This is a genomic window from Amycolatopsis sp. VS8301801F10, from assembly GCF_046195355.1.
Lineage (GTDB): Bacteria > Actinomycetota > Actinomycetes > Mycobacteriales > Pseudonocardiaceae > Amycolatopsis.
The window spans coordinates 8,354,767-8,411,161 of record NZ_CP176065.1 but is presented as its reverse complement, the minus strand read 5'-3'; the positions used below and the strand labels follow the sequence as shown (position 1 = coordinate 8,411,161).

Annotated in this window: 52 protein-coding genes and 1 pseudogene (1 of these 53 cut by a window edge); 32 read left to right on the top strand and 21 right to left on the bottom strand. The window is 71.3% G+C overall.

All coding sequences use genetic code 11. The features are described from left to right. Window positions 1-402: 402 nt before the first annotated feature. The gene (locus F9C11_RS38505) at window positions 403-2,121 is read right to left on the bottom strand and encodes a DEDD exonuclease domain-containing protein (RefSeq protein WP_409182261.1); all 1,719 of its coding nucleotides are present in this window, start codon (window positions 2,119-2,121) and stop codon (window positions 403-405) included. Window positions 2,122-2,241: 120 nt separating this feature from the next. Between F9C11_RS38505 and F9C11_RS38500 the strand changes: the two genes are divergently transcribed. From F9C11_RS38500 to F9C11_RS38485, 4 genes are all read left to right on the top strand, one after another. Then, window positions 2,242-3,639 (top strand): NYN domain-containing protein, encoded by a 1,398-nt coding sequence (locus F9C11_RS38500; protein WP_409182260.1) that lies wholly within the window; start codon window positions 2,242-2,244, stop codon window positions 3,637-3,639. Between the two features lie 945 nt (window positions 3,640-4,584). Further along, entirely contained in the window at window positions 4,585-4,806 is a 222-nt protein-coding gene (locus tag F9C11_RS38495) for a hypothetical protein (RefSeq protein WP_037358162.1), read from the top strand. A gap of 428 nt (window positions 4,807-5,234) precedes the next feature. Beyond that, a complete protein-coding gene (locus F9C11_RS38490) occupies window positions 5,235-6,296 on the top strand; it encodes a C40 family peptidase (RefSeq protein WP_409182259.1) in 1,062 nt (353 codons plus the stop codon). Between the two features lie 730 nt (window positions 6,297-7,026). Continuing rightward, entirely contained in the window at window positions 7,027-8,184 is a 1,158-nt protein-coding gene (locus F9C11_RS38485; protein WP_409182258.1) for a glycosyltransferase family 4 protein, read from the top strand. A gap of 6 nt (window positions 8,185-8,190) precedes the next feature. On the opposite strand, the gene F9C11_RS38480 is transcribed toward F9C11_RS38485, so the two are convergent. After that, window positions 8,191-8,805, bottom strand: a complete 615-nt coding sequence (locus tag F9C11_RS38480; RefSeq protein WP_409182257.1) for a uridine kinase — start codon at window positions 8,803-8,805, stop codon at window positions 8,191-8,193. A gap of 53 nt (window positions 8,806-8,858) precedes the next feature. On the opposite strand from F9C11_RS38480, the gene F9C11_RS38475 reads away from it, so the two are divergent. From F9C11_RS38475 to F9C11_RS38450, 6 genes are all read left to right on the top strand, one after another. Continuing rightward, window positions 8,859-9,266 (top strand): SRPBCC domain-containing protein, encoded by a 408-nt coding sequence (locus F9C11_RS38475; RefSeq protein WP_409182256.1) that lies wholly within the window; start codon window positions 8,859-8,861, stop codon window positions 9,264-9,266. Window positions 9,267-9,292: 26 nt separating this feature from the next. Beyond that, on the top strand, window positions 9,293-10,522 hold the full coding sequence (locus tag F9C11_RS38470) for a cytochrome P450 family protein (RefSeq protein WP_409182255.1): 1,230 nt from the start codon (window positions 9,293-9,295) through the stop codon (window positions 10,520-10,522). Between the two features lie 45 nt (window positions 10,523-10,567). Next, a complete protein-coding gene (locus F9C11_RS38465; protein WP_409182254.1) occupies window positions 10,568-11,857 on the top strand; it encodes an adenosylmethionine--8-amino-7-oxononanoate transaminase in 1,290 nt (429 codons plus the stop codon). 140 nt (window positions 11,858-11,997) lie between these two features. Further along, the gene (locus F9C11_RS38460) at window positions 11,998-14,172 is read left to right on the top strand and encodes a bifunctional SulP family inorganic anion transporter/carbonic anhydrase (RefSeq protein ID WP_409182253.1); all 2,175 of its coding nucleotides are present in this window, start codon (window positions 11,998-12,000) and stop codon (window positions 14,170-14,172) included. 85 nt (window positions 14,173-14,257) lie between these two features. Further along, the gene (gene bioD, locus F9C11_RS38455; protein ID WP_409182252.1) at window positions 14,258-14,983 is read left to right on the top strand and encodes a dethiobiotin synthase; all 726 of its coding nucleotides are present in this window, start codon (window positions 14,258-14,260) and stop codon (window positions 14,981-14,983) included. Window positions 14,984-15,239: 256 nt separating this feature from the next. Continuing rightward, the gene (locus F9C11_RS38450) at window positions 15,240-15,839 is read left to right on the top strand and encodes a DUF2567 domain-containing protein (protein ID WP_409182251.1); all 600 of its coding nucleotides are present in this window, start codon (window positions 15,240-15,242) and stop codon (window positions 15,837-15,839) included. A 219-nt stretch (window positions 15,840-16,058) separates the two neighbouring features. Here F9C11_RS38450 and F9C11_RS38445 read toward each other — a convergent pair whose 3' ends face one another. Next, a complete protein-coding gene (locus tag F9C11_RS38445; RefSeq protein ID WP_409182250.1) occupies window positions 16,059-16,775 on the bottom strand; it encodes an LON peptidase substrate-binding domain-containing protein in 717 nt (238 codons plus the stop codon). 43 nt (window positions 16,776-16,818) lie between these two features. Then, a complete protein-coding gene (locus tag F9C11_RS38440; RefSeq protein ID WP_255409883.1) occupies window positions 16,819-17,472 on the bottom strand; it encodes an NUDIX domain-containing protein in 654 nt (217 codons plus the stop codon). Between the two features lie 135 nt (window positions 17,473-17,607). Between F9C11_RS38440 and nadA the strand changes: the two genes are divergently transcribed. The 4 genes from nadA (at window position 17,608) to F9C11_RS38420 (ending at window position 22,386) form a co-directional block, all read left to right on the top strand. Continuing rightward, window positions 17,608-18,618 carry a quinolinate synthase NadA gene (gene nadA, locus F9C11_RS38435; protein WP_037809568.1) on the top strand — a complete coding sequence of 337 codons (1,011 nt, stop codon included), beginning with the start codon at window positions 17,608-17,610 and terminating at the stop codon, window positions 18,616-18,618. Then, window positions 18,615-20,264, top strand: coding sequence for an L-aspartate oxidase (locus F9C11_RS38430; RefSeq protein WP_409182249.1), 1,650 nt, complete (start codon window positions 18,615-18,617; stop codon window positions 20,262-20,264). The genes nadA and F9C11_RS38430 overlap by 4 nt, the downstream gene beginning before the upstream one ends. Continuing rightward, a complete protein-coding gene (nadC, locus tag F9C11_RS38425) occupies window positions 20,261-21,154 on the top strand; it encodes a carboxylating nicotinate-nucleotide diphosphorylase (RefSeq protein ID WP_409182248.1) in 894 nt (297 codons plus the stop codon). The genes F9C11_RS38430 and nadC overlap by 4 nt, the downstream gene beginning before the upstream one ends. 62 nt (window positions 21,155-21,216) lie before the next feature. Then, window positions 21,217-22,386: a S8 family serine peptidase gene (locus F9C11_RS38420; protein WP_409182247.1), complete on the top strand. Its 1,170-nt coding sequence runs from the start codon at window positions 21,217-21,219 to the stop codon at window positions 22,384-22,386. Window positions 22,387-22,568: 182 nt separating this feature from the next. Here F9C11_RS38420 and F9C11_RS38415 read toward each other — a convergent pair whose 3' ends face one another. The 6 genes from F9C11_RS38415 to F9C11_RS38390 form a co-directional block, all read right to left on the bottom strand. Beyond that, a complete protein-coding gene (locus F9C11_RS38415; RefSeq protein WP_409182246.1) occupies window positions 22,569-22,946 on the bottom strand; it encodes a hypothetical protein in 378 nt (125 codons plus the stop codon). Then, window positions 22,943-24,220: an alpha/beta hydrolase gene (locus tag F9C11_RS38410; RefSeq protein ID WP_409182245.1), complete on the bottom strand. Its 1,278-nt coding sequence runs from the start codon at window positions 24,218-24,220 to the stop codon at window positions 22,943-22,945. The genes F9C11_RS38415 and F9C11_RS38410 overlap by 4 nt, the downstream gene beginning before the upstream one ends. Continuing rightward, on the bottom strand, window positions 24,217-25,548 hold the full coding sequence (locus tag F9C11_RS38405) for a WXG100 family type VII secretion target (RefSeq protein ID WP_409182244.1): 1,332 nt from the start codon (window positions 25,546-25,548) through the stop codon (window positions 24,217-24,219). Before F9C11_RS38405 ends, F9C11_RS38410 begins: the two co-directional genes overlap by 4 nt. Next, window positions 25,545-25,928: a hypothetical protein gene (locus F9C11_RS38400; RefSeq protein ID WP_009074866.1), complete on the bottom strand. Its 384-nt coding sequence runs from the start codon at window positions 25,926-25,928 to the stop codon at window positions 25,545-25,547. Before F9C11_RS38400 ends, F9C11_RS38405 begins: the two co-directional genes overlap by 4 nt. A 97-nt stretch (window positions 25,929-26,025) precedes the next feature. Then, window positions 26,026-26,325, bottom strand: a complete 300-nt coding sequence (locus F9C11_RS38395) for a hypothetical protein (protein ID WP_037809581.1) — start codon at window positions 26,323-26,325, stop codon at window positions 26,026-26,028. Window positions 26,326-26,341: 16 nt separating this feature from the next. Next, window positions 26,342-26,683 carry a WXG100 family type VII secretion target gene (locus tag F9C11_RS38390; RefSeq protein WP_009074870.1) on the bottom strand — a complete coding sequence of 114 codons (342 nt, stop codon included), beginning with the start codon at window positions 26,681-26,683 and terminating at the stop codon, window positions 26,342-26,344. 213 nt (window positions 26,684-26,896) lie between these two features. Between F9C11_RS38390 and F9C11_RS38385 the strand changes: the two genes are divergently transcribed. Together F9C11_RS38385 and F9C11_RS38380 are read left to right on the top strand one after the other, a co-directional pair. Further along, the gene (locus F9C11_RS38385; RefSeq protein ID WP_409182243.1) at window positions 26,897-27,859 is read left to right on the top strand and encodes a hypothetical protein; all 963 of its coding nucleotides are present in this window, start codon (window positions 26,897-26,899) and stop codon (window positions 27,857-27,859) included. A gap of 49 nt (window positions 27,860-27,908) precedes the next feature. Beyond that, window positions 27,909-29,351, top strand: a complete 1,443-nt coding sequence (locus F9C11_RS38380; RefSeq protein WP_409182242.1) for a class I adenylate-forming enzyme family protein — start codon at window positions 27,909-27,911, stop codon at window positions 29,349-29,351. Between the two features lie 52 nt (window positions 29,352-29,403). Here the strand turns inward: F9C11_RS38380 and F9C11_RS38375 are convergent, their stop codons facing one another. Then, on the bottom strand, window positions 29,404-30,108 hold the full coding sequence (locus F9C11_RS38375; RefSeq protein ID WP_409182241.1) for a S1 family peptidase: 705 nt from the start codon (window positions 30,106-30,108) through the stop codon (window positions 29,404-29,406). A gap of 239 nt (window positions 30,109-30,347) precedes the next feature. Between F9C11_RS38375 and F9C11_RS38370 the strand changes: the two genes are divergently transcribed. Then, window positions 30,348-30,740, top strand: coding sequence for a hypothetical protein (locus tag F9C11_RS38370; RefSeq protein ID WP_409182240.1), 393 nt, complete (start codon window positions 30,348-30,350; stop codon window positions 30,738-30,740). A 601-nt stretch (window positions 30,741-31,341) separates the two neighbouring features. Here F9C11_RS38370 and eccCa read toward each other — a convergent pair. Beyond that, window positions 31,342-35,286, bottom strand: a complete 3,945-nt coding sequence (gene eccCa / locus F9C11_RS38365) for a type VII secretion protein EccCa (protein ID WP_409182239.1) — start codon at window positions 35,284-35,286, stop codon at window positions 31,342-31,344. A gap of 136 nt (window positions 35,287-35,422) precedes the next feature. On the opposite strand from eccCa, the gene F9C11_RS38360 reads away from it, so the two are divergent. Genes F9C11_RS38360 through eccD form a run of 6 tightly spaced genes read left to right on the top strand, consistent with a single transcriptional unit; the run spans window position 35,423 to window position 40,803 of the window. Continuing rightward, complete coding sequence (locus tag F9C11_RS38360; RefSeq protein ID WP_409182238.1) at window positions 35,423-36,199, top strand: WXG100 family type VII secretion target; 777 nt, start codon at window positions 35,423-35,425, stop codon at window positions 36,197-36,199. Between the two features lie 27 nt (window positions 36,200-36,226). Then, the gene (locus F9C11_RS38355; RefSeq protein WP_409182237.1) at window positions 36,227-37,267 is read left to right on the top strand and encodes a WXG100 family type VII secretion target; all 1,041 of its coding nucleotides are present in this window, start codon (window positions 36,227-36,229) and stop codon (window positions 37,265-37,267) included. 3 nt (window positions 37,268-37,270) lie between these two features. After that, window positions 37,271-38,617 carry a WXG100 family type VII secretion target gene (locus F9C11_RS38350; protein WP_409182236.1) on the top strand — a complete coding sequence of 449 codons (1,347 nt, stop codon included), beginning with the start codon at window positions 37,271-37,273 and terminating at the stop codon, window positions 38,615-38,617. 5 nt (window positions 38,618-38,622) lie between these two features. After that, window positions 38,623-39,114, top strand: a complete 492-nt coding sequence (locus F9C11_RS38345) for a hypothetical protein (RefSeq protein ID WP_409182235.1) — start codon at window positions 38,623-38,625, stop codon at window positions 39,112-39,114. Then, a complete protein-coding gene (locus F9C11_RS38340) occupies window positions 39,107-39,430 on the top strand; it encodes a YbaB/EbfC family nucleoid-associated protein (protein WP_409182234.1) in 324 nt (107 codons plus the stop codon). The genes F9C11_RS38345 and F9C11_RS38340 overlap by 8 nt, the downstream gene beginning before the upstream one ends. Further along, window positions 39,427-40,803: a type VII secretion integral membrane protein EccD gene (gene eccD, locus F9C11_RS38335; RefSeq protein ID WP_409182233.1), complete on the top strand. Its 1,377-nt coding sequence runs from the start codon at window positions 39,427-39,429 to the stop codon at window positions 40,801-40,803. The genes F9C11_RS38340 and eccD overlap by 4 nt, the downstream gene beginning before the upstream one ends. On the opposite strand, the gene F9C11_RS38330 is transcribed toward eccD, so the two are convergent. Beyond that, the gene (locus F9C11_RS38330) at window positions 40,793-41,746 is read right to left on the bottom strand and encodes an Lrp/AsnC family transcriptional regulator (protein WP_409182232.1); all 954 of its coding nucleotides are present in this window, start codon (window positions 41,744-41,746) and stop codon (window positions 40,793-40,795) included. The genes eccD and F9C11_RS38330 overlap by 11 nt on opposite strands. A 95-nt stretch (window positions 41,747-41,841) precedes the next feature. On the opposite strand from F9C11_RS38330, the gene F9C11_RS38325 reads away from it, so the two are divergent. Beyond that, window positions 41,842-43,161: an MFS transporter gene (locus tag F9C11_RS38325; RefSeq protein ID WP_409182231.1), complete on the top strand. Its 1,320-nt coding sequence runs from the start codon at window positions 41,842-41,844 to the stop codon at window positions 43,159-43,161. Here F9C11_RS38325 and F9C11_RS38320 read toward each other — a convergent pair. Further along, window positions 43,106-44,059, bottom strand: a complete 954-nt coding sequence (locus F9C11_RS38320) for a helix-turn-helix domain-containing protein (protein WP_409182230.1) — start codon at window positions 44,057-44,059, stop codon at window positions 43,106-43,108. The genes F9C11_RS38325 and F9C11_RS38320 overlap by 56 nt on opposite strands. 85 nt (window positions 44,060-44,144) lie before the next feature. Here F9C11_RS38320 and F9C11_RS38315 point away from each other — a divergent pair, with 85 nt between their 5' ends. Next, window positions 44,145-44,729, top strand: coding sequence for an NIPSNAP family protein (locus tag F9C11_RS38315; RefSeq protein ID WP_409182229.1), 585 nt, complete (start codon window positions 44,145-44,147; stop codon window positions 44,727-44,729). On the opposite strand, the gene F9C11_RS38310 is transcribed toward F9C11_RS38315, so the two are convergent. The 3 genes and pseudogenes from F9C11_RS38310 to F9C11_RS38300 all read right to left on the bottom strand — a co-directional run bounded on the left by F9C11_RS38310 (window position 44,668) and on the right by F9C11_RS38300 (window position 47,159). Then, window positions 44,668-45,435, bottom strand: a complete 768-nt coding sequence (locus F9C11_RS38310; RefSeq protein WP_409187072.1) for a MerR family transcriptional regulator — start codon at window positions 45,433-45,435, stop codon at window positions 44,668-44,670. The genes F9C11_RS38315 and F9C11_RS38310 overlap by 62 nt on opposite strands. Before the next feature lie 252 nt (window positions 45,436-45,687). Continuing rightward, window positions 45,688-45,816 (bottom strand): annotated as a pseudogene (locus F9C11_RS38305) (IS5/IS1182 family transposase); the annotation flags it as partial. Window positions 45,817-46,067: 251 nt separating this feature from the next. After that, complete coding sequence (locus F9C11_RS38300; RefSeq protein WP_409182228.1) at window positions 46,068-47,159, bottom strand: type VII secretion protein EccE; 1,092 nt, start codon at window positions 47,157-47,159, stop codon at window positions 46,068-46,070. 152 nt (window positions 47,160-47,311) lie between these two features. Here F9C11_RS38300 and eccB point away from each other — a divergent pair, with 152 nt between their 5' ends. From eccB to F9C11_RS38285, 3 genes are read left to right on the top strand one after another with little or no spacing between them, the layout of a single operon-like run. Then, the gene (eccB, locus tag F9C11_RS38295; protein WP_409182227.1) at window positions 47,312-48,718 is read left to right on the top strand and encodes a type VII secretion protein EccB; all 1,407 of its coding nucleotides are present in this window, start codon (window positions 47,312-47,314) and stop codon (window positions 48,716-48,718) included. 38 nt (window positions 48,719-48,756) lie between these two features. Beyond that, window positions 48,757-49,428: a response regulator gene (locus F9C11_RS38290; protein WP_409187071.1), complete on the top strand. Its 672-nt coding sequence runs from the start codon at window positions 48,757-48,759 to the stop codon at window positions 49,426-49,428. Next, window positions 49,425-50,078: a response regulator transcription factor gene (locus F9C11_RS38285; RefSeq protein WP_009074915.1), complete on the top strand. Its 654-nt coding sequence runs from the start codon at window positions 49,425-49,427 to the stop codon at window positions 50,076-50,078. The genes F9C11_RS38290 and F9C11_RS38285 overlap by 4 nt, the downstream gene beginning before the upstream one ends. A gap of 7 nt (window positions 50,079-50,085) precedes the next feature. Here the strand turns inward: F9C11_RS38285 and F9C11_RS38280 are convergent, their stop codons facing one another. Next, window positions 50,086-50,487: a DUF302 domain-containing protein gene (locus tag F9C11_RS38280; protein WP_409182226.1), complete on the bottom strand. Its 402-nt coding sequence runs from the start codon at window positions 50,485-50,487 to the stop codon at window positions 50,086-50,088. A gap of 36 nt (window positions 50,488-50,523) precedes the next feature. Then, window positions 50,524-51,318: a carbon-nitrogen hydrolase family protein gene (locus F9C11_RS38275; RefSeq protein WP_409182225.1), complete on the bottom strand. Its 795-nt coding sequence runs from the start codon at window positions 51,316-51,318 to the stop codon at window positions 50,524-50,526. An 84-nt stretch (window positions 51,319-51,402) separates the two neighbouring features. Here F9C11_RS38275 and hisD point away from each other — a divergent pair, with 84 nt between their 5' ends. From hisD to hisB, 3 genes are read left to right on the top strand one after another with little or no spacing between them, the layout of a single operon-like run. Beyond that, window positions 51,403-52,728 carry a histidinol dehydrogenase gene (gene hisD, locus F9C11_RS38270; RefSeq protein WP_409182224.1) on the top strand — a complete coding sequence of 442 codons (1,326 nt, stop codon included), beginning with the start codon at window positions 51,403-51,405 and terminating at the stop codon, window positions 52,726-52,728. Continuing rightward, window positions 52,725-53,834, top strand: a complete 1,110-nt coding sequence (locus F9C11_RS38265; RefSeq protein ID WP_409182223.1) for a histidinol-phosphate transaminase — start codon at window positions 52,725-52,727, stop codon at window positions 53,832-53,834. Before hisD ends, F9C11_RS38265 begins: the two co-directional genes overlap by 4 nt. Beyond that, window positions 53,831-54,430 carry an imidazoleglycerol-phosphate dehydratase HisB gene (gene hisB, locus F9C11_RS38260; RefSeq protein WP_409182222.1) on the top strand — a complete coding sequence of 200 codons (600 nt, stop codon included), beginning with the start codon at window positions 53,831-53,833 and terminating at the stop codon, window positions 54,428-54,430. Before F9C11_RS38265 ends, hisB begins: the two co-directional genes overlap by 4 nt. A 342-nt stretch (window positions 54,431-54,772) precedes the next feature. Here hisB and F9C11_RS38255 read toward each other — a convergent pair whose 3' ends face one another. Further along, a complete protein-coding gene (locus tag F9C11_RS38255) occupies window positions 54,773-55,510 on the bottom strand; it encodes an MBL fold metallo-hydrolase (protein ID WP_409182221.1) in 738 nt (245 codons plus the stop codon). Between the two features lie 17 nt (window positions 55,511-55,527). Between F9C11_RS38255 and F9C11_RS38250 the strand changes: the two genes are divergently transcribed. Next, complete coding sequence (locus tag F9C11_RS38250) at window positions 55,528-55,686, top strand: hypothetical protein (RefSeq protein ID WP_162836028.1); 159 nt, start codon at window positions 55,528-55,530, stop codon at window positions 55,684-55,686. Between the two features lie 88 nt (window positions 55,687-55,774). On the opposite strand, the gene F9C11_RS38245 is transcribed toward F9C11_RS38250, so the two are convergent. Next, window positions 55,775-56,395, bottom strand: partial view of a GNAT family N-acetyltransferase gene (locus F9C11_RS38245; protein WP_409182220.1) — the 3' portion only. Its footprint extends 24 nt past the window's final position; only the last 621 of its 645 coding nucleotides appear in the window; its start codon lies beyond the right edge, outside the window — the gene reads right to left on this strand; it ends in the stop codon at window positions 55,775-55,777.

Here is a 56,395-nt window from a genome sequence, read left to right as displayed (position 1 = left end):
GCTCGGCCCACGGCCGGGTCGTGCGGACCAGCCGGGTCCCAGGCCGGGCCAGCCACCGCAGCAGGATCCCGACCTCCTGCCAGGCGTGCTGCGCAGGGAGAGGTTCGCCCTGCGGCGATGTGGTACTCGTCCTGCCGTGCGGTGGCGAGCATGCCGCTGCGGGGCGGCTCAGCCTGCGACGTGTTCGAGAGACCGCGCTTCGGCGGTTCGGGCGAGTCACGATTGCCATCCCTGGAGGGCGGCGGGCTCGGCCCACGGCCGGGTCGTGCGGACGAGGCGGGTCCTTGGGCGAGCCGGTCCCGGCCTTCTCGCCAGTTCGCGCTGCGCAAGGAGCGGTTTGCCCTGCGGCGATGAGGCCCTCGACCTGCGGCACGATGCCGAGCAGGCCGCTGCGGGGGCGGCTCAGCCCGCGACGTGCTCGAGAGACCGCGCATCAGCGACCCGGGCAAGCCACGATTGCCATCCCGCGACCGCGGCGGGCTCTGCCCACGGCCGGGTCGTGCGGACCAGCCGCGTCCCAGGCCGGGCCAGCCACCGCAGCAGGATCGCGACCTCCTCCCCAGGCGCGCCACGCAGCGGACCGTCCCCGGGCAGCACCGTTTCCCCTGCGGCGACCAGGGATTCCACCACCGGCATCGGCGGTACCCCGCGGCGCGCGACCCCGGCGGAGGCGAGCCTGCCGTAGCGGATGACGGACAGCTCCCAGCCGCCGTTGCCGTCCGGGGCGGCGGCGATGAGTTCCGCGACCGACGCGAGCGCGGCCTGCCGGTGCGCGCGGCCGACGGCTCGGACCAATCCGGCCAGTTCGTCGCGGTGGCGGGCGGCTTGTTCGTAATGCCTTCGTTCCGCCATCTCCTCCAGCCTCGCCGCGGCCAGGTGCAGCGGACGGCCGTCGTGGCCTGCGATGAGTCCTCGGGCGGCTTCGACGGCGGGGGAGTATTCGTCGACGGTCTGCCTGCCCGCGCACGGCGCTCCGCAGCGGCCGAGTTCCGCCAGCACGCACGGGGTGCCGGACGCGGCGGTGGCGGAGATGCGTTGCGTGCAGGTGCGCAGGCCGGAGGCGTCGGCGAGCGTTTCGGCGGCGGTGCGCGCGTCGGCCTGGCTGCGGAACGGCCCGAGCGTGCCCGCGCGCGGCAGGCGTACCACGGAAAGCCGCGGGAAAGCCTCGTCGGTGAGGCTGATCCACCAGGCGTGGTGCGGGTTTTTCGAGCGCCGGTTGTAGGCAGGCCGGTGCGCGGCGATCAACCGCAGCTCGCGGATCTCCGCTTCGAGGGAATGCGCGCACTCGATGGCGTCCACACGCTCCGCCAGCGCGACCATTTCCCGGATCCGGCCCCGGCTCTCGGAACCGGTGAAATACGTCCGCACGCGCCGTCTCAGGTCGCGCGCGGTGCCTACGTACAGGACTTCGTCGCGCGGTCCCTTGAAGAGATACACCCCGGGCCGCGACGGGAGGTCGGCGGCGAGGTTGCGCTTGCGCCGCTGGGCTGGCGTGACGTCCGGGAGGTAGTCGACCACCTCCTCGACGGTGTGCACGCCGACGTTGCCGACGCGCTCCAGCAGCGCGTGCAGGACGTCGGTGGTGGCGCGGGCGTCGTCGAGCGCGCGGTGCGTCGGCCGGGTGCGCGCGCCGAGCAGCATGGACAGCGACGACAACCGGTAGCTGCGTGCTTCTTCCCTCGGAATGACCCGGCGCGCGAGCTTCACCGTGCAAATGACCGTAGGGCGCGGCCAGACGTAGCCGTGGCCTTCGCAGGCGGCCTTCATGAAGCTCGTGTCGAAACCGGAGTTGTGCGCGACCAGCACCGTGCCGGAAATGAACTCCAGGAACGCGGGCAGCACGCGTTCGATCCGCGGCGCGTCGTAGACCATCGCCTGCGTGATCCCGGTCAGCTCGACGATCTGCGGCGGGATCGGCGTGCCCGGGTTGACCAGCGTCGCGAACTCGCCCAGCACCTGTCCGGCGCGGACCTTGACCGCGCCGATCTCGGTGATGCCGTCCGGACCTGGTTTGGCACCGGTGGTCTCGAGGTCGAACACGACGAACGTGGTGTCCCGCAGCGGGGTGCCGAGCTCGTCGAAAGCCAGCTGAGCCTGGGCCGGCCTCGGTCGGGTCTCCATGATCGCGCACAGTAGGACCCACCACCGACAATCTCGGCGCGCGCCGTCCGCGGCCGGATGGTGACCAGCGGAACGGGCCGGTGCGGCGCGGGATCCGGCGGCGGGGCCTACCCTGGACCAATGCACCCTCAGCCCGTCGAACCGGAGGAAGCCGCGGAGGCCGTCGGCCCCTCGGCGGTTCCGGCGCGGGCGGAGGACGACCCCGAGGCCGCGGAAGCGGGGACGTGTCCGGAACCGGCGACGTGGACGAGCCTGCCGGAGGCGGTGCGCGAGCGGATCGCCGAACTGGCCGCGGCCGCGGTCGCGAAACTGCCGGTCGCGGACGTGCCCCGGCAGTTGCGGCCGGTCGCGAAGTTCGCCCCGGCCAAGCGCGCGAAGCTCGGCGGCACCGCGCTGCTGGCCGCGCTGGGGGATTCGGCGCAGTTCCGGACGGCGGTCCTGGAGTGGCTCCGGGAGCACCGGACCGACGCGCTGGACCCGAACGTTTCGGATTCCGTCTCGGCCGCTGCCGCCGCGGTGCTGCTCGGCGAATCCGGTGCGGCCGGGCGCGTGCGGCTGGTCGCGAAGAACGCCGAGGAAACCGCGCTGCGCGCTGAGCGGGACGCGGCGCTGGCCCGGAACCAGCGGCTGGAAGCCGAGATCGCCGAGCTGCGGGCCGAGCTGGAGGAGGCGCGCGGAGCGGTCGAGAGCGCGCGCGGCGAACGCGAGGCCGAGGTCGAGAAGCTGCTGCGCCGGCTGCGCGAGCAAGGCGTGCTGCTGCGGCAGGCCAAGGACGCGGCCGAGGCGGCGCGTGCCGAGCTGGCCGACGGGGGAGCGGCGCGGGAACGCGAAATCGAGATGCTGAACGCGCAGCTCGAACGGGAACGCCGCCGGGTCGCCGCCGAACGCGCCCGTGCCGAACGGGCGGTCGCGGACGCGGAGCTGGCCCGGCAGTCGGCGCGCGAAGCCAGGGAGGCCGACGAGGTCCGGCTGGCGTTGCTGGTGGACACCATCGACGGCGCCGTGCACGGTTTGCGCCGCGAACTCGCTCTGGGCGATCGCGGCGCGCGGCCCGCCGACATGGTGAGAGGCGCCCGGTCCGGACTCGGCCCGGGCGGACGGATCCAGGACGTCACGGCCCTCGACCGGCATCTGGCGCTGCCGAACGTCCACCTCATCGTGGACGGCTACAACGTCACCAAAACGGGTTATCCGGAGCTGGCGCTGGCCGACCAGCGAGACCGGCTGGTGCACCAGCTTTCGGCACTCGCGGCGCGCACGTCGGCGGAGGTCACGGTGGTGTTCGACGGGGCCGGCGTGCTGTCGGTGCCCGCCGCGGTGCCGCGCGGGGTGCGAGTGCTGTTTTCCGAGCGTGGCGTGCTTGCCGACGACGTGATCCGGTCGCTGGTCGCGGCCGAGCCGAAGGGCCGCCCGATGGTCGTCGCGACGTCCGACCGGGCGGTGGCGGATTCCGTCCGAGCGGCCGGCGCGCACCCCGCTCCGGCGGCGGTGCTGGTCAGCCGATTGGGTCGAGTCTGAGCCTGCCGCGACGTTCGGCTCCCGAAATTGTCGGTGGTGCTTCCTACCGTTTGTTCCCGAGGCGATTCCCGGAACCGGTCCGGGGCCTCGCGGACGGACGGAGGCTCGGCGGTGGTCGAGAACAAGCGGTTCGAGTTCGGTTATGGCGCGTTGGCGGACCCGGCTGGCGAGGGAGTTCGCGCCGCGGCTGATCCCGGGGATCGGGCCGGTGGCGCGGCTGAGCTGTCCCGGCCGCCGGACCGGGGCGGTCACCCGGGCGGTCACCCGGGCGGGGTGGATTCGGCGGTGAGTCTTGCCACTGGGGTGAGTCCGGACACCGGGCAGGCACGGGACCGGGATCTGGAGGCGCGCCGGGAAAGCGGCGTTTCGGCTGGCTCCGCCGGGCGTGCGGCGGGAGTGGCTGGCTCGGGTTGGCCGGGTGGGGAGCAGGTGCGGCGGGGCGCGGTGGAGGCGTCTGCTTCGCCGGGATCGTCAGGCGGGGAGCGAGAACGGTTGGGTGCGCCTGGTGTTGGGGAGTTTGCGGGCTCGCGAGGCAGGGAGTGCGGCCGGTTGGATGTGCCTGGTGTTGGGGACGCTGTGGGCTTGCGAGGCGGGGAATGCGGGCGGTTGGGTGCGCTTGGCGTCGAGGGGGCCGCGGAGTCGTGGGGCGAGGAGCGCGAGCGGCTGTTTGCGTCTGATGTTGGAGAGTCTGCGGGCTCGTCAGACGGCGAGGGCGAGCGGTTGGATGCGCCTGGCATTGAGGAGTTTGCGGAGTCGCGAGGCGGGGAGCGCGGGCGGCTGGATGCCCCTGATAGCAAGGAACCCGCGGCCTCGCGGGGCGAGGACGAACTGGCCGACCCAGCCCGGCCCCGGCGCGCGGCACGGCAGCGTCCAGGGGCGGCCCGAAGCGCGCGGCGGGCGAAATCCGTTGCCTCCCAAAGGGAAGAGCGGCGGCCAGCCGGTGCGGTGGACGTCGCGGTCGAGGACATCGACACGTTCGTCGTCGACTGCGACCGGTGTGCGGTGCGCGGGGCGGCGTGTGCCGATTGCGTGGTCAGCGTGCTGCTCGGGCCGCCGGTCGGCCTTGTCTGGGACGCGGACGAGCGGCGGGCTGTCGACGCGCTCGCCGAGGCGGGGATGGTGCCGCGGCTGCGCCTGGTTCCGGAGACTGACAGTAGGTCGGCGTGACACCAGTGGGTGACACTGGCTCGCCGAGCGGTCGCCTCGGTGCGGTGAACGGTAAGTAGTCGAGAGGCTCGTTTGTGCAGCCGCAGGGTATGACCCATGTCACATTGAGCTGCCGTGCTGGTCCGATGGTGTTTCGGCGGACTACGGAGAGTTTTTACGGGGGGCCCGGTGGACGCGCCGACGGTCTTTTCGTAACCTGGCCGAGATCTCGCGCCAGGCAGCTGTCGGACGACGGCGACGCGGGATCGCCGCCGGTTCGGCTTTGTCGGGGAGTCAGGACCGGAACCAACCACCGTGCGCGGGAAAGCTGTTGTGGAACACGACGGCCGGAACGCGGACGGACAGCGTGCGCGAAGAGGGCCCCCGACCTCTTCCGCGCCGGGGTTCCGGCCACGGCGGCCCGACGAGCAAAGGAGACCCGCGCGGCCGTGCAGTCGCATCCAGTCAAGCGCGTGGTGTCAGGCGCCCTCGCGGCCGCCTCGGTGATCGCAATCGTCACCGTGGCGCAGCCGGCGGGCACCGCAGCCGCTTCCCCCCTCCCCGTCCTCCAGGCCCCGCCGGACTCCGGTTCGGACGCTCTCGCCAGGTACCGCGACCTCGCGGCGCAGGCGGAGAAGGCGAACGAGGACCTCCTCAAGGCCAAGGACGACCTCGCCGCCCGTCAGGGCGACCTCGACAAGGCCAACGGAGACGTGGGCAACGCCCACAACCTCGCCGCGCAGGCCGCCGAGAACGAGAAGAAGTACAAGGTCGACGTCGACAAGTTCGCGAACGCGTCGTTCCTGTCCGGCGTGCAGATGAACAAGCTGTCCGCGCTGCTGGCGGGCACGTCGACGCAGGAGTTCCTCGACCGTTCGTCGGCGCTGGACCAGATCGCCTCGCAGAAGGCCGCCGCGCTGGAGAAGCTCCAGGGCGCGGTCGACCAGGCCAAGGCCGCCGAGAAGCTGGCCGCCGACGCCGCGCAGCGGGCCACCGCGGCACGCGACGCGGCGGCGAAGCTGACCGAGGACATCACGGCCAAGAAGAAGACGCTCGACGACCAGGTCGCCGAGCTGAAGAGGACGCAGCCGCTGCTGAGCGCGTCCGACCGCAACGCGCAGAAGGACACCGGCGGCGACGTCTCGGTGGACCTCGCGAACGCGGGCCCGGCCGCCGCGGCCGCGGTCCAGGCCGCGCTGAGCCAGCGGGGCAAGCCCTACGAGTGGGGCGCCACCGGGCCCAGCTCGTACGACTGCTCGGGCCTGATGCAGTGGGCCTACCGGCAGGCGGGCATCTCGCTGCCGCGCTCGAGCCGCGAGCAGAGCACCACCGGCACGCCGGTCCCGCGCAGCCAGCTGCAGCCCGGCGACCTGGTGTTCTACTACTCGCCGGTCTCGCACGTGGGCATGTACATCGGCAACGGGATGATGGTGCACGCGCCGACCACCGGCGACGTCGTCAAGATCTCGCCGCTGCAGAGCCAGTACGTGGGCGCGCGCCGGGTCGCCTGACCGGACGTTCTCGCTTCCACCGGGGCGGTGCCGCGATTGCGGTGCCGCCCCGGTTTTTGTGTGCCGGGTGCGTGCGGCTGGTGGTGTCGGGGGTTTCGCAGCTGCGGGGCCAACAGGGCGAGTGGCGGCCGTCTGGGTGTTTTGCTTTCGCCGGGGGGGGGGCGACTGCGGTGCCGCTTCGGTGATTTGTGGGCTGGGTGCCTGCCGCTGGCGGTGTCGTCGGGTTCGCAGTTGCGGGAGTCGGTGCGTGGGCGCGCGCCGTGCCAGCGGGCTGGGTGTTCTTGCTTTCGCTGGGCGGTGTCGCGACTGTGGTGCCGCTTCGGTGGTTTGTGGGCGGGGTGCGTGCCCCTGGCGGTGTTGTCGGGTTTCGCGGTTGCGGGGGTGTGCCGGGTCGCCTGGCCGGGTGTTTTGTTTTCGCTGGGCGGTGTCGCGACTGCGGTGTCGTCTCGGTGGTTTGTGGACGGGTGCCTGCCGCTGGCGGTGTCGTCGGATGCGCAGTTGCGGATTCGGTGCGTGGGCGAGCGCCGGGCCGCCGAGCTGGGGTGTTCTTGCGTTCACCGGGGTGACGCCGCAGGCGCGGTGCTGTCCCGATGAAGCGGGTGGTGCCGTCAGCGGTGCTGTCGGGTTCGTCGTCGCGGAGCCGGGGCTGGGCGCGCCCCGCGTCGCCTGACCGGACGTTCTGCCTTCACCGGGCCGCTGCCGCTCAACCTCTCGTCGGTAGCCTGCGGGGGTGCTCAGGACCCTGCTCGTGACGAACGACTTCCCGCCGCGCCCCGGGGGCATTCAGAATTACCTCAATTCCCTCGCTACCCGGCTGCCCGCGGACGAGCTGGTCGTCTACGCGCCGTCCTGGGAGCGCAGCAGTGGATCGCACGTCGAGTTCGACGCGGGCGCGCCGTTCGAGGTCGTTCGGCATCCGACGTCGTTGATGCTGCCCACTCCCGACGTCCTGCGGCGGGCGAAGCAGATCATGCGCGCTCGCGACTGCGAGGCCGTCTGGTTCGGGGCCGCCGCGCCGCTTGCGTTGCTTGGGCATTCGTTGCGGCAGGCTGGCGCGCGGCGGATCGTCGCGTCCACGCACGGGCACGAAGTCGGCTGGTCGATGCTGCCGGGCTCGCGGCAAGCGCTGCGGCGCATCGGCGAGACGGTCGACGTCGTCACGTACGTCAGCAAGTACACGCGCAACCGGTTCGCCGCCGCGTTCGGGCGGCATGCTGGGCTGGAGATGCTCCCCAGCGGGGTCGACACCACGGTTTTCGCGCCCGACCCGGCCGGTCGTGAGGAAATTCGTGCTCGGCACGGGCTCGGGGACCGGCCGACCGTTGTGTGCGTTTCGCGGCTCGTTCCGCGCAAGGGGCAGGACATGCTGATTTCCGCGCTGCCCGCGATCCGCGAGCGGGTGCCGGGGGCGGCGTTGCTGCTCGTCGGGGGCGGTCCCTACCGCAAGCGGCTCACTCAGCTGGCCGAGGCGCTGGGCGTGGCCGACGACGTGGTCTTCACCGGCTCGGTGCCGTGGGAGGAACTGCCCGCGCACTACAACGCGGGCGACGTCTTCGCGATGCCTGCCCGCACGCGCGGCAAGGGGCTCGACGTGGAAGGGCTCGGCATCGTCTACCTGGAGGCGTCCGCGACCGGGCTGCCGGTGGTCGCGGGCACGTCCGGCGGCGCGCCGGAGGCGGTGCTGGACGAGGTGACCGGTCACGTGGTCGACGGGCGCGACCCGGGGCAGCTGGCCGAGACCCTGTCCGCCCTCCTGTCCGACCCGGGCCGCGCCCGCCGGATGGGCGAGGCGGGCCGTTCCTGGGTCGCGGAGAACTGGCGCTGGGACACGATGGCGCAGCGCCTCTCGACGCTCCTGGACGGCGATCCGGTGGCAGCGGTGCGCTGAACCGGCTCAGGGTTCGTAAATGGCGGGGTGGCGAGGGTCGTCCATGCGGACCACGACGTCCGCGAGGGCGCTCGGGTCGACCTCGTTCTCGTAGCGTTCGTAGGCGGGCAGCGCCCATTCATCGGAGACCCGGCGACGCAGCGCACCCGGCGAAAGCCACAAATGCACCACGAAATCGAACGCCAATCCCGCGCCCAGCAAGAATTCCCCGTCGACCAGGACGACGCCGCGTTCCGGCACCGGGACGCGCGGCAGCCTGGTCGCGCGGTCGCGTTCGGCGTCCCACAGCGCCGGCAGCACTTCTCCGCTTCCGCCGTCGGCGAGCGGATCCAGGACTTCCCGGCGCAGCCCGCCCACATCGAGCCAATCTGTGTACCGCGCGTCCGGATCTTGTTTGCCGTGCTCGAAACGGAGTGACGCTGGTCGCAAAAACCCGGCGGCGGGCACGTGCAGAGCGGCCCGGCCGAGCAGCTTCAGCGGGCCGGTCAGCGCCTCGGCGAGCGGGCCCGTTCCGGCCGCTCCGTCGATCGCGACGGCGATTCGCCGCAGGTGAGTGAGCGCGTCGACGCGTTCGGTCAGCTCGGCGGCGAGGGCGGCGGGGGAAATCGGGCGATAGCGCACGATCGCATGATCCCGCACCGGTTTCCGTCGGTCCCCGATGCCATGATGGCGGCATGGCCAACGAGGAGGGCAAGACCGGGCGGAGTGGTTGGGAGACAGCCGTTTCCCGCACGATGCCGTACCCGGGCAGCCGGGTGTGGGAGTTCTTGACGGGGGACGGCGTGGAGATCTGGCTCGGCCCGGGGGTCGAGCTGCCGCGCGAACGCGGGGCCGGATACGAGACCGAACACGGCACCATCGGCGAAATCCGCAGTTATTCCGAGGATCGGCTGCGGCTCACCTGGCGTCCGCCGGACTGGGACCACGATTCCGTGCTGGAGCTCGAGGTAGCGGATCTCGGCAGGCGCAGCACGCTGAAGATCCGCCAGGAACAGCTCGCGGACGTGGCGGAAAAGGCCGAGCAGCGGGCATATTGGAAACAAGTGGTCGAGCGCGTCGAGGCGGCATTGGCCGAACGCTGACCGAACCGCACAGGGGGGTCGCAGCAGTGAGCGTCGACGAACGGACGGAAGAACTCCCTTTCGCGGACGAGGAATTCTGGCAGAGTCCGCACGAATGGCTGGCGCAGCGGCGCGAATCCGGCGCGGTGTGCCCGATGATCGCCCGGCGCGGCATCCCGTCCTACCTGGTCAGCGGATACGAGCAGGCGCGCGAGCTGCTCAACGATCCGCGCGTCAGCAAGGACAGCTCGGACGTGGCGCGCGTGGTCGCGGCGAAGGTCGGCCAGGACGTCCAGGGGCCGGACTTCAGCACTCTGCTCACCCGGCACATGCTCAACAGCGATCCGCCGGTCCACACCCGGCTGCGCAAGCTGGTGAACAAGGCGTTCACCGCCCGCACTGTCTCCCGGCTGCGGCCGCGGATCCAGGAGATCGCCGATTCGCTGCTCGACGGGATGGCCGGGCACGAGCAGGTCGACCTGGTGCAGGCGTTCGCCGAGCCGCTGCCGATCACCGTGATCTGCGAGCTGCTCGGCGTGCGGGTCGAGGACCGCGGCGAGTTCACCGCCTGGTCGCACACGCTGCTGTCGTTCGCCGCGGACGAGGAATCCCAAGCCGCGGCGGCGACCGAGATGCAGACCTACCTGCTGCAGCTGGTCGAGTGCAAACGCACCGAACCGGCCGAAGACCTCCTTTCGGACCTCGTGCACGCCAGCGACGAAGGCGATTCGCTCGACCAGGACGAGCTGATCTCGATGGCGTTCCTGCTGCTGATCGCCGGGCACGAGACCACGGTCAACCTGATCGCCAACGCCGTGTTCGCGTTGCTGCGCGCGCCCGAACAGGCGGAAAAACTGCGCGCCGACCCGAGCCTGCTGCCGGGCGCGGTCGAGGAGTTCCTCCGGTTCGACGGGCCGATCAACTTCGCGACGCTGCGCTACACGGTCGAGGACGTCGAGGCGGGCGGCGTCACCATCCCGGCCGACGAGTTCCTCAACATTTCGCTGCTGGCGGCCAACCGGGACCCGGAGAAGTTCCCCGACCCGGACACGCTCGACGTCACCCGGCCGCCCGGCGGGCACCTCGCGTTCGGGCACGGCATCCACTACTGCGTGGGCGCGCCGCTGGCCCGGCTGGAAGCGCAGATCGCGCTCGGCTCGCTGCTGGCGCGGTTCCCGAAGCTGAGCCTGGCCGTGCCGGCCGAGGAGATCGTCTACCGGCCGAGTTCGCTGGTGCACGGCGTGCTGGCGCTGCCGGTGCGGCCGAACGGACAGTAGCGGCTCTCACTGCGGGCCCGCCCGCCGCCCGGTTAGGGTCGGCGGGTGGAATCCAGTGCTGCCGCCGACCTCCTCGCCCTCGACGCCGCGCACGTGTGGCATCCCTACGCGCCGATGCCGAGCCGCGTGCCGGCCCTGCTCGTGGAAGAGGCGAGCGGGGTGCGGTTGAAGCTCGCCGACGGACGGGAACTGGTCGACGGCATGTCGTCCTGGTGGGCGGCGGTGCACGGCTACCGCAACCCGGTGCTCGACGCCGCGCTCGCGGACCAGGCCGGGCGGATGAGCCACGTGATGTTCGGCGGGCTCACCCACGAACCGGCGATCACGCTCGCGAAGACGCTGGTCGAGATCACCCCGGACGGGCTCGAGCACGTGTTCCTGTGCGATTCGGGCTCGGTTTCGGTCGAGGTCGCGGTGAAAATGTGCCTGCAGTACCAGCGTTCCCGCGGGCTGCGGGGCAAACACCGGCTGCTGACTTGGCGCGGCGGCTACCACGGCGACACGTTCACGCCGATGAGTGTCTGCGATCCCGACGGCGGCATGCATTCGCTGTGGCGCGGAGTGCTGCCGGAACAGGTTTTCGTGCCGGCACCGCCTTCCGGCTTCGGCACCCCGGTCGATCAGTCCTATGTGGACGAACTGGCGAAGGCGATCGAGCAGCACGCGGACGAACTGGCCGCGGTGATCGTCGAACCCGTGGTGCAAGGCGCGGGCGGCATGCGGTTTCACCATCCCGGGTACCTGCGCGCGTTGCGCGAGCTGACCCGGGAACACGACGTGCTGCTGGTGTTCGACGAGATCGCGACCGGATTCGGCCGTACCGGAAAGCTTTTCGCGGCCGAGCACGCTGGCGTGACGCCTGACGTGCTGTGCGTCGGCAAGGCGCTGACCGGCGGCTACCTCACGATGGCCGCCGCGTTGTGCACGCCCGAAATCGCCGACGGCATCGCGCGCGGCGAGCTTCCGGTGCTCGCGCACGGCCCGACGTTCATGGGAAATCCGCTGGCTTCGGCGGTCGCCAACGCTTCGCTCGGCTTGCTGGCGGAAGGGCGCTGGCGGGCCGATGTCGCGCGGATCGAAACCGCGCTGCGCCAAGGACTCGAGCCGGCCCGGGAGCTGCCGCACGTCGTGGACGTGCGGGCGCTGGGCGCGATCGGCGTGCTGCAGCTGGATCACGAGGTGGACATGGGGGTCGCGACCGAGGTGTTGACGGCCGAAGGCGTGTGGCTGCGTCCGTTCCGGAACCTGATCTACACGATGCCGCCGTATGTCAGCACCGACGACGACCTGGCGGTGATCACGTCGGCGATGCGGGCCGCCGCCGCGAAGGCCTGAGGTTACTTCGGGTTTTGTGTGGCTGGCCGTAGTGGATCTTGGCTGGTCACGCAACCCGATCGTGGGTTATTCGATAAATATCCACTCCATAGAGTGGGACATAGCGGACATTTCACGGCGTTCCCGGTTTCCTGGTCGGCATGAGACGACTTGCCGTGCTTCGCCACGACGTGCCCGCCTCGCTCGTGGTTTTCCTCGTCGCGGTCCCGCTTTCGCTCGGGATCGCGCTCGCGTCCGGCGCCCCGATCGTCGCCGGGCTGATCGCCGCCGTGGTCGGAGGGGTGGTCGCCGGCGCCCTCGGCGGCTCTCCGCTGCAGGTCAGCGGGCCCGCCGCCGGGCTGACCGTGCTGATGGCCGAGACGATTTCGACCTTCGGCTGGGCGGTCACCTGCCTGATCACCGTCCTCGCCGGGGCGCTGCAGATCCTGTTCGGCCTGAGCCGGGTCGCGCGGGCGGCGCTGGCCATCTCGCCGGCGATCGTGCACGGGATGCTCGCCGGCATCGGCGTCACGATCGTGCTCGGCCAGCTGCACGTGCTGTTCGGCGGGAAGGCGCAGAGTTCGGCGCTGGAGAACATCGCCCAGCTGCCCGCGCAGATCGCCGCGCACCACGACGCCGCCGCGCTGATCGGAATCCTGACCCTCGCCATCCTGCTGGCGTGGCCCAAACTTCCCGCCGCGGTAAGGAAAATCCCCGGCCCGCTGGCGGCGATCGCGGTCGCGACGGGCGTGTCCTTGGCCGCCGGGATGACGCTGCCGCGCGTCGAACTGTCCGGCGACCTGCTGCAGGTCCGCTTCGCCCCGCAGCTGCCGGACGGCGGATGGGGCCAGGTGGCGGTCGCGGTCATTACGATCGCGCTGATCGCCAGCGTCGAGAGCCTGCTGTCCGCGGTCGCGGTCGACAAACTGCAGAACGGCCCGCGCGCCGACCTGAACCGCGAGCTGATCGGCCAGGGCACGGCGAACATGGTGTCCGGCGCCCTCGGCGGGCTTCCGGTCACCGGCGTGATCGTGCGCAGTTCGACCAACGTCGCGGCCGGGGCGCGCACGCGGGCGTCGGCGGTCCTGCACGGCGTGTGGGTGCTGGTGTTCGTGGTCGCGCTCGCCGGGGTGCTGGAGTCGATTCCGCTGGCCGCGCTGGCCGGGCTGCTTGTGCACGTCGGCGCGAAACTGGTCAATCCCGGCCACCTGCGGCAGGTGCTGCGACACGGCGATCTGCCGCTTTACCTGGTGACCGTCGCCGGGGTCGTCGTGTTCGACCTGCTGACCGGCGTGCTCGCCGGGATTGTGCTGGCCGTGTTGCTGATGCTGCGCCGCACCGTGTGGTCGGGCGTACATGCCGAGCACCACGGCGGCGAATGGCGAGTGATTGTCGAAGGCGTGCTGACGTTCCTGTCGGTGCCGCGGCTGACGAAGGTGCTCGGCACGATCCCGGCGGGGTCGAAGGTGACGCTGGAACTGGTCGCCGACTACCTCGACCACGCGGCGTTCGAAAGCCTCTCCACCTGGCAGCAGGCGCACGAACGGACCGGCGGCACGGTGGTCGTCGACGAGATCGGGCATCCGTGGTTCGCCAAGGGCAAGGAAGGCCGTCCGACGCTCCGGCGCACCGCGGCGGCCGGCGCGATGCCGAGGTGGCTGGCGCCGTGGTCGGCCTGGCAGGCCGTGGACGTGCGGGTGCCCGGCCAGCGCACGCACCGGGGCGCGACCGAGTTCCAGCGCCGGGCAGCTCCGCTGCTCAAGGACGTCCTCAGCGGGCTCGCGCACGCGCAGCAGCCGCACACGCTGTTCATCACCTGCGGCGATTCCCGGATCGTGCCGAACCTGATCACCACGTCCGGTCCGGGCGACCTGTTCACCATCCGCAACATCGGCAACCTGGTGCCGCCCGGGCAGGCCGATCCGTCGACCAACGCGGCGATCGAATTCGCGGTCGGGGTGCTGCAGGTGCGGGAAATCGTGGTGTGCGGGCATTCGTCGTGCGGTGCGATGGGCGCGCTGGCCAGCGGTCCGCCCGCGGACACCGCGCTCGCGACCTGGCTGGTGCACGCCGAACCGAGCCGGAAGCGGTCCGGTCCGGTGACTCTCGACGGGCAACGGCCGGAGCGCGAACCGGACCGGCTGGCGCTGCACAACGTCCTGCAGCAGCTGACGCATTTGCGGCAGTACCCGCTGGTCGCCGAGGCCGAAGCCCGCGGCGAGCTGGCGCTGACCGGCTTGTACTTCGACGTGGGCGCGGCGCAGGTGTACCTCGCCGACCCGGCGAAGGGGGAGTTCGTGGCCGCGGGAGCGCCCGCGGCGGCCCCGGCCGGCTGACCCGGGCCCTCGCGCGCGCCTCCGGGTGCGCGCGAGGGCGCCCCGAGTGTTGACATCGGGGGGCACGGCAATATCTTGATGGCTCGTGACGACGCTCGTGATAACCGGAACTGGGACCGACGTCGGCAAAACGGTCGCCACCGCGGCGATCGCGGCGCTGGCCCTCGCGCAGGGACAACGCGTCGCGGTGCTGAAGCCCGCACAGACCGGCGTGGTCCCCGGCGAGGCAGGCGACCTCGCCGAGGTGGTGCGGCTGGCGGGCAAGGACCTGACGATCCGCGAACTGTGCCGCTTCCCGGACCCGCTCTCGCCGGAAGCCGCTTCCCGGCGGTCCGGGCTTCCCACGGTGGGCCCCGCCGAGATCGCCGCCGCGGCCAGCGAACTGGACGCCACGCACGACCTCACGCTGGTCGAGGGCGCGGGCGGGCTGCTGGTCCGGTTCGACGCGGAGGGGAGCACGCTGGCGGATGTCGCGTGGTCCTTGGGCGCGCCGGTGGTGCTCGTCGCGCAATCCGGGCTGGGGACGCTCAACGTCGCCGCGTTGACCGCTGAGGTGGCCACCCGGCGGGGCCTGAACGTCGTGGGCGTCATCATCGGCTCCTGGCCCGCCGACCCCGATCTGGCGTCGCTGGAGAACCTCCAGGACCTTCCCGTGGCCGCCGGCGCCCCCTTGCTGGGCGTTCTCCCCGCCGGACTGGGCTCCGCAGATCGCGAGTCCTTCGCCGAACAGGCCCGCCGAGGCCTGTCGCCCTGGTTCGGCGGCGAATTCGACCCAGAAGCCTTCACCGCCGCCGCCAACACCCACAACTAACCCCGACTACCCCGGTCGGTGCTCCGCAGGGCCTACCCGCCCACCCCCGAGAAATCGCCCCGGTTTCTGGACTGAGCGATCCGATCGGCCCCCCGGGCCGAGCGGATCGGGAGGGAAGAAACCGGATGAAGGCGATTTCTCCGCCGCGACGAAGTCGCGGCCATCAGACACCGCGACGGAGTCGCCGCGGTCGGGCACCATTACTCTCAGTTCCGCACACTCGCAGGGAACGCACGCGTAGGGAAGGGAGCCTCGGGTGGTCGATTCCGCGGGCAAGGCGGCGCATCGGTCTTCGGCGGCGGCTGAGGGGTGGTCGGTGCCGGTGTTGTTTCCGCCGCGGCGTCCGAGGGTGGTGGTGAAGGCTGATCTGCTGCCCGCGGTGAGTGTTCTTTCGACTGCGGCTTTGCTGGGGATTCCGCTGGGCTGGCTGTGGTCTGTGCTGGCTCCGGCGGAGCGGGTGCGGGTGATCGGGACCACTGGCCAGCTGGCTCCGTTGGAGCTGGAGAGCTGGCATCGGTTCGACGATCTCGCGGTGTTCGGGTTTTTGGCGATGGCCGCCGGGTTGCTGATCGGGCTCGTGGTGTGGTTCTTGCGGGAGCGGCGGGGGCCGGTGGTGCTGGTGGCTGCCGCAGGCGGGGCGTTGCTCGCGGCTTGGCTGGGGACGCAGATGGGGCCCGCGTTCGCCAATGCGAAGTATTCGGTGGATGCTCCGCCCGCGTTGGGGGCGGTGGTCGAGCAGGCGCCTCGGATCGAGACGGGGTGGGTGGTTTTGGCCGCGCCGTTGGTGACTTGTTTGGTTTATGCGTTGATGACGGCGTGGAATGGGCGGGAGGATCTTGGGCGGCGGCTTGGGTGAGGTGCTGTTCGGGGTTCGGCTCGTCGCCTGGCGGCGACATTGCCGGGTTTAGCGGGTGCGTTGGCCCCCCGATTTTTTAGTGTGACTACGGCGCTGGGGTGCTTGTCAAGGCGGGAAAGATGCCTTGACAAGCACCCCAGCGCCGTGTTTTTGGCTTTGTATCGGGGGTGGGGGAGGGGTGGGTGCCTCGCTTGTTGGGTGCACCGGTGCTGAAGGGCGCTAGTTCAGGTCTGCTGGTTTGGTGAAGGTGGCCAGTTCTGTGGGGGGCAGCGGGACTGCGCCCAGGGTTTCCAGGAAACCTGCTTCTCTCGTTAGCAGGCGGCAGACTATGCGCAGGCGGCGCAGCGGGTTGGTTTCCTCCAGCAGCAGCTGCCGGTCTTCCAGCGGGAGCAGGCAGTCGGCGGCCAGTTGGTAGGCGAGTTCGCCCAGGTCGGCGTCGTCGTGGGGCGGGTGCCAGTCGTCTGCGTGCCAGGCGGCTTCGCAGTAGCGTTCGTGGGCGCCTCGGGCCACGTCGGCCAGTTGGCGGGCCGTTGCTTCCGCCGCGGCGGGGACTGGGTCGTCCGGGAGCCAGTCGACCACGGCCATCAGGTACGGCGCGGACCCTCGGTGCAGTTCGCGCAGGCGGAAGCGGCGGGCGGCTCGGGTGACTACGTCGTAGCGGCCGTCGGGGAGGCGTTTCGCTTCGCGCAGGATCGTGCTGCAGCCCACGCCGTACACATGGTCCAGACCACTGACCTCGCGGACCAGCGGGGCGCGCAGGGCGACTACGCCGAATTCGTGCTCCGGGACGTTGCCGGTGACCAGGTCCGCGGTGAGCTGCCGGTAGCGCGGTTCGAAAATGTGCAGCGGCAGGTGGGTGCCGGGGAGCAGCACTGTTTGCAGCGGGAACAACGGCAGGGTCGCCGTTCCGCTGGGGCACTGCTCAGGCTCGGTCACGGCGTCCACGGTACGGGCTGCGGAGCCCCGCCGCAGTTCGTGTTTACCGCCGCGGCGGGGGTTTCAGGACCGCGAAAGGGTCGGTGATGTGCATGTCTTTCGCGGCGAAAGAAAACAGCGCCGCAGGTCGTCCGCCGGTCCGGCCGGGGGGTGCGGTGTGGCCGGTGGGGACCAGCAAGCCGCGCCGTTGGAGCACGCGCTGCAGGTTCGTCGCGGACACTTTGTAGCCGAGCGCGGCGGAGTACAGCCCCCGCAGCGCGGAGATGGTGAATTCCTCTGGGGCCAGCGCGAAACCCAGGTTCGTGTAGCTCAGTTTCGACCGCAGCCGGTCGCGGGCGCGCAGCACGATGGCCTCGTGGTCGAACGCGGTGCGCGGCAGGGCGTTCACGTCGTGCCATTCGGTGTCTTCCGGGACCGCCGGGTCGACATCGGAGGGGACCAGGCCGAGGAACGCGGTGGCCACCACCCTGGGGCCGGGGACGCGGTCGGGGGCGCTGAAGACGGCGAGCTGCTCCACGTGCTTCAGCTGGCGCACGTCGACCTTCTCCGCGAGCTGCCGCCGGATGGAGGTTTCCACGTCCTCGTCGGGGCGCAGCCGTCCGCCGGGGAGCGACCAGCGGCCCAGGTGCGGATCGAGCGCTCGGCGCCACAGCAGCACCCGGAGTGTGTCCGAGCGCACTTGAAGGACTGCCGCCAGAACCTCGTGGGCGAGGGGGGCTCGGGTGTTAATATGGCTTCGCACGGTTTTCGATTATAAGGCGAAAACCGGGATGGGGAGGAACCGGGGTCGGCTCCGGTTCCGAGGCCGGCGATTCTCGAGAGGGCCGAAGACATGACCACCACGCTTGACCAGGATCTGACCCCCTACGGCGGGGTCGAGGCGGACGCCGACTGGGCCGCCCGCGTGCGGGAACTCGCCCGCAAGCGCGACGCGGTGCTGCTCGCGCACAACTACCAGGTCCCGGAGATCCAGGACATCGCGGACTTCACCGGCGACTCTCTGGCGCTCAGCCGCATCGCGGCCAGCAGCGACGCGTCCACGATCGTCTTCTGCGGCGTGCACTTCATGGCCGAGACCGCGAAGATCCTGGCCCCGGAGAAGACGGTGCTGATCCCGGACGCGCGGGCCGGCTGCTCGCTCGCCGACTCCATCACCGGCGCCCAGCTGCGCGAATGGAAGGCCGAGCACCCGGGCGCGGTGGTCGTCTCGTACGTGAACACCACGGCCGAGGTCAAGGCCGAGACGGACATCTGCTGCACGTCGTCGAACGCGGTCGACGTGGTCGCCTCCATCCCGGCTGACCAGGAAGTTCTCTTCCTGCCGGACCAGTTCCTCGGCGCACACGTCAAGCGCGTGACCGGGCGCGAGAACATGCACGTCTGGGCTGGCGAGTGCCACGTGCACGCCGGCATCAACGGGGCCGAGCTGGCCGCGCGCGCCGAGGAAAACCCGGACGCCGACCTGTTCATCCACCCCGAATGCGGCTGCGCGACCTCGGCGCTCTACCTGGCAGGCGAGGGCGCGGTGGCCCCGGAACGGGTCAAGATCCTGTCCACCGGCGACATGGTGCACGCGGCGCGCGACACCAAGGCGACCTCGGTGCTCGTGGCCACCGAGATCGGCATGATCCACCAGTTGCGCAAGGCCGCGCCGGAGATCGACTTCCGCGCGGTGAACGACCGGGCGTCGTGCCGGTACATGAAGATGATCACCCCGGCCGCGCTGCTGCGGAGCCTCACCGAGGGCGCGGACGAGGTCCACGTCGACCCGGAGACGGCCTCGCGGGCCCGGGCGTCGGTGCAGCGGATGATCGAAATCGGGCAGCCCGGCGGTGGAGAATGAGCGGCCTAGTTAACGCCGAAGAGGCGAAAACCGCACCGGAACCGCGTTGGGAAGCGCGGGCCGATGTGGTGGTGATCGGCAGCGGCGTGGCGGGGTTGTCGGCAGCGCTGCGGGCTCGCGAACTCGGGCTGCACGTGCTGGTCGTGACCAAGGCGGCGGTCGCCGACGGCAACACCCGGTGGGCGCAGGGCGGCGTGGCCGTGGTGCTCGACGGCGAGCGCGACGAGGGCGACACGGTCGAGAAGCACACAGCGGACACGCTCACCGCCGGAGCCGGGCTTTGCGACGAGGACGCCGTGCGGTCGATCGTCGGCGGCGGTCCGGCGGCGGTCACCGAGTTGCGGCAGAACGGCGCGGTGTTCGACCGCGGAACGAGCGGGCTGTCGCGGGCTCGAGAGGGCGGGCACAGTGCGTTCCGGGTGATCCACGCGGGCGGCGACGCCACCGGTGCGGAGGTCGAGCGCGCGCTGGTCGCGCAGGCCGGGGAACGGCGGATCCCGGTGCTGGAGCACCACCTCGCGGTCGACGCGCTGCGCACGTCCGCGGGCGAGGTGGCCGGCGTGACGGTGCTGGACCGCAACGGCGTGCCGGGGGTCGTGCGCGCGTCCGCGGTGGTGCTGGCCAGCGGCGGGTTCGGGCAGCTGTACCAGGCGACGTCCAATCCGGAGATCGCGACCGGCGACGGGCTGGCGCTCGCGTTGCGCGCCGGTGCGGCGGTGGCCGACCTCGAGTTCGTGCAGTTCCACCCGACGGTGCTGTACACGCCGGGCGCGCGCGGACGGTGTCCGCTCGTCACGGAGGCGGTGCGCGGCGAGGGCGCGACGCTCGTGGACGGCGCGGGCGCGTCGGTGATGGCCGGGGTGCATCCCCTCGGCGATCTGGCTCCGCGCGACGTCGTGGCGGCGGCGATCACCCGGCGGCAGGCGCTGGCTCCCGGTGGCATCGACGATCACGTTTTCCTTGACGCCACGGGCATTCCCGGCTTCGCGAAGCGGTTCCCGACCGTGCACGCGGCGTGCGCGGTGCTCGGGATCGATCCGGCGGTGGACGCGATCCCGGTGACGCCCGCGGCGCACTTCGCGTGCGGCGGTGTGGTGACCACTGTGGACGGACGCTCGACCGTGCGCGGGCTGTACGCGGCTGGCGAGGTCGCCCGGACCGGGTTGCACGGGGCGAACCGGCTGGCGTCCAACAGTCTTCTCGAAGGGCTGGTGGTCGGACGGCGGGCCGCGGAGGCGGTCGCCGCGGATCTGGCCGCCGGGTTGCTGCCGGATCCGGCGCGAGGGCGGATTCCGGAAAGGACAGTCGCGCCGGCGGCGGAACGCGATGTGCTGCAACGGGTGATGAGCCGGTACGCGGCGATCGGCCGGGACGCGGACGGGCTCGCCGCGGCGGGTTCGGCGCTCGATTTGTCCACAACGGACAGTCCGTTGTGGACGCACGGCGCGGTGGAGGACGCGGCGCTCACCGTGGTGGCGCAGGCGTTGCTCGCGGCGGCGGAGCGGCGGACGGAATCGCGGGGATGTCACGTGCGGACGGACTTCCCGGAGCGGGACGAACGGCTGCGGCGGAGCCGGCTGATCCGGCTGAGCCCGTCGGGACAGCCGGTGCTGGTCGAGGCGGCGTCGTTGGAAGGGGTGGCATGAGCGGGGAATTTTCCGAAGCGGTCAAGCAGGCGCTGGTGGTGGACGGGCTGGACGTCGCCGATGTCCGGCGGGTCGTCACCACCGCGCTGGAAGAGGATTTGCGGTACGGGCCGGACGCCACGACGGCGGCCACGGTTCCGGCGGACGCCCGCGCGGTGGCGGAGCTGACGCCGCGCGTCGCCGGGGTGGTGGCCGGAATTCCGGTGGCGCTGGCGGTTTTCGACCAGGTGCTCGGCAGCGACTACGAGGTGGTCTCGATCCGCGAGGACGGTTCGCCCGCCGTCGCCGGGGAGCCGGTGCTCGTGCTGCGCGGCCCGGTGCGCGGACTGCTGACCGCGGAGCGCACGGCGCTGAACCTGTTGTGTCTGCTGTCCGGAGTGGCGACGGCGACCGCGGCGTGGGTGTCCGCGATCGAGGGAACCGGCGCTGCGGTAAGGGATTCGCGCAAGACGACGCCGGGATTGCGGCTGCTGCAGAAGTACGCGGTGCGGTGCGGCGGCGGTGTGAACCACCGGATGGGGCTCGGCGACGCGGTGCTGATCAAGGACAACCACGTGGTCGCGGCCGGTTCGGTGACCGCGGCGCTGGCGGCGGCTCGCGAGCACGCGCCGCAGCTGCCGTGCGAGGTCGAGGTGGACGATCTGGCTCAACTGGACGAGGCGCTGGCCGCTGGGGCGGACGAGGTGCTGCTGGACAACTTCACGCCGGAGGAGTGCGTGAAGGCGGTCGCGCGGCGCGACGAAGTGTCGCCGAAGACGCGGCTGGAGTCGTCCGGCGGGCTGACGCTCGAGGTCGCGCGGCCGTACGCCGAGTCCGGGGTGGACTACCTCTCGGTCGGCGGGCTCACGCATTCCTCGCCCGCTCTCGATCTCGGGATGGACTTGCGCTGACCCTGTCGCCGCGGCCCGCTCTCCACTAGAATCTCCTTGTCCGACAAGGGGAGGGGGCCGCGGTGCGGGGAATTGCCGCCGGAGCGGTGGCAGCGCTCGTGGTGCTCGGCCTGCCCGCCGCGGCGACCTCGGCCGGGGCCGCCTCGTGCGCGAATCCGTCCGGTCCGTACGCCGGGGCGGTGTCCTGGGGGCAGCGGCTGGTCAACCCGCCGCGGCTGTGGGCGCTGACCAGGGGCGAGGGCCAGACCGTCGCGGTGATCGGCACCGGTGTCGACAAACAGAACGCGCAATTCGGGCCCGGGCAGGTGCTCGGCGGCGCCGGCACCGCGGATTCCGACTGCGACGGACGGGGCACGATCGCCGCGGGCATCGTCGGCGCGCAGCCGGCGAACGAGACCACGTTCACCGGCGTCGCGCCCGGCGTGAAGCTGCTTCCCTTGCGCTACACCGAAAGCAACGGTTCCTCTTCGGACGGCGGCGGCGATCCCGGTGCACTGGCGGGCGCGATCGACACGGCGGTCGACCGCGGCGCGGGAGTGATTCTCGTGGCGGTCCCGGCGGGATCGGACAGCCCGGCGCTCGGCGCGGCGCTCGACCACGCGAAGTCGCGCGGGGCCGTGGTGATTTCGGCCGCGGCGGCCACTCAGCAAGGGGCGCATACCTATCCGACGGCTTCGAAGGGCGTGCTCGCGGTCGGCTCCACGGACGAATCCGGCGCGCCAGTGCAGACCGAAGCCGGGGATTACCTCGGAATCGCCGCGCCCGGCGCGAATCTGGTGAGCACGTCGGCGGGCGGCGGGGGCGCGCTCGCGCACCGGTGGCCGATCACCGACCCGGGCCTGGCCGCGGCTTACGTCGCCGGAGTGGCCGCGCTGGTTCGCTCGGCGCATCCGGAACTGAAGGGCGAGGAGGTGGTGAACCGGTTGATGCTGACCGCTTCCCGCCCGCCGTCCGGGGCGCACGATCCGCGCCGGGGCTGGGGAATGGTCGACGCTTACGCCGCGGTGTCGTCGACGTTGCCCGCCAACGCACCCGGCCCGAGCGCGGCGGCGGCGCGGACCGAGCTGCCCGCGGTGGCTCCGGCCGCGGCACAAGCCCGGCCGACGTCCGATGTGGCGGCGGGGGTCGTCGCGGTGGGCGGGGTCGCGGTGGCTGCCGCGGCGGGGATCGGCGTGGCGGCGTTCCGGAGGGGGCGTCGGCGCGGGTGGCGGCCGTCGCGGTTTCGGGCCTGAGTGCGGTGGTCGGGGGTTGTGAGTGGCGGTCCCGGTTCTAACCGTGATTGCCGCTCACGAGGCGGCTGGGGCTGGCGGGCGCGGGGCAGCGGGGTGGGGCGGGTGCGGCTGCGGGTTCGGGGGTCGTGAGCGGCGATCCCGGTTCTAACCGTGATTGGCACTCACGAGGCGGTGGGGCGGGGCTATTCGGGTGGGACGCTTACTAGGCGGGTCGAGCCGATGATCGCCACCCCGCGGCCGTCGCGGGCGATGTGCACGCTGAAATCCGCGCCGTCGCGGGAAAAGCGGGCGATCACCTCACGGTAAGTGCTGCGGTCGTACCATTCCCAGCCGGCTGTTTCCAACGTCGGCCGTACCGCTTCGGTCAGCACTCGCAACGCGGCGGGACTGTTCTCCAGCCGGACTCCGTACTGCCAGCACACCAGTTGTCCCGGCCGGGCGGGATCGCAGTCCAGTTCACCGTCCACTGTGGGCAGTGCGCGAGACCCGAACGCGGCGGCCACGCTGTCGATGACGTTCGTCAGATCGGCGGCCAAATCCTTCAGCTCACGCGTGATCACGGCAGCACCGCCGGGACCGGCGCGGGCGCTTCGGTGACGTGGCCGCCGGTGAGCACGCCGTAGATGTTTTCCCACGAATCCGAACCCGGCTTGAGCACGCCGCTGTGCGAGGACAGGCCCCACTGCACGTTTCCGGCGGCGTCGCGGCCGGTGGTCAGTTCGGTGACGCCGGGGAAGGTGTCCGGGTCGGCGCCGTGGCCGATGCCGGTCCATTCCAGTGCCCCGGCGTTGCCCTGGGCGAGAACGATCGGGTCGAGCGGTGCGGTCATCGAATACCGCTGCACGCCGGCCTGGCTCGGCGGCAGGTCCGCTGGGCTCCATACGCCGTGTCCCATGCCCGCCGACTCTACGTGCAGCACCCGGTCCACTGGCAAGCCTTGCTGGTCAGCGAGCCCGACGGTGGCGCCGCCGTAGCTGTGGCCGATCGCGGTGATGGTGGCCGCTCCGCCGGTCTGGGCGTCGACCTGGCCGCGCAGTTCGTCGCCGAATGCCTTGAGGTTCGGGGCCATCGTCTGCGCGTAACCGGCTTCGGCGCCCTCGGTGGTGACGTTCTGCGGGAAGACCCCGTCGGCCCACACGACCATCGCGGTCCGGCCGCTCGGGTCGGCCGCGACGAGGCTGCGGCCGAGGTCGGCGTAGGACTGGAAGGTGTCCATCCGGGTGTGCACGCCGGGCACGAACAGCCCGACGTTGCGCGTGCCCGGCTGGATCGAGCCGACCAGTTCGGCGATCCGGCCGTTGCCGGACGGATCGAACCGCAGGATCTGCCGGTGGTCGTCGACAATGCTTTGGTACAACGCGATCCGCCGCTTCGAGCGGGCGATGGCGTCCGGATCGGACAGTCCGGCGAGGCGGGTCCGTTCGGCGGCGAGCGCGTCGGAAACCTTCATCCGGTTGGCCGCGATGGTCCCGGCCCAGCCGCCGCTGCCGGCGGATTTCCCGGCAGCCGGAATCGGGTCCTCGGGCAGGAGCGAGCGGTACATCGCCGCCACCTGCTCGTCGGCGCGCCGGTAACCCGCCGACGAAGCGGTGAGGCCGTCGCGAAGGACCTGGGCGCGGACGACGCGCTGGTCGACGTCCGCGGCGAGTGCGCTGAGCGTTTTCGCCAGCCCGGCAGCACAGCCGGACGACGCGGACACCTGGCCGAAGGCCGTGGCGGGCACTTTTTCGCCCGCCACGGACTGCTGCGCGGCCCGGAGCGCCCCGGCCCGAGCGTCCAATTCGGACGCCGCGGTGGCGAGTTTCGCCGGGGCGACCCGGTAGCCGTCGGTCACGGCTGGTCGGCCGGCTCTTCGCCGACGACCGAGGGCGCGACCGGAGCCTGCTGGCCCCACACGTTCTCGGTTTCGACGAGCCACGCCGGAATCCGCCGTCCGGAGCCCAGGTCGGCGCCGGCGCCCATGCCCATCGGCATCATGGGCATCATCGGCATGGCGCTCTTGGCCGCCGCGCCCGCCGCTCCGGCGGCTCCGCCCGCGAGTCCGCTGAGGACGTTCGACGGGGCGTTGCCGGCCAGCCCGGAGTGCGCGGCCGGAGCTTCCCCGGAACCGCTGAGGCCGCCGCCGGACGGAATGCCGCCGCCGTCGATCGACGGGGCTTCCCCGCCGCCGACCGGGATTCCTCCGCCGCCCCCGCCCGCGGGACCGGCGCCGCCGCCGAGCTTCACTCCCGGCGGGAGTTCCGGCGCCTTGTCCTTGCCGTCCTTGTCTTTGTCCTTGTCCTTGGCGCCGCCCGAGGCCCACGACGGAACCTTCGGCATGATCGAACCGAACCGGCCGAACGCGGCCGCCGACGCGGCGGCGAGACCGGCGGTGAACATGTCGCCGAACAACGGGCTGCCCGCCGTCTGCGCCGGGTGCCCGGGCTGGGACCCGGGGACCTGCGTGCCGTCGGTGGGCAGCGGGTGCGAGTCGACCGGGGCGCCGACCGAGGTGCCTCCGTCCGGGCTGTTGCCGATCGGGCCGGTGGCGCCGCCGGTGGAAGCGCCGCCGCCGGGGACCGGCTTGGGCGGGGGAGCGGCCGCGTTCGGCGACACCGGGATCGACTCCTCGGCGGTGTCGTAGTTCGTCGCGAGGTTGTTCATCACGACGATCGCCTTCGCGTGCGCGGAGCCGGCGGCGTTGGCGGCCTGTTGCTGCGCTTCGACGTTGGCGATCGCCTGCTGCCGCTGCTGGGTCGCGGCGATGATCGTGGCCGGCGGGGCGTCGGGGGGAAGCAGCGGCGGGTTGACCGCCAGCGCGACGTCGGCGGGGGAGACGTCCGGCACCGCGACCGGCGGCGGCATCTCGGCCTTCGCCTTGGCCAGCGCGTCCGCGGCGTCCTCCAGCATGTCGCGCATGCCCTGCGCGGTGACCGCGACCTTGCGGATGCCGCCGACCAGGTCGGTCATCATCGTCCGGTACTGGTCGGCCGCGCCGCCGGTCCACGCGCTGGAGAAATCGGTGAGCTGGTCGGACAGGTTCTCGGCCTGGTCGTACAGGCCGCGCGAGGCCGAGTTCCACTGTTCGGCCGCGGTGCGCGCGGTGGTCGGGTCGCCCGCCTGCAGCATCGCGTAGAGCTGCTGGTGGGTGTAGCCGGCGAAGTTGGTGCGAGGGCCGCTCATGCGTTCTTACCCCCTGAAGAATCGAGGCCCAGCAACGAAAAAAGCGGGTCGAGCAGACCGGTCTGCTGACCCGAGCGGTGCAGGTCGCCCGCGACCGACTGGTCGGCCTGGGCGTATCCGTCGGCGACGGTGGTGGTGACGTCCTGCGCGAACGTGATCGCCCCGCGGACCTGCTCGAGCAGGCCCTGCATCTCGGCGACCGCGGCGCGGTGGGCGTCGGCGAGCGAAGCGGCTTCCCCGAACTCCCCGAACAGCAGCGGATGCTCCCCGAGGGTGCGCAGGAAGTCGTTCGGCCGGGACATCGCGTGGATCTGGGTTTCCAGCTCCCGGACGAAGTCCGTCAGCGATTCCAGGTGGACGTAGTACGACTGGTCGGGCATCGGCCGGTGACCTCTCGTGCGGCAGGACGCGGGAAAGCCGGCCGTCCGGAGCGGGTGGGGGGTGGGCCCGCTCCGGACGACCGGCGTCGGGGCCGGATCAGGCGAACAGGCCCTGGTTGCGGTTCTCCAGCTGGTGCTGGAGATCGTGGGCGTCGCCGACCTTGGTGCCGAACTGCGCGATGATCGCGACGATGTCGGCGGTCGCCTGGCGGAGCCGGGTCTCGGACGCGCGCGCCGCCTCGCCGGCGGAGCTGCCCGAGGCGTACCAGGTCTGGGTGATCGGCTGCAGGTTCTGGTGCAGCTGCTCGAGCTGGGAGGTCAGCGCCTTCGCCTTCGCGGCGAGCGACGCGGAGCTGTGCTGCAGGGCCCCGAAGCTGATTTCTACGACGTCAGCCATGGTGTCTGGTCCTCTCTCAGGGGTTGAGGCGAGGGATCACGTTGCCCTCGACGGTGTGGCTGACGCTCTGGAAGCTCTGGTGCACGTCGGAGTCGCCCGCGTTGTAGTTCGCGTGGCTGGTGTGCACGAGCTGCGACATGGTGTCGAGCTCCCGGACGGCGGCGCCCATCTTCTCCTGGAGCCGGCGCTGCAGGTCCCAGAACGCGACCGCCTGGTCGCCCTTGTAGTTCCGCAGCGTCTCGGTCAGCTCGGACTCCAAGCTGGCCATGGTCGTCTTAGCGTTCGAAGCGGTTTCCTCGAAGCCCTGGACGGCGCGCGTCATGGCAGCGGAATCTGCCTGGAATCCCGGACTGGACATCTGACGGGCCACCTCCTTCCCTCTCGTGGAAAATCCCGGTGCGCGGCGGGCCGCGCGGTGTGAATGTCACGCTAGAAAAAGACCGGGTGTGGTCAAACGGCACAACTGCCGGTCGCTTTGACGGCACTATTACCCACAGGTGGGGTGCGCCCTACCGGCGAGACGGGGGACGACGCCAGTGCCCGGCGTCGCGCGCGAGACCAGGCTGGCCGCATGGCTTGCTGGGGATTACGGCTGTTCCGGCTGCACCGCCCGCTCGGCGTGCTGGCCGGGGCGATGGTGCTGCTGCTGGTGGCGTGCGGGTTCGGGCTGCTTCTGGATGATCGCACGCTCGTCAACGCGCCGTTGTGGGCGAAACCGTTCAAATTCGCGGTGTCAGTGGCGTTGTACGCGCCGACGCTGGCGTGGCTGCTGTCGCTGGTGCAACGCGGCCGCCGGGCCGGATGGTGGATGGGCACGGCGTTCGCGGTCGGGATGGGCACGGACATGGCGCTGCTGGTATGGCAGGTGCTGGTCCAAGACCGTCCGCTGCACTTCAACCACGCGACGCCGGCCGACGTGACGATCGGCAATCTCCTCGCCACCGGCGCGTTCACCGCGTGGGGCGCGACCGCGGCGGTGGTCGGGTTGCTGCTGTTCCAGAAGCTGCCGGATCGCGCGCTGACGTCCGCGCTGCGGTGGGGAACCGCGCTCGCGGCGGGCGGAATGGGACTGGCCTTGACGATGTTTTCGGCCAGCCCGGCGCAGCAGCGGGTGCTGGACGGCGGCGGGAAACCGGCGATGATCGGCGGGCACACGATCGGTCTCGAGGACGGCGGGCCGGGGTTGCCGCTGCTGGGCTGGAGCACGGTCGGCGGAGATCTGCGGATCACGCACTTCGTGGGGATCCATGCGATTCAGGCGCTGCCGTTGCTGGCGCTCGCCTTGGCGGCGTTGTCTCGGCGGTATCCGGTGCTGTCGAACGAACTCGTGCGGCTTCGGCTCGTGCGGACCGGCGCGGTCGGGTACGCGGGGGTCATCGTGATTACGGCGTGGCAGGCGATGCGGGGGCAGTCGATTGTGCGGCCGGACTTTTGGACGCTGGCCGCGACTGCCGGATTGGTCGCGGTGGTGGTGCTGGGCGGCGTGCTGTCGGCGCGGGTTCCCGATGAGCGGCATGCGCTGAGGGGATTCTGAGATCTCTCCGGTACCCCTTGGCGGGTTGGCCCGACGGGAGGACGGTGTGATGGCATTTCCCCAAGACCTGCTGGATTCGCTGCGGCGCGCGCCGGACGCGATCGCGTTCGAGCACGGGCGGCGGCGGGTGCGCCGGGGCGAACTGCTCGAACTGGTCGGCCGGTTCGCCGCCGGGCTGCGGGCGGCCGGGATCCGGCCGGGGGACGGGGTCGGGCTCGCGACTGGGGTGACGCCGGAGGGGTGGGCCGCGCAGATCGCGGTGCAGACGCTCGGCGCTCGCGCGGTCGGGGTGCGGCCTGGGATGCCTTCAGCGCATCTGGCCGCGGTGCTGGACGGGCTGGCCGCGGTGGTGACTGACGCCGGCTTCCCGGAGCTGACGGGAGTGCGGACGCTTCCGATCGGGCCGGAACTCCTTGCCGCGCATGAGGAACCGGTGCCGTGCGGGAAGCCGGAGGACGTGGGCTGGGTGGTGTTCACCAGCGGCAGCACGGGGGTGCCGAAGGGGGTCGCGTACCGGTTCGACGCGCTGGCCGAGTTCGGGCTTGAGCAGCGGGCCGGGGATTCGGCGGGGGACTATCGGCGGTTTCTGCTCTTCGGGACACTGAGCAGTGCGGTGATGGTGTTGCATTTGCAGGCTTGTTTGCTTGCGGGCGGTACCGCAGTGATTCCGGAGGGGTTGCCGGACTTTCCCTGGATATTGCCGCGGCTGGAGATCACGGCGGCGTTGGTGACGGTTCCCCGGCTGTACCGGATGCTGGATGTGCTGCGGGAGGAGGAAATCGATCTTTCCGGGCTGCGGATGCTTACCGTTGCCGGGTCTCCGGTGGAACCGGGGTTGCTGGCAGAGGGATTCAAGCGAATCGGGCCTGCGTTGCGGCAAGGGTACGGGCAGACCGAGACCGGGAAATTGACTGTGCTGGACGCGGCGGATGTCGCGAAGCATCCAGCGGCGATCGAATCGGTGGGATTGCCGGTCGAAGGGGTCTCGCTGGAGGTGCGGGACGCGTCGGGGAAGGCGGTTCCCGCTGGGGTGACGGGAGAGGTTTTCGCCCGTACCGCAAGGGCTTTCGCGGGCTACTGGCGCGATCCCTCGTTGAGCGCGACGGTGCTGGCCGACGGCTGGGTCCGCACCCAGGACATCGGGCGGCTCGACGAGAACGGGTTTTTGTATTTGACCGGACGCGCCCGGGACGTGGTGATCGTGAACGCGGTGATTCATTACACCGGGCCGATCGAGCGCGCGATCGCCGCGCATCCCGCCGTGGATCAGGCTTATGTCGTCGCGGTTCCGGACGAACGGACCGGGGAAGCGGCACACGCGTTCGTGGTCGCCGCTCCGGGGCGCACGCCGGATCCGGAAGAATTGCGAACGGCGGTCGCCGCGGAATTGGGGGAGGCCGCGGTTCCGGCTTCGTTCACTGTGCTGGACGAGGTGCCGGTCGCGGAATCGGGAAAACCGGACAAGGCCGCGTTGCGCGCCCTCGTCCGGTAGCCCCGCGGGGTTCCGGCCTGCCGCGCGGGGGCGGCAGGCCGGACCACGCGGATCAGACGCCCGCGGTTTGCTTGATCCAGTCCCGGCTGTTGGCGACGCTGGCGTAGTTCTGCGTGCCGTGTTCGTCGCTGCCGGAGTTCTCGCCGGTCGAGCAGACGCCGACCTGGACGCCGTCGGCCAGCTGCGGGCCGCCTGAGTCGCCGTGCCACGAGGAGCCGGTGACGCCCTTGCTCGCGATCGCCTTGCCGTTGAAGGCGTCCGTGCTTTCGCCGGTCACCTGGACGTCCGCGGTCTTCAGGGTGTCCGAGGGCGGGCTCTGGTCCTTGGTGCGGCCCCAGCCGTAGATCTGGTTGGTGGCACCGGTTTCCGGGTCCTTGTCGGCGAGCTTCATGTACGTCGTGTCCACTGCGGACTTGAGGTGCAGCAGCGCGATGTCGCCGTTCGGGGAAGCCTTCTGCTCGTCGACCGCGGCCTCGGTGCCCTGGCCCAGCGCGACGTCGCCGACCTTGACGTGCATGCCGCCCTTGTTCAGGCAGTGCTGCGCGGTGAGCACCCACTGCGAGGCGATGATCGTGCCGGAGCATTCGAAGCCGCCGTAGTCGGTGACGTCGTCCCAGAACACCTGGGCGCCCCACGGGGCCGACTTCACGGTGTCGCCGCCGATGATGTGCGTGTCGGCACTCGCCGGGACCGCTGCCCCGGCCCCGAACGCCATCGCAGCCCCGGCGACCACGGCCGCCGCTTTCGCGTAACGCATGGAAAATCCCTCCGCGTCGGTGGTGATTTCCCGACCGTAGGCAACATCTGGAAATCCGGTAACCTACGGAAGTCGGTCTTCGATCCACGTTTCGCGGAGCCTGCGGCCGGGACCCGGGTCGCTTCGAGCCGCCGGTAGACCTCGGCGCGGACTGCCTATGCTGGCAGGGCTGGAGGCAAGGGAGACCGGGGAGCGGGATGCATACGGTGACGCTCGGCGCGCCGCGCGGAGATCGTCTGGTGATCGCTGTGCACGGGCGGATGCATCCCGGCGCGGACGATTTCTGGGACGGTAACTGGCTCGTCAGCCCGATCGAGATCGTGGCGGGCGGGTTCACCGCGCGGCTGGACGCCGGGTTGCGGGCCAACGAGCTGCGGGAGTTCCGGCAGGAGCTGGCGGCTTGCCCGGAGTCCGGCGGCAGCGCGCGGCTGACCTCGCTGGAGGACTGGCTGGACCTGACGGTGACCGTCGAGGACGGCCAGGCCGAGGCGGAGGGCGTCGCGGTCGCCGATCATTCGAGCGGGAACCAGTTGACGTTCCGGATCGAGGGGATCGAGTACGCGCAGGTGGCGAAGGCGGTGGCCGGGCTGGCCGCGATCGAGGAGGCTTATCCGGTGCTCGGGCGTCCGTGAGCGGGTTGCCTCGCTGGGGGTCCGTTGGGGTTGATCGACGCGGCGGTGCCGTGGCCGGGTGAGACTGTTCTTGCCGGGGGGCTGCCCCGCCGGTGGAGCACGCCTGGGAGAGGCGGAGCGAGGTGCCCGCGGAATCCGGGGTGGGACGGCGGTTGGCCGCGATGGAATCGTTCGCGCGCGGAGAAGTGACCGGTCCGGCGTTCGCCAGGGCGTGATGGCCTGCGAAATCCGGTTGTACTGCCGGACCGGTGGGCTCAGTGCGGTTGCCGGGTTCGAGGCGTTGACGCTCAGCGGAGACGTCGAGTGGTCGGCGGTGGCGGGCGAAGTCGTTGGGGGACGTGGTTCCGCACGACGACGGCTCCGGCTTCGCGCCGGGCTGGAACCGCTCGCGGCGTTCGTGCGGACGAGGCTCGACAGTTCCGTGATGACGCATCCGGTGCACCGGGAATTGGCGCGGGTTCGTCGGGGCATGCCTGGTCATGCTGGAACGGGCCGGTATCCCGGTCGAAGACGTTCCGCCCCAGTGAGGTACCCGCGGAATGGGACGTGAGCTACTTCAGCCACCTGACCCACCAAGAGGTCTTCCTCGACTGACCCCCGCTCAGTCCTCCACCGGCTTGGTCCACGCCACCTGCACCAGCTCCACCCCATGCCGTCGCGACACCAGCGTCCCCCGGCCGGCCGGTTGCGGCGAAGGCTTCACATCGCCCAGCAGTGCGCCCTCTTCCTTGCCGCCGGACATGACCAGACCCGGCGAGCCCAGTTCCCGCACCCGCTGGATCACTGCCTCATACAAGCCCCGTCCGGCGCCGCCGGAAGACCGGGCCAGGATCAGGTGCAGGCCGATGTCCCTGGCCTGCGGCAGGAATTCCAGCAAGGGCAGCAGCGGGTTCCGTCCGGCGGTGGCGACCAGTTCGTAGTCGTCGATGACCACGTACAGGTCCGGGCCTCGCCACCACGAGCGGTTGCGCAGCTGGTCCGGCGTCACGTCCGGGCCGGGGAGGCGGTTGCGCATCGCGGTGGCGCATTGGTTCACCAGGTCGGTCAACGTGTTCTCGGCGCCGGCGTAGCCGAGCAGGTGCGGTTGGTCCACCACGCCCAGCAGGCCCCGGCGGTAGTCGCCGACCAGGATCAGGGCCTCGTCGGGCGTGTTGGTCGCGCAGATGCCGGTGATGAGGGCGCGCAGCAGGGAACTCTTGCCCGACTCGACGTCTCCGAAGGCCAGGAAGTGCGGGTCCGTCCGGAAATCCAGGTGGACCGGACGCAGGGTGGATTCCGCCAGCCCCAGCGTGATCCGGCCGTGCGGGGCGGCGGGCAGCGAGTCCAGCGGGACTTCCGGGGGCAGCAGGCGGACTTGCGGAGCACGCGGGCCGGTCCAGGCCGCCGACACTCGGCGGACCAGGTCCAGGCCGCCGGCGCCGACGGTTTCCGGGCGTTGGTCGGAGTCGATGCGCGGGAGAGCCGCGAGGAAGTGCAGTTTGTCCGCCGTCAGGCCGCGGCCGGGGCGGTCGGCGGGGACGTTTTGGGCTACCTTGCGGTCGATCGACGAGTCCGCCGGGTCGCCGAGGCGCAGTTCGAAGCGGGTGCTGATGGCGTCGCGGAGTTGCGCGCGGGCGCCGATCCACTGGTTCAGCGAGACCAGGACGTGGATGCCGAAACCCAGACCACGTTGGGCCAGCGCGGTGATTTGTTCTTCCAGGCGTTCGTACTCCGACCGGATGGTGGTCCAGTTGTCCACGAACAGGAACACGTCGCCGAACTCGCGGTCGTCGCTGCTTTCGGTGAACTCGCCGCGGCGGCTGCGGAAGGCGGCCATCGATTCGATTCCGTGCGCGGCGAAGAATTCTTCCCGCTGCTCCAGCAAAGTCACGAGTTCCGCGACGACTCGGCGGCAGCGTTGCGGATCGCGGCGGGTGGCGTAGCCCGAGACGTGCGGCAGGCCGGCGATCGGGGCCAGCGCGCCGCCGCCCATGTCGAGGATGAAGAACTGCACCTCGGCGGGGGTGTGGGTGAGCGCGAGCATCGCCGCGATGTCCTTCATCAATGTCGACTTGCCGCTTTGCGGTGCGCCGACGATCACCGCGTTGCCCGCGGCGCCGGAGAAATCCGCCCAGAGCATGTCCCGGCGTTGCTCGAAAGGCTTGTCCACCAACGCGACCGGGATGGTCAGCTTGCCGTTGCCGCCCCAGCCGAGCGGACACAAACCGCGGTGCGGGTCTTCGCCGATCGGGGGCAGCAGCTGGTCCAAAGTGGGCGGTTCGGCCAGCGGCGGCAGCCAGATCTGGTGCGCGGCCGGGCCGCGGCCTTCCAACCGGGACAGCATCGCGCCGATGATGGTTTCGCCGGTGCCCTTCTCCGGGGCTTCGGCGGCGGGTTGTTCGGCGACCGGCACTTCCACCGGGGCCAGGGTGAACGGCAGGACGCCCAGCTGCTGTCCGTCGGAGCGCACGATCCGGCTGCGTGGCGGGAGTTCGCCGGACACGTAGGCGGCTTTGAGCCGGATCAGGGTGTCGTTGTCGGACTTCAGGTAGGCCGAACCGGGCACCGGCGGCAGTTGGTAGGCGTCGGCGACACCCAGCACCGCACGGCTTTCCGCGGCGGAGAACGTCCGCAGGCCGATCCGGTACGACAAGTGCGAGTCGAGCCCGCGCAGGCGGCCTTCCTCGAGCCGCTGCGAAGCCAGAAGCAGGTGGATCCCCAGCGAACGGCCGAGCCGTCCAATCGCGACGAACAGGTCGATGAACTCCGGCCGCGAGGACAGCAGCTCGGAGAACTCGTCGATGATCACCAGCAGCGACGGCAACGGCTGCAGCGGCGCGCCGTCCGCGCGCGCCTTCTCGTAATCGCGCACCGACGCGTAGTTTCCGGCCGCGTGCAGGAGTTCCTGCCGCCGCAGCAGTTCGCCGTTCAGCGCGTCCGCCATGCGGTCGACCAGCGCGAGGTCGTCGGACAGGTTCGTGATCACCGCGCAGGTGTGCGGCAGGTTGGTCATGCCGGCGAACGTCGCGCCGCCCTTGAAGTCGATCAGCGCGAGGTTCAGCTTCTCCGACGAATGCGTGACGGCCAGCGCGGTGACCAGCGTCCGCAGCAGTTCGCTCTTGCCGGACCCGGTCGCGCCGATCACCAGCCCGTGCGGGCCCATGCCGCCCTCGGCGGATTCCTTGAGGTCCAGTTCGACCGGACGGCCTTCCGGGTTGACGCCCAACGGAATCCGCAGCCGGTCGCGCGCCGGGCGCGGGGCCCAGGTGACGGTCGGGTCGGTGTCGCGCGGGTCGCCGATGCCGAGCAGCCCGGCCAGGCCGAACGTCGAGGACATCGGTTGTTCGCTGACCACCGCGCCGCCTTGGTGCAGCGGCGTCAGCATCCGGGCCAGCGCCTCGGCCGCGCCGTGGTCGAGCCGGTCCGGCATGCCGAGGAAGCCGAGCCGGGCGTCGGTGCCGTCGAGCACGACCATGCCGAGCTGTTCCGGGGAGACGTGCAGGCTCAGCAACCGGTCGGTCGACGTCGCGCGCGGCTGGTCGCCGCCGATCTCCAGCACCGTGATCCCCAGCCGGCCCTCTTCGGCCAGCAGCCGGGGTTCGCCGTGGGAGTCGCCGCCGTCGACGACGAGCACGAGATGCGGCAGGTCCGCGGAGGGACCGCGGCGCGAGAACGCCGGACGGTCGCCGAGGTCCGGGCCGAGCAGCCGCGCCAGTTCCGCGGCGTTGTCGGCGAACAACCGCCGCGGGCCGGTCGCGTCGGCGAGCGCCGGAGCGGTGGCGTGCGGAAGCCACTTCGCCCATTCCCAGTCGTGCGCACGGTCCGGCGCGACGCAGAACGCCACCCGCAGGTCGGTCGGGGAGTGGAACGTGACCAGCTGCGCCAGCACCGCGCGGGTCATCCCGAGCACGTCGAACCGGCGGCCGGACAGCGTCGCGGCCGCATACGAGCGCAGCGAGATCGAAACCGGCAGGCCCTCGACGGTCGAGAAGGTCTGGATGAAGTGCTTGAGGTTGGTGGAGGAAACCGGGTCCAGCTCTTCCAGCGGCGCGATCTGCGGCGCGCGCAACGGCGTCGCGAGCGGCTGCGGGCCGGTGGCCGCGCGCACCGTCGCGAACGAGCGGTCGCCGCGGCGGCGGTCCCAGTGCTGGTCGGTTTCGACGTAGGCCCACAGGTCCGCCGGATCCGGCTGCTGCGCGATCAGCGTGGCGCGCTGCGAGTCGGCGACCGCGCGCACGCGCGTGCGAAGACCGGCGAGATACCGCTGGTAGTCGCGGCGTTCCTCGTTGATCTGCGCCTTCTTCGCCATCCCGCCGCGGCCGAGCGACATCACGATCATGCCGCCCATCGCGGTGACGAACAGCGCGCCGAAGATCCAGGTCATCACCCCGCCGTCGCGTCCGATGTAGACGAACGACATCGCGCCCATGCCGAGCATCATCGGCAGGAACATCATGAGCTGCAGCACGCCGCCGGAGCCGCTCTTGGGCAGCATCGGCGGGGACTGCAGCAGGATCTCCCCAGGCTGCTCGCCGAGCGGGCCGAGGCGGTCGCGGGTGGAACTCATGCCCCGTATTTTGGCCGCCCGCTGTCCGGTCGCGGTGGGTACTTTTGCCGTCCGCTCGCCCGGCGGCGCGAACTTACGCTCTGCGCAGACGCCCCGCACCGGTGCGTCGACCGCAGGAGACCGGGAAGGGAGCGCCATGGGCACGACCGGCGAGTACCGGGCCGAGCCGGAGGCCATGCGCTCCACCGTCGGCAACGTGGGCGCGGTCATCGCCCACGGCATCAACGCCGTCGCGGACCTGGAAAAACTCGTCCTGCAGCCGACGACGTTCGCCAGCTTCGGCAGCGTCGTCGCGGCGGCGAACGAGGCGCTGCACTCGCAGCAGGTGACCGCGGTGCGCTCGCTGCTGCAGCTGCTGCAGGAGATCAACGGCCTGGTCAAGCACAGCGCCGACGCTTACCAAAGCGCCGACGAAGCAGTGTCCGAGGGCTACGGCGGGGGCGGGAGCCACCCGGCGCCGTCGCTGACCTCGATCTGGGGAACCCCGCACGCGGCGCACCTGGCCGCGGCGGCGATCACCGACAGCGCCGGCGCGCACGGCGAACCGTCCTCGGTCGGCAACGTGCTGCGCTACCTCGGCGACGCGGACCTCGGCCGGCTCGCCGAACATCCGCTGACCGACGCCAGGTTCCACGGCGTCGCGGACTTCAACGAGTGGCTCGCCGGCGACGCCGACAACCAGGCGCGCGTCGGCCTGATCGAGGTTTATTCGGGCACCGCGCGCACTTTCGGCGACGTGCCCGGCGGCGTGCACAGCGGCGACGTCGTCGTGGTGGAGCCGCTGCTGCTGCCCGACCACCACCCGGTGATCGGCGTCGCCGGGGACGGCGGCGCGCTGTACAACCACGGCCCTGTCGATCCGGGCCTCGGCGGACTGGCCAAGGTCAGCGTGTACCGGCCCGCCTCCGTCTGACCCCGACCCCCGACCAAGTGAGGTCCGATGCTCTTCCCGAACTCCAGCGCGATGGACGCCACCGCATCCGGCGGCGGCCCGATCACCGTGCTGCCGCAGATCGTCACCGGCCAGCCGGAGCAGATCGCGAAGCACGTCCTCGACCTGCTGCACAAGGCCGCCGAGCTGACCTCGCTCTACACCGAGCTGAGCAAGGCCGCAGACCAGCTCGGCAAGGTCTGGTCCGGCGGGGCGTCGGAATCGGCGCTGCAGAAGATCTCCCATTCGCTCGACCAGCTCACGAAGATCATCAACGTGATCGAGAAGGGCGCCGAGCTGCTCGGCGTCTCGGGCACGCTGGTGAAGGCGGCGCAGGAGGCGTACCGGTCGGTGGTCGCGGCGGTGAACCCGACCGTCGCGTCGCTGATGTCGAACTGGTGGACCTACGGGGCCGCGGTCGCGCTTTCCACCGCCACCAGCGCCACGCTGCGCGGATTCATCACCGCGGTCGGCGGGCTGCTGAAGGCGCTCGGCGCGGGCGACCTCGCGAACCAGATCACCCAGGTCGCGACGATCATCGGCGACATCGAAAAGCTGTTCCACCACGGTTCTTCCGACGCCAGCGGCGCGGCGGGCAACGCGGCCATCTCCGGTACTCCGGTCAGCGCGCCGCAGCTTCCCGCGCCGGTCGCGAGCGCGTCCGGGCAGGCGGCGATCGGCGGCAGCGGCGGGGGAGTGCCCGGCGCCGTCCCGTCGTTCACGAACTACACGCCGCCGGCGTTGTCCCACGGCGGCGGCTGGTCCTCCGGCAGCGGGACCGGCGCCGGAGCCTGGCCGTCCGGCGGCGGAGCCGGAGCGGGCGCCAACCCGGGCAACAGCTGGATTCCGGTGGACCCGGCCCCGGCCCCCGCGCCTTCGGTGCCCGGGCAGTCGACCGGTGCGCACGAGGTCGTGATCCACACCGACCTCACCACCGGGAAGTCGACCGTCGAGGCTCCGGCCGGGCAGGACGTGGACATCGACGTCGACGTCACCTACCAGGGCAAGCACTTCCAGCAGCACGTCGACATCGACGCGAAGGGCGCGTAGCCGGTGGCCGTGGACGCGTCCGGAGTCGTCAGCTCGGTGCTGTCGAACTACCGGCAGGTGCTGGTCGAATACCAGCGCCGGGTCACCGGCGACCCGGCGGCGCTCGAAGCGGCGGCGAACCGCTGTGGCACCAACGCGTCCACGATTACCGGCAAGGCCACCGAAATCGCGGACGCTGCCACGGCATTGCACGCTGACTGGGACGGCGCTGCGTACACCGCGTACGCGACAGCAGCATCCGAGGTCGCGCACGCGTTGACCGAAGACGGCACGAAGCTGGCTGATCAAGGCAAGCGGCTGTCGATGGCCGGACAGCTGTTGCGGTGGGCGCGTTCTGGGGTCGACTCGGTTCTTTCGCAGTTCGATCAGTACGGCGCGCAGCTGATCAATCAGGCGCGTGCGGCGGATCCGAACGCGGTGGGCGCTTTCCTCGCCGCGGCAAGGGATTTGGGCGAGCAGGCGGTCGCGGCGGCCGGGCAGGTCGCCGACGAGCTGTCCGACGCGCTGGCGGAGTTGTTCCCCGCGCCGTGGGCCGGGCCGATGAGCAAGCCGGGCAAGCTGGGCAAACGCGTCTACGGCCCGTTGTCCTGGGTCAACGGCGACACACTCGACGGACGCAAACGGCCGCGTTCGGTACCGTCGTGGTTCGGCAATTCCGGCTGGAAGAAGCTGACGTGGAACGGCCTTGAAGGCACCCGCGCGCCGAAAAAGGAGAACACGCCGTTCGGACAGCCGAAGCAGAAGACCGCGATCGGCCGGGCCACCGAGATCACCTACTACAAAACCGCGCACGAGCAAGACGGCTTCATTCCGGAGTACGACGGGAAAATCTCCTCGCAGGGCTGGGACGCGAAGGCGTCCGGCCACGCTGAGCTGGGCTTCCGGGAGGACCTCGGGACCAGCGGAAGCTACGGTGTCGCGCACGGCAGCGCTCGCGGTTCGGCGTTCGCCGGCGGCGAGGTCAGCGGTTCGGCGCAATTCGGCGTGCACGGGCTTGGCGTGCACGCCAACGCTTTCGCCGGCGGCAAGCTGGAGGGCCAGGTCGCGGCGGATGTCGCCGGGGTCGGCGTCGGCGCGAGCGGGAGTGTCCAATATGGAATCGGCGCTCAGCTCGACGGCCAGTTCGTTTACGACAACGGCCATCTGAAGATGAACTTCAAGGCGGGCGCGGCGCTGGGGCTGGGCGCGGGAATCGGCGCGAAGATCGACATCGACCTGCCGAAGGTCGGCGCGGCGGTCGCCGAATACGGCGGCGCGGCGATCGACGCGGTCGGCGACGCGGCGGGCCAGGCGGCGGACGCGCTGGGCGGGGCTTGGGACGACGCCGTGCAGTACGTGGGTTCGTGGTGAGCGCCATGGCGGACCTGGTGACGCTCCCGCTGGGCTTCGACGTCCCGGACGGCTGGACGCCGGTGCCGCCGATCGCGCCCGGGCTGGTTTTCGTTGCCGTGCACCCGGATCCGAAGGCGGACTTCACGCCGAACATCACGCTCGGCATCCAGCAGCGCCAGGATTCCCCGCCGATGAAGGACATCGCCGGCGAGGCCGTCGAACGGCTCGGCCGGACGATGGCGTCGCTGGACGTGCTCGACTGGCAGGAGGTCGGCGGTCCCGCCGCGCCCGGCTGCACCCAGACGGTGCGGATGCGCACCGGCGAAGGCCAGGAGCTGCTGCAGATCCAGGTGTTCCTGACCGTGCCCGGTCCGGCCGGGCGGGTCGTGCTGGAGCTGGTCTGCACGGCCGATCCGCGGGACGCGCGCCCGCTCGTCCCCGACTTCCGGAAGTTCGTCGCCAGCGTGCACGTCCGCCGGGAAACCCCGCAGGAGAAGGAGAACGACGGTGACTGAACCGTATGCCGTGCCGGACATGGACGAGCTGCTCGCGCAGGTCCGCAAGCAGACCGAAGAGGTGCAGCGGATCCAGCGCTCGGTCGAGGCGATGGAGGTCAAGGCCGCCTCCCGGCAGAACGAGGTGACCGTGACGCTGCGCGGCGACGGCCGGTTCACCTCGGTCGACATCGACCAGCGCGCGATCCGCGAGTTCGACGCGCGCACGCTGTCGGAGATCGTCCTCGAAGCGGTGAACGCGGGCCTGCAGAAGCTGGCCGAGGCGAGCAGCGCGAAGTTCGCCCCGGTGATCGAGGCGGCCAGGTCCCAGCAGTGAGCGCGCCGGCCGTCGCCGGGTCGACCCGGCGCGTCACGATCGTCACCCCGCGCGCCAGGGTGGACGTCGCGCTGCCGCAGCAGAGCACGTTCGCCGAACTGGTGCCGCAGCTGGTCCGGCTGGCCGGGGCGGCCGGGCAGGCGTCGGCCGAGCATCCGGGCTGGGTGCTGTCGCGGCTCGGCGGCGCGCCGCTCGCGCTCGGCCTCACCGTGGCCGCCGCGCAGGTGCGCGACGGCGAGGTGCTGCACCTGACCCCGCGCGAACGTCCGCGCGGCCCGCTGCTGTTCGACGACGTGGTCGACTCGATCGCGAGCGTCGGCGAATCCGCGTCGACCGCGTGGGGGCCGAAAATCGCCCGCCGGGCCGGGATCACGACGGCCGCGCTGCTGTTGTTCGCGGGCGGGCTGCTGATCCAGGCGTCGCTGGCGGGCAGCGTGCTCGCGCCGATCGGCACCGGGCTGCTCGCGATCGTGCTGCTGCTCGGCGGCGGCGCGCTGAGCCGCGCGTACGGCGATTCGGGCGCGGGCGCGGCCGGTGCGCTGGCCGGGGTCGGCGTGGCGTTCCTGGCCGGAATGTCTTTGCTGCCCCCGCATTCGGTGTTCTCGCTTTCTGCCGGACCGCTTGCCGCGGGGCTGGCCGCGGTGACTGTCTACGGCGTGCTGGCCGCGGTTTCGGTGGCGGACCGGCTGCCGTTCTTCGTCGCGGTCGTCGGTTCGGCGGGGATCGGCGCGATCGCGACCGGCGTCGTGCTGCTGACCGGTGCGAAGCCGGTGGCCGCGGCGGCTGTCGCGGCTGTGTTGGCGACCGCGTTGGCCGCCGTCGCGCCGATGCTCGCGTTGCGGCTCGGCCGGATGCCGCTCCCGCGCGTGCCGGACGACATGGAATCCTTCCGGGCCAACGAACAACCGTCGCTCGGCGCGGAAATGGCCGGCCGGACCACGTATGCGCAGGCGTTGCTCACCAGCCTGCTGGTGGCGCTCGGGCTCGTGGTGCTCGGTTCGTCGATCGTGCTCACCACGGGCGGGGCGTGGGAAGCCGGGCTGGCGGCGCTTCTCGGGACGGCGTGGATCCAGCGCTCGCGCGCGTACGCGGGCCGCACGCAACGGCTGGTGCTGGTCGCCTTCGGGCTTGTCGCGTTGCTGACCGCGGGTTTCTGGCTGATCGCGGCGAACCAGCGGATCGCGGTGCTCGCGGCGGGGCTGGCGTTGGTGCTGGCGGCGGTGGTGTCGCTGATCTACGCGACGCGGGTCGCGCGCGGGGTGCGGTCGCCCTATTGGTCGCGGTTGCTGGATGTCTCGGAGTTCTTGGTGTTGTTGTCGCTGGTGCCGTTCGTGGCGTTGATCGCGGGGGTGTATGAGGCGGTCAGCGGGTGAGTGGGCTGGCGGCTTTCAGCGTTCGCAGGACGGGTGCGGTTTCGCAGGAGCGGATGCCGGGCAGTGCACCGAGCCGGTGGATGAGGTAGTGGTGCAGGGCTGGGGGATCGGTGCAGAGGGCGTGGGCGAGGAGGTTGGTCGGGCCGGTGGTCGCGGCGACGACGGCTAGTTCGCGGTGGGTGGCGAGTTCGGTGGCGACGGCGTCGAGATCGGCCGGGGCCACCGCCATCCACAGCAGTGCTTGCGTGGTCGCGCCGAAGAGCCGGGCGTCGATTTCCACGTCGAAGTAAAGGGTTTCCGCGGCGCGCAGGTCGGCGATCCGGCGCGCGACGGTCGCCGCGGACCAGCCCGTGATGGCCGCCAGTTCGGTCTGGCCCAGGCGGCCGTCTCGTTGGAGTGCGGTGAGCAGGGGCTCGTCGGCTGTGGTCGCTTCGGCAGCCGTGGTGCGGGTTTCCGGTTCCAGCTGACGACGTTGGGCGTCGGTCAGGACCTCGGCGCGGCCGAGCCACGCGGTGGGGCCGCCGTGGTACAGGTGCAGCAGCTGGTGCGCGGAGACGGCGGTGATGCCGGTCGTGCGCGGGATGTCGTGCAGCAGCAGGCCGTGCTCAGGCGTGGAGCCGTTGGCGCTGTGCACGATGACGCAGATTTCCGTACCGCCGCCGGCGAGTTTGACCCAGGTCGTGTCGGTGCGGCGGACGAGTGCGTCAGCGACCCGCTGCGCGACCGCCGGCACGACGGTGAGCCGCACGAGCCACTGCGTCTGTCCGGCGCGATGCGGTGCGGCCAGCCCGACGACGCGTAGTCCGGCTTCGGCGCGCAGCCTCCGGTAGCGGCGCGCGACGGTCTGCGTCGAGACGCCCAGGACGGTGCCGATCCGCGCGAACGGGGCGCGGCCGTCGATCTGGAGCGCGTGGACGAGGGCGTGGTCGAGGTCGTCGAGCATGGCTCGATTCTGCACGAAACTGCCCGTAATGGAAGATTTCTGCTCGTTCGCGGCGATGGCTGGAATCTTGCCCGGCCGCTGCCCAGTCTGGCGGCATGAACGACGCACGCCGTTGGGCCGCGCTGGCGGTCCTGCTCGTCGCGGAAGCGATGAACCTCCTCGACACCACGATCGTCCAGGTCGCCGCCCCCGCGGTGCACGCCGAACTGGGCGGCGCGGCCAGCACGATTTCCTTCTACACCGCCGGGTACACGCTGCCCTTCGCGCTCCTGCTGATCACCGGCGGACGGCTCGGCGACATCCTCGGCCGTCGCCGCACTTTCCAGCTCGGAGTAGCCGGTTTCGTGCTCAGCTCGGCCCTGTGCGCGGCCGCGTCCAGTCCCGGGTTTCTGCTCGTTTTCCGGTCCCTGCAAGGAGCTTCGGCCGCTCTGGTGATCCCGCAGACGATCGGGCTGATCCGCGTCCTGTTCGACGGAGCGGCCCGGGCGCGGGCGCTCGGCATGATCGGCCCGGTGATGGGACTGGCCGCGGTGAGCGGTCCGGTTCTCGGCGGACTGCTGACCGACGCCTGGTCGTGGCGGTCGGTGTTCCTGGTGAACGTCCCGCTCGGACTCGCCGTGCTCGCCGCGTCCGGGCTGCTCACCGAAGACCGGTCCGCCTCCCGGCCGCGCCTTGACCTGCTCGGGACCGGCTTGGTCGTGCTGGGCGCGGGGCTCGTGGTCTACCCGCTGCTCACGGAGTGGAACGGATACCTGGTCGTCGCCGGGATAGTAGTGCTGGTGATTTTCGCTCTGCAGCAACGTTTTCGCGGCGGTCTTATCGAGCGAAGTCTCTTCCGCGGCCTGGGTTTTCCGGCCGGACTGGTGACGTCAGTGCTGTTCTTCGCCGTGATGACCGGCCTGACCCAAGTCGTCGTCCTGTTCCTGCAACTGACCCAGCATGCCGACGCCCGGACCGCCGGACTCTCGCTGCTGCCGTGGTCGTGCGGCCTGGCCGTATCGTCCTTTGTGGCCGGACGCTGGCTCGTTCCGCGCTTCGGCACCCGGATTCTCTTTGGCGGCGCGGGTTTCCTGGGGGCAGGGGTCGCCGGGATCGCGCTGGGCTGGCCGCTGCTGGTCGCGCTGGCGGTCGCCGGAACGGGGACCGGACTGTTCACCGTGCCGTTCTTCACCGCGGCGCTCGCGCTCGTCCGCCCCTCGGAAACGGGTTCGGCGGCCGGGCTGCTGAACGCGGTGCAGCAACTCGGCGGAACCGTCGGAGTTTCCGTGCTGACCACGGTTTTCCTCGCCGCCGACGTGACGGTCGCGTGCTGGACCGCGGTCGGCCTGACCGTCGCGGCCGGGCTGACCGCGCTCGGGCTCATCCGCGGAACGCGCGCCGATAGTCCGTCGGAGCTGTCCCCAGCCGGAGGGTGAAATGGCGGCGGAGGTTGGCCGCCGAACCGAGGCCGCTGCGTTCGCCGATCAGGCCGATCGGCAGGTCGGTGGATTCCAGCAGGCTGCGGGCGCGCAGGACGCGCTGGTCGAGCAGCCATTGCAACGGCGTGGTCCCGGTCGCTTCGTGGAACCGGCGGACGAACGTGCGCGGGCTGACCCCGGCTCGGCGGGCCAGCTGATCGACGGTCAGCGGCTGGTCGAGGTGGCGCGTCGCCCAGTGCAGCACCGGCCCGAGCCCGGCGTCGTCGGTCTCCGGGACCGTCGCGGAGACGTACTGCGCCTGGCCGCCGCCGCGATGCGCGGGCAGCACCATCCGGCGCGCGACCTCGTTGGCGACGTGCGCGCCGAGGTCGCTGCGCACGACGTGCAGGCAGAGGTCGATGCCCGCGCTGCGGCCAGCGCTGGTGAGGACTTGTCCGTCGTCCACGTAGAGCACCGACGCGTCCACCTGGACCCGCGGGTACCGCATGGCGAGCGTGGCGGCGTACATCCAGTGCGTCGCCGCGCGCCGGCCGTCGAGCAGCCCCGCCGCCGCGAGCGCGAAGGCGCCGGTGCACAGCGACACGATTCGCGCGCCTTGGACGGCGGCTTCCCGGATGGCGTCGACCAGGTGCGCCGGAATCTGTTGTCCATTTTGGACACACGCGTACGGCAACGCGGGCACCAGCACCGTGTCGGCGTCCTTGAGCGTGTCGAGACTGTGGCCGGCGTGCTGCCGGAAGCCGAATTCGGTGCGGGTTTCCGGCTTCGCCGCGCAGAACCGCAGCTCGTACCAGGGATCGGCGAGGTCGGTCCGGGCAGGCCCGAACACCTCGGCCGCGATGGCCAGCTCGAACAGCGGCATGTCGTCGACCAGCGCGACCGCGACGGTTCGCATGGCTGCGAGGATACGGCAGGAATTGTGCGAAAGGAGTCAGTCCTGCCACTCGATCTCGATGCGGCGAGGTGGCAGATTCGCTGCCGTGACCGTCGTGGAGCTCCGCCAGTACACCCTCCGGCCAGGGCAACGGGACGTGCTGATCGACCTGTTCGACCGCGAGCTGCTGGAACCGCAGGAAGCCGCGGGCTGCACGGTCGTCGGCCAGTTCCGCGACGAGGACGACCCGGACCGGTTCGTGTGGTTCCGCTCTTTCCCGGACCTGGCAGCCCGGCACGCCGCGCTGACGGCGTTCTACCTCGAAGGCGAGGCCTGGCGAAAACACCGCGACGCCGCGAACGCCACCATGCTGGACAGCGACAACGTCCTGTTGCTGCGCCCCGAGGTCGACTTTCCGGTGGGGCCGCGGCCCGTCGAGCCCGCGTCGCGGGTTTTGGTGCTCGTCGGCCCGGCTTCTCTTGCGTTGCCGGGGCCGCTCGCTTCCTTCGTCACCGAGCCCGCGGAGAACACCTTCCGCGCGCTGCCGGTGCGGGAAGGGGAGAACGTCCGGGTGGGGGTCTGGACGTTCCCCGATCTTGCCGCGTTGCGGGCTTTCGAACGCCAGCTGCCTAGGAACGACGAGGTACAGCGGCTGCGCTTGGCTCCGACGGCGCGGTCTGCGCTGCGCTGAGCCGTTGCGCGACGAGCTGGTCGAGGCGCTGCCAAGCCGGGCTGTCGAGATGCTTGGCGAGCAGTTCGACCACCTGGCGAGGCACCTTCCGGAAGTCCGGCAGATCGGAGGGCAACGTCATCCGCTGGCCGAGTTCGGCGGCCGCGTCAGCGATCGCGTCGAGCCGGGGATCGTCGGGATCCCACTCGATCGCCTCGTCGTACGCGCGGAGAACGGCGACATACTCCGGATCGTCCAGCAACGCGGTGCGGCTGACGAGGATGGCGCGGGCGACGTCGGGAGCCAGCGCGTACGCGAGGATCCAGCCGTCGCGGATCGCGTTCTCGTGGCGTTCGGACAGCCCGATCGGCTTCAGCCGCTCCAGGAACGCGACGGCTTCGGGCGGCAGGCAGAGCCGATCGGGCCGCCCGAGGTCCCGCAGCCGGGCACGGCGTTGTTCGAGCTGCCGGATCCGGTCGCGCAACTCGGCGTCGATCCGGGCGAGCGCGGTCTCGTCGGCGTTCAGCACCTCCGGGATGCGCGCCAACGGAACTCCCGCTTGGGCGAGCGCGACGATGCGGGCCAGGTCGATGACCGCCTGCGCGTCGTAGCGGCGGTATCCGGAGGCGTCGCGTCCGGGCTCGGGAAGGAGCCCTTTGGCGTGGTAGACGCGGACCGCCTTGGCCGTGACCCCGGCTTGGCGGGCGAGCTGGCCGATGGTGAGCATGGCCCAGTATCGCGCTTGACCTTGTCCCAGGGGCAAGGTTGGAGGCTGGCGGCATGCACGATTACGACACCCTGCGCGCGCTCGCCGACGAAGGGAACGAAACCGCACTGGAGCGGCTGCTTCGCGGGGATTCCTGAAGTACGTGAGGGAATCCCTGAGAGGGTGTTGTGGAACCTGGGTGGTTAGTCGTTGGTGTCTTGGGCTAGCGGCGGGCTGCTTCGGTTTCCATGGGGCCGTGGGGTTCGCTGTGTTTGCGAACTGGATCATGGCCTCGGCGTGTGCCGTCTTGCGTTCGTAGTGCGGGTCAAGCGTCTCCCGCCTCGTGAGCCAGCCGAAGGTTCGTTCCACCACCCGCCGTCGGGGCAGCACCTGGAACCCTTTCCATCCGCGTTGCGCGGCACCGCCATGATCTCGACGGTCTCGTTCTCGCGAGCCCAGGCCACGAGAGTGGCGTCTTTCGAGTTGACGTAGCCGCCGTCCGCGCCCAGCAGTCCGCTTGCACACACAGACGCACACCCGGCCCGATGATCACCACACCGAACCGGCTGCCACCACCGACACACCGAGCCGATCACCAGGTTCCACAACACCCTCTCAGGGTTTCCCTCATGGACTTCCCGGCGGGTTGGGTTTCAGGTCAGCGCGAGCGGCAATGTCCGCCGCACCGCAGCCGCGTGCCCGCCGTGCAACGGAACCGCCGAAACTCCCTGCGGCACGGGTGCTTCCTCGGCTCGCGCGCCCACCCGGATGGTCAGCTCCAGCTTCTCCCGCCCGCCCGGCGTCCGTCGCAGGGTCGCGGACGTCGCGGTGAACGCCGCGCCGGGCACGGCTACTCCCAACGTCCGCGCGAGACCGCGCGAGGACCGCGGCGAGTAGCACGTCTGCGTGAGCCCGCCCCATTTCCACGCGCGCCAGAAATCCCCGTCGGACTCCGGATTGCCGGTCGAAACGCCCAGCGCCACCCGCAGTTCGTTGGTCAGCTCGCCGGCCTCCAGCACCGTCGACGGGAAGCCCGCCTCGGCCAGCGCCACCATCAGGCTCAGCGCCGCGCTCGCCGTGCTCCGCAGCGCGCCCAGTTCGCCGCCGCCGCGGGCGAGGGCGGCGATCGGCGCGTCTTCCGGGCGGTAGCGCACCGCGAGCCAGCGCACCCGGTACACCCGCGAATCCCGGGGCACCGCCCAGGTCAGCAGCTGCACGGCGGCCAGCGGGATGTCCGGGTTCTGGAACGTGGTGCGGAGGATGGCCAGCAGCTCGTCCGTCGACGGCTCTCCGGGACCGGGCGTGAGACGGACGATCGCGCTCCAGTCGCCGTCGACCTCGGCGACGCCGAAGCGGTTGCCCGCACGGTCGACGTGCTGCCGCACCTTCACCGGACCGGCGATGCGCAGCAAGGCGTCCGGACTGTCGCGGCGGCTGTCGTGGCGACGCAGGCGATGCGCGAGCCACGTCCACGTCCAGCTGGCGAAATGCCGTCCGCCGACCCGTACCGAAGTCGTCACCACCAGCAGGCCGGCCAGCACGGCGACGGTGATCCGCATCGGCTGGGCCAGGCCGTGGACGGTGAAGGCGAGCAGCAGCGCCAGCGCGGCGATCTCCCATCCGGCCGCCTGCAGCGGGCGGATCGGCAGCAGCCACGGCCACGGCGCGGTACCCGAAATCCCGGCATGCCCGCCGGCGCCGGGGGCGCGGGCAGGCGCCGGGGCTGGCGGCGCGGACACGGACAACGCATTCCCCTCTTCCCCGGGCAGCGACCCGGCCCCGCGAACGCTAGCGTCCCCGCGCGGGCGCGTGGGCGTAAAAATTACCCTCGTGCGCGTCCGGGGAGCTGTTTAGCCTGCGCGGGAAGCGGTGGTGATCTCCAGGGGGCCGGGACAGCGTGTGGACGCAGCGGGACCAGATCCAGGCGTACCAGTTCCTGCGCCGCCGTCTCGTGTCCGCGCTCGTCGCCGCGGACGCCAACCATCCGGTGTCGCCCAGCCGCCGGCTCGTGCTCGGCACTGTGCTCGGCATCGGCGCGGCCCTGCTCGTGACCGCGGTGTTCGGCGTGATCGGCCTGGTCAGCCCGTCCGGCGGGAAGGACTGGCTGGCCGGCGGCAAGGTGATCGTCGAGGAGGACAGCGGGGCGAGGTTCGTGCTCGGCGCGGACGGCGCGGTGCACCCGGTGCTCAACTACTCCTCGGCCCGGCTGCTCGCCGGCGGCAACGGCCACGAGACCGTCACCGTCCCGGCCGAAAAGCTCGGCACGGCCCCGCGCGGCACGCAGATCGGCATCGTCGGCGCGCCGGATTCCTTGCCCAGCACCCTGATCACCGCCCCGTGGACCAGTTGCAGCCGCACCACCCAGGACGCGCCCGCGTCGGCGGAACCGCTCGTCGCCGTCATGCTGGAAGCGGCCGCGACCGGGGTCGAGCTGCCGCGCGATTCGGGCGTGATCGTCCGCGTTCCGCAGGGCGGCCGGTTCCTGCTCGCGGGCGGCCACCGGTACCGGCTGAGCGACGAAGCCGCGGCGGCCCTGCAATTCGACAGCTACCCGACGATCAGCGTGTCCGCGCGCTGGATCGACACCGTGCCCGCCGGACGCGACCTCGGCGAGATACCGGTCGAGGGAGCGGGAACCCGCGGCCCGCGCGTCGGAACGCAGGAGACGCGCGTCGGCCAGGTGCTGTCGGTCGTCGACCCGATGGCCGGGCCCGCCAACGCCTCGACCTACTACCTCGTCCGCCCGGACGGTCTCGAACCCGTCGGCCAGACCGAAGCCGCGCTGCTCGTCACGACCCCGGCGAACGAATCGGCGTATCCGGGCCGCCCGGAACCGGCGCGGGTCCGCGCGGCGGACGTCGCGGCGGTGAAGAAGGTCAGCGAACCCCGCTCCGGCGGCGCGGACCCGGCGGCGTACCCGGACCGGATCCCCGGCAAGGCGCCGATCACCGGCAGCGCGGTGACCCTGTGCGCGCAGAACAGCCGCGTGACGGTCTCGGCGGACCTGCCGGTCCCGCCCGGCGCCCGCGCGCTGCCGGTGCAGAGCCGGACGGACGCCCGGGTCGCGGACGTCGTGTACGTCCCTCCCTCGCGCGGCGCGGTCGCGACCGATCCCGGGTCCGGCACGATTTATCTCGTCACCGACACCGGCCGGAAATATCCGGTGGCGGACAAGACGGCGCTCGCCTCGCTGGGCTACGGTTCGGAGTCCGGGCATCCGGTCGCGGGCGGGCTTCTCGCGCTGATGCCGACCGGCCCCGCGCTGGATCCCGCCGTGGCCGGGCAGCCTGCGGGAACGGGGTGAGCGAACCGGTGACCACGACAGCGCAGCGACCCAGCGACGTGCCGGACCGCCCCGAATCCCCGGCTCCGGGCAGCATCCAGGTCGCCGTCATCGAAGACCACCCGCTGTACCGGCGCTCGGTGGAACGCGTCCTCGCCGAGGCACCGGACGTGGAACTGGGCGCGGTGGTGGACTCGGTCGCCCGCTTCCACGTCGCGCGGCAGCCGCCCGGAAGCGTCGTCCTGCTCGACCTCGGCCTGCCGGGCGTCGCGGGCGCGGCCGCGGTGCTCGAGGTCGCCGAGCTGGGCCATCACGTGCTGGTGGTGTCCGCACAGGCCGAACCGGAGACGGTGCTGGCCGCGATCGCCGCCGGGGCCAAGGGATTCCTGTCGAAGGACGTCGACGTCGACGAGCTGCTGATCGCCATCCGCGCGGTCGCGGGCGGCGGCGCGTACGTGTCGGCCGTCGTCGCCGGGATGATCATCAAGGACAACACCGACCGCCCGGTCGCCCGGCCGGAAATGGAGCTGTCGCCGCGCGAAGTGCAGGTGCTGCGGCTCGTCGCGGCGGGCGAACGGGACGTCGACATCGCGCGGATCCTCGACATCGGCGTCCGCACGGTGCGGGGCTACCTCGACCGGATCCGCGACAAGACCGGCGAACGGCGGCGCCCCGGCCTCGTGAAGGAAGCGATCCGCCGCGGGCTGGTGGGGAAGGAAACACTGAGGTGAAAGCCGACGAGGGGCGGCGCCGGAGCGGACCCATCCAGGTCGGGGTGATCGAAGACCACCCGCTGTACCGGGACGCGGTCGCGCGCGTGCTGAACGAGGCCCCGGACATCGAACTGGGCGCGGTAGCCGACTCCGTGGCGCGCTTCGCGGTGCAGGACCAGCCGAAGGGCAGCGTGGTCGTGCTCGACCTGAAACTGCGCGGCGTCCAAGACGCGGCGGCGGTGCTCGAGGTGGGGCAGATGGGGCATAAGGTGCTGGTGGTGTCCGCACACGCGGAACAGCCGGAGGTCCTGGGCGCGATGCAGGCGGGGGCTAAAGGCTTCCTGTCGAAGGACGTCGACGGCGACGAACTGCTGCGCGCGATCCGGACCATCGCGGAGGACAACGCGTACGTCTCGCCGACCTTGGCCGGAATGATCATCCAGGACAGCGACGAACGGCACGCGGGGCCGAAGATCGTGCTGTCGGAACGGGAGAAACAGGTCCTGCGCCTGGTGGCGGCGGGGGAGCGGGACGTCGACGTCGCGGAAATCCTGGACATCAGCGTCCGGACGGTGCGGTCGTATCTGGACCGGATCCGGGACAAGACCGGGGAGAGGCGCCGGGCGGGGTTCGTGCGGGTGGCGATTCGGGAAGGGTTGCTGCGCTGAGGTTTCCCTAGGGAGTCACTGCCTGCTGGACCAGACCGGCCAGGCCGGACTCGATGGCCGCGAGCGCTTGCTCGCTTCCGGCGCCGAGTCCGTGCCGGTCCGCGAGCCACCTCGCCTCGTTGTAAGTCAGCCAGGTCTGGCCCGCTTCGTCCTGCCACGCGAGTGCTTTCACCGGGAGATCGATGCCGCTGGTCTGCCGGTCCTGCATGAGCGGCGTGCCGCCCTTCGGATGGCCGAAGATCAGCAGTTCGGTCGGCCGCAGTTCCATTCCGGCCCGGGCCGCGTTGCCCGCGTGGTCGATCCGGGCGAACACGAGCAGACCCGCGCCGGTCAACGCGGTCTCCAGGCGGTCGATCGTCACTCCGACGGGCCAGGGGCTGGCGACCGTGAGCATGCCGTGGCCGGACATTTCTTCCTCTCGCCGCTCAGATCCTGGCCGGGGGATTCACAACCGCCGGTTGGCCAGCGCCCCGGTAGCCGTCCGGGCCTTGCCCGCCACCTCCGGCTCCACGTCCACCACCAGCATCTCCGGCCCGGCCCCAGCCTGCGCCTCCACGCGGCCGAACCCGTCCGCCACCAGCGAGTACCCGATCCCCGTCGGCGCCTTCGGATTGACCTCCACCCCGGTCACCGAAGGATCAGCCTGTCCGCAAGCCGCCACCCAGCAGCCCGAGTCCAGGGCCCGCGCTCGCACCAGGACTTCCCACTGCTCGCGCTTCCCGGCCCCCGCGCCCCACGACGCCGGGACCGCCACCACGTCCGCCCCGTCGTCGGCCAGTCGCCGGAACAGTTCAGGGAACCGCAGGTCGTAGCAGGTGGCGACGCCGAAGACCGTGCCCTCCGCGGAGAACGTCACGACCTCCGAGCCCGGCGCGACGGTGTCCGATTCGGCGAATCCGAACGCGTCGTAGAGGTGGATCTTGTCGTACCCCAGATGCTGCCCCAGCCCGGTGATCAGCAGCGTGTTCCGCACCCGCCCGTCGTCCGCGGGCGTGAACATCCCGGCGATCACCAGCACGTCGTGTTCCGCGGCGATCGCGGACACCGCCGACGCCCACGGGCCGTCCAGCTGCTGCGCCACCGGGGCGAGCGGGCGGCCGAACCGGGCCATCGTCGCCTCCGGGAAGACCGCCACGCGCGCGCCGGCGGCCGCCGCGGCCTCCACGCCGGAGCGAACCGTTTTCAGGTTTTCTTCCGGGTCGTCGCCCGAGTTGAGCTGGCACAACGCGATCCGGGGCACACGAGCCTCCCTGGTCCGGGGACAGCGGGTCTTCACCGAGTATCCCTGCCGGGAGCGCGCGGGCCACCTCGTACCCTGGTGTCCATGTTGAACCGCACCGACCTGCGCGGGCAGGTCCCCTCCGCTGCCGAGCTCCGTGCCGCGCTTCCGCGCGCCGAGTACGACGTGGACGCGGCGCTGCATCAGGTCCGGCCGGTGGTCGAGGCGGTCCGCGACCGCGGGGTCGAGGCGGTCCTCGAGTTCACCGAGCGGTTCGACAAGGTGCGCCCGGAGACGGTCCGGGTGCCCGCCGAGGAGCTGGCCAAGGCGCTGTCCGAGCTGGACCCGCAGGTCCGCGCCGCTTTGGAAGAGTCGATCAAGCGCGCCCGGAAGGTGCACGCCGACCAGCGCCGCCAGGACGTCACGACGCAGGTCGTGCCCGGCGGCACGGTCACCGAGCGCTGGGTGCCGGTCGACCGCGTCGGCCTGTATGCGCCGGGCGGGCTCGCGGTGTACCCGTCGACCGTGGTGATGAACGTCGTCCCGGCGCAGCTGGCCGGCGTGCGCTCGCTGGTGGTGTGCTCGCCGCCGCAGGCCGCGTTCGGCGGGCGGCCGCACCCGACGATCCTGGCCGCGGCCGCACTGCTCGGCGTGGACGAGGTGTGGGCGGTCGGCGGCGCGCAGGCGGTGGCGCTGGTCGCGTACGGCGGCGTCGACACCGACGGCGCCGAGCTGGCCCCGGTGGACATCGTCACCGGGCCGGGCAACATCTTCCTCACCGCGGCCAAGCGCCTGGTCCGCGGCGTGATCGGGATCGACTCCGAAGCCGGTCCGACCGAGATCGCGATCCTCGCCGACGAGACGGCCGACCCGGCGCACGTCGCCGCCGACCTGATCAGCCAGGCCGAGCACGACCCGCTGGCCGCGAGCGTCCTGGTGACCACGTCCGAGGAGCTGGCCGACGCCGTCGAGGCCGAGCTGGCCGGGCGCGTCGCCGCGACGAAGCACTCCGAGCGGGTCGGCCAGGCCTTGGGCGGCAAGCAGTCCGGCGTCATCCTGGTGTCCACTGTGGACGACGGACTCCGCGTGGTCGACGCGTATGCCGCCGAGCACCTGGAAATCCAGACCGCGAACGCCCGCGAGGTGGCCGCGCGGGTGCGCAACGCCGGGGCGGTCTTCGTCGGCGCGTACGCCCCGGTTTCGCTGGGCGACTACTGCGCGGGCTCGAACCACGTGCTGCCCACCGGCGGATTCGCCCGGCACTCCTCGGGCCTGTCGGTGCAGAGCTTCCTGAAGGGGATCCACGTCGTGGACTACTCCGAGGACGCCCTGCGCGAAATCGCCCCCCGCGTCGTCGCCCTCGCGAACGCCGAAGACCTGCCCGCGCACGGCGAAGCCGTCACCGCGCGTTTCGAAGGAGACGGCCGATGAACGAAGCCACCCCCGGCGGCGAGATCACCCTCGCCGACCTCCCGCTGCGCGAGGACCTGCGCGGCCGCACCCCGTACGGCGCGCCGCAGCTGGACGTCCCGATCCGGCTCAACACCAACGAAAACCCGTACCCGCCGCCGCCCGAGCTGGTCGCCGACGTCGCCGAGGCCGTGCGCGCCGAAGCCGCGTCGCTGCACCGGTACCCGGACCGCGACGCGGTGGCGCTGCGCACCGAGCTGGCGGACTACCTGACGGTGTCCACGCGGGTCGTGCTGTCCGAGGCCAACGTGTGGGCGGCGAACGGGTCGAACGAGATCCTGCAGCAGATCCTGCAGGCGTTCGGCGGTCCCGGCCGCACCGCGCTGGGCTTCGAGCCGTCGTACTCGATGCACCCGATCATCGCGACCGGCACCCGCACCGACTGGCTGCCGGTGCCGCGCCGCGCGGACTTCTCGCTCGACACCGTGCAGGCCGCCAAGGCGGTCGCCGAGCGCAAGCCGGACATCGTGTTCGTGACCAGCCCGAACAACCCGACCGGCGGCTCGATCCCGCTGGACCAGCTGCGCGGCGTGCTCGACGCGGCCCCGGGGATCGTGGTGGTGGACGAGGCGTACGCGGAGTTTTCCTCGCAGGCCAGCGCGATCGAGCTGATCGCGGAGTACCCGGCGAAACTGATCGTGTCGCGCACGATGAGCAAGGCGTTCGCCTTCGCCGGCGGGCGGCTGGGCTACCTCGCCGCCGCACCGGCCATTGTGGACGCTCTGCAGCTCGTCCGCCTGCCGTATCACCTTTCCAAGATCACCCAGGCGGCCGCCCGCGCCGCCCTCCGGCACGCCGACGCCACCCTCGCGTCGGTGCACAAGCTCTCCGCCGAACGCGACCGCGTCGTGGAAGCCTTGCTGGGCTTGGGATTCACCCCGGTGCCGAGCGACGCCAACTTCGTCCTCTTCGGACAGTTCAGCGACGCGCCGGCCAGCTGGCAGTCCTATTTGGACCACGGCGTGCTGATCCGGGACGTGGGCATCGAAGGCCACCTGCGGGTGACCGTCGGCACCCCGGAAGAGAACGACGCTTTCCTCGAAGCGAGTAAGGAAGTCAAGCGATGAGCCGCGTCGGCAAGGTGGAGCGCACCACCAAGGAATCGTCCATCCTGGTCCAGCTGGACCTCGACGGGACCGGCCAGGTCGAGATCGCCACCGGCGTGCCGTTCTACGACCACATGCTCACCGCGTTCGGCGTGCACGGCTCGCTGGACCTGAAGATCGAAGCGACCGGCGACGTCCACATCGACGCCCACCACACCGTCGAAGACACCGCGATCGTGCTCGGCCAAGCCCTGCGCCAGGCGCTGGGAGACAAAAGCGGCATCCGCCGTTTCGGCGACGCGTGGATCCCGATGGACGAAACGCTCGCCCACGCGGCGATCGACGTGTCCGGCCGCCCGTACTGCGTGCACGTGGGGGAGCCGGAGCAGTTCACCACGTTCACGATCGGCAACAACTACCCGTTCGTGCTGACCCGGCACGTCTTCGATTCGCTGGCGTTCCACGCGCAGATCGCCTTGCACGTCCGGGTCATCCACGGCCGCGACCCGCACCACATCGCGGAAGCGGAGTACAAGGCAGTGGCACGGGCGCTGCGGGCGGCTACGGAACCGGACCCGCGGGCCGGCGGGATTCCGTCCACGAAGGGCGTGCTTTAACCGGGTTGTACGCGGAACACCGCGCGCCGTCAGCGAGGCCGCGCCCGGTGTCCCGCCGTCTTGGCCGCGGCACTGGCGACGGAGCTTGTCCGAGCCGAAGAAGCGGGAATCGACGACGCCGTATTCAGGTCGCCGACCTGCGAGGCGTGGTCGGCCAAGACGGTAGCGCTGATCATTCGTCCTGGCCGGGCGAAGCTCCGATCAGCACCCGCTGCTGGCTCGGCTTCGGCGGACTCCGTCGGCTCGACCCAGCGGGCCAGCACGAGAGAGTCCTCAAGGATCAGGCAGGGCGAGATTCCGCCCCTGAAACGAATCTGGCCGGGGGATCTCACGATCTGACAGTCACACGCGGAACACCGTGCGCGGCGCGGCATAGGCCACCGGCCCGGGAAAGTGTTCTGCGGCAAGGCGAACCGCGTCGCGTGGGGTGAGTGGGTGGCCTAGATGCGTGAGCACCAGCCGCGCAGCGCCCGCGGCCGCGCGGCCTGCTTCGGCTGGGGTCAGGTGTTCCGCGGAAGGCTTGATGCTGTCGGCCTCGCACAGGAACAGGTCCGTCCCCGTCGCCAGCGTGGTGAGCGCGTCGCAGGGTCCGGTGTCTCCGGAGTACGCGAAAGTCCGCGCCCCGTCGGTGATCCGCACTCCGAACGCCGGGAACCCGTGCGATACGGCCACCGATTCCAAGCGCAGGCCGCCGGCTCGGGTGCGGTGGCCGTCGTGCAGTTCCCGGACGGCGAACGCCTCCTCGATCGGCGCGCGGCCGGTATTGCTGAGGAACGCGGAGAGCCGCGCCGCGGTGCCTGGCGGGCCGTAGAGCGGGATCGGCCGTCGCAGGGTCAGGTCGGCGAACAACAGTGCGTACACCGCCGGCAACAGGTCCGCGACGTGGTCCGCGTGCAGATGCGAGATCCAGATCGCGTCCAGGTCCGCCGGCGAGACGTGTTCCTGCAGGGCGGCGAGGGTGCCGGGCCCGGCGTCGAGCCAGATCGCGGTGTCCTCGTGGCGCACCAGGTACCCGGAGCAAGGCGCGTCCGGGCGCGGGTACGGCGTCGCGCTGCCCAGTACCGTCACGGTGAAAGCCATGTGGCACGCTAACCCCTGTGAGCAAAGAGCTGATCGCGGTCCTGCTGCTGGCCCTCGGCGGCTTCCTGGCCGGCGGGGTGTACTCGCTGTGGAAGACCGCGAAGTTCTTCGCCGTGGTGCTGGGCATCGCGGCGGTGCTGGCGATCGGCGGGGCCATCGCCTGGCTCGTCAGCTGACCACCGCGGACCTCCTCCGCCGCCGGAGCGCGGCTCTCCCCGCGACCCATCCGCGGCTCCGCATCGCGAACCCCGGCATCCTCACCGGCTACGCCGCCAACGGCTGATAAATGCACTCGGCCAGCGTCGCGTGCTTCTTCCACCCCAATGTCTCGTACAGCGCCCGCCCGGCATCGGTCGCCCCGAGAACGCCGAGCACGGCCCCGTCCGCGATCGCGCGGTCGGCGAGCGAGCGCATCACGAACCCGCCCAATCCGCGTCGCCGGTGGGCCTCCTCGGTCGTCACCCGGTCCACGATCACCGCGTCGCCGACCCTCGCCATCTGGCCCTTCGCCGCCTGTTCGCCCGCCGCGTCCAGCATCCGGAGGAACGTGACGGCACCGCTGACCTCCACGGAAACCGTGTAGCCCTCCGGCGCAACCGGCCGCGTGGCCAGCAAATCCGTCGCCATCAGGTGCCCGGTGTCCTCCCAGGCGACCACCCAGCCGTCCGGGAGCCACGGCTCGATCGTCGCCGGCTCGGCGGGCGTTTTCAGCCACGTCCGAGGTTCGCTGACCGCGCCGGCGGCAGCGCGGACCAGCGACTCCTCAGCCTCCGGCAGGACGTGCCTGCCCACCTCGGCGGGATTGTCCGGCACCTCGACGTAAAGCCCCCACGGCTTCTCGACCGGCGGCGGTGTCCGCCGCGACAACGCCCATCCCGCTACCCA

Bases quoted from the DNA above. Each gene is read 5' to 3' on its own strand.
- F9C11_RS38320 (WP_409182230.1), bottom strand. From the start codon at position 44,059: ATGCGAACCGTCGCGGTCGCGCTGGTCGACGACATGCCGCTGTTCGAG.
- F9C11_RS38330 (WP_409182232.1), bottom strand. From the start codon at position 41,746: ATGCTCGACGACCTCGACCACGCCCTCGTCCACGCGCTCCAGATCGAC.
- F9C11_RS38500 (WP_409182260.1), top strand. From the start codon at position 2,242: ATGCACCCTCAGCCCGTCGAACCGGAGGAAGCCGCGGAGGCCGTCGGC.
- F9C11_RS38360 (WP_409182238.1), top strand. From the start codon at position 35,423: ATGGGCACGACCGGCGAGTACCGGGCCGAGCCGGAGGCCATGCGCTCC.
- F9C11_RS38355 (WP_409182237.1), top strand. From the start codon at position 36,227: ATGCTCTTCCCGAACTCCAGCGCGATGGACGCCACCGCATCCGGCGGC.
- hisB (WP_409182222.1), top strand. From the start codon at position 53,831: ATGAGCCGCGTCGGCAAGGTGGAGCGCACCACCAAGGAATCGTCCATC.
- F9C11_RS38390 (WP_009074870.1), bottom strand. From the start codon at position 26,683: ATGTCCAGTCCGGGATTCCAGGCAGATTCCGCTGCCATGACGCGCGCC.
- F9C11_RS38380 (WP_409182242.1), top strand. From the start codon at position 27,909: ATGGCATTTCCCCAAGACCTGCTGGATTCGCTGCGGCGCGCGCCGGAC.
- F9C11_RS38265 (WP_409182223.1), top strand. From the start codon at position 52,725: ATGAACGAAGCCACCCCCGGCGGCGAGATCACCCTCGCCGACCTCCCG.
- F9C11_RS38345 (WP_409182235.1), top strand. From the start codon at position 38,623: ATGGCGGACCTGGTGACGCTCCCGCTGGGCTTCGACGTCCCGGACGGC.
- F9C11_RS38280 (WP_409182226.1), bottom strand. From the start codon at position 50,487: ATGTCCGGCCACGGCATGCTCACGGTCGCCAGCCCCTGGCCCGTCGGA.
- hisD (WP_409182224.1), top strand. From the start codon at position 51,403: ATGTTGAACCGCACCGACCTGCGCGGGCAGGTCCCCTCCGCTGCCGAG.
- F9C11_RS38405 (WP_409182244.1), bottom strand. From the start codon at position 25,548: ATGAGCGGCCCTCGCACCAACTTCGCCGGCTACACCCACCAGCAGCTC.
- F9C11_RS38325 (WP_409182231.1), top strand. From the start codon at position 41,842: ATGAACGACGCACGCCGTTGGGCCGCGCTGGCGGTCCTGCTCGTCGCG.
- F9C11_RS38255 (WP_409182221.1), bottom strand. From the start codon at position 55,510: ATGGCTTTCACCGTGACGGTACTGGGCAGCGCGACGCCGTACCCGCGC.
- F9C11_RS38460 (WP_409182253.1), top strand. From the start codon at position 11,998: ATGAGACGACTTGCCGTGCTTCGCCACGACGTGCCCGCCTCGCTCGTG.
- F9C11_RS38475 (WP_409182256.1), top strand. From the start codon at position 8,859: ATGGCCAACGAGGAGGGCAAGACCGGGCGGAGTGGTTGGGAGACAGCC.
- F9C11_RS38400 (WP_009074866.1), bottom strand. From the start codon at position 25,928: ATGCCCGACCAGTCGTACTACGTCCACCTGGAATCGCTGACGGACTTC.
- eccCa (WP_409182239.1), bottom strand. From the start codon at position 35,286: ATGAGTTCCACCCGCGACCGCCTCGGCCCGCTCGGCGAGCAGCCTGGG.
- F9C11_RS38395 (WP_037809581.1), bottom strand. From the start codon at position 26,325: ATGGCTGACGTCGTAGAAATCAGCTTCGGGGCCCTGCAGCACAGCTCC.
- F9C11_RS38430 (WP_409182249.1), top strand. From the start codon at position 18,615: ATGAGCGGCCTAGTTAACGCCGAAGAGGCGAAAACCGCACCGGAACCG.
- F9C11_RS38310 (WP_409187072.1), bottom strand. From the start codon at position 45,435: ATGCTCACCATCGGCCAGCTCGCCCGCCAAGCCGGGGTCACGGCCAAG.
- nadA (WP_037809568.1), top strand. From the start codon at position 17,608: ATGACCACCACGCTTGACCAGGATCTGACCCCCTACGGCGGGGTCGAG.
- F9C11_RS38375 (WP_409182241.1), bottom strand. From the start codon at position 30,108: ATGCGTTACGCGAAAGCGGCGGCCGTGGTCGCCGGGGCTGCGATGGCG.
- nadC (WP_409182248.1), top strand. From the start codon at position 20,261: ATGAGCGGGGAATTTTCCGAAGCGGTCAAGCAGGCGCTGGTGGTGGAC.
- F9C11_RS38385 (WP_409182243.1), top strand. From the start codon at position 26,897: ATGGCTTGCTGGGGATTACGGCTGTTCCGGCTGCACCGCCCGCTCGGC.
- F9C11_RS38505 (WP_409182261.1), bottom strand. From the start codon at position 2,121: ATGGAGACCCGACCGAGGCCGGCCCAGGCTCAGCTGGCTTTCGACGAG.